The sequence below is a fragment of the Rhodanobacter sp. OR87 genome (genome assembly GCF_000473345.1).
GTDB classification, from domain to species: domain Bacteria; phylum Pseudomonadota; class Gammaproteobacteria; order Xanthomonadales; family Rhodanobacteraceae; genus Rhodanobacter; species Rhodanobacter denitrificans.
On sequence record NZ_AXBJ01000004.1, the window covers coordinates 108,088 to 164,745 of the forward strand.

The 56,658-nt window shown below is 68.9% G+C and carries 51 protein-coding genes and 1 tRNA gene (2 of these 52 cut by a window edge); 13 read left to right on the forward strand and 39 right to left on the reverse strand.

Features of this window, described 5'->3' with window-relative positions; genetic code table 11:
* A protein-coding gene (locus RHOOR87_RS0105120; protein ID WP_037115595.1) for a prephenate dehydrogenase/arogenate dehydrogenase family protein crosses the window boundary here: on the forward strand, positions 1-642 show its 3' portion. 165 nt of this gene lie to the left of the window's left edge; the window shows 642 of its 807 coding nt (coding positions 166-807); its start codon lies beyond the left edge, outside the window; it ends in the stop codon at positions 640-642.
* Between the two features lie 35 nt (positions 643-677).
* On the opposite strand, the gene RHOOR87_RS0105125 is transcribed toward RHOOR87_RS0105120, so the two are convergent.
* Both RHOOR87_RS0105125 and RHOOR87_RS0105130 read right to left on the reverse strand, forming a co-directional pair.
* Positions 678-983 carry a hypothetical protein gene (locus RHOOR87_RS0105125; RefSeq protein WP_007507567.1) on the reverse strand — a complete coding sequence of 102 codons (306 nt, stop codon included), beginning with the start codon at positions 981-983 and terminating at the stop codon, positions 678-680.
* A 14-nt stretch (positions 984-997) separates the two neighbouring features.
* Positions 998-1,492, reverse strand: coding sequence for a hypothetical protein (locus RHOOR87_RS0105130; RefSeq protein WP_027484429.1), 495 nt, complete (start codon positions 1,490-1,492; stop codon positions 998-1,000).
* A gap of 326 nt (positions 1,493-1,818) precedes the next feature.
* Between RHOOR87_RS0105130 and modA the strand changes: the two genes are divergently transcribed.
* The 5 genes from modA (at position 1,819) to RHOOR87_RS0105155 (ending at position 7,456) form a co-directional block, all read left to right on the forward strand.
* A complete protein-coding gene (gene modA, locus RHOOR87_RS0105135) occupies positions 1,819-2,595 on the forward strand; it encodes a molybdate ABC transporter substrate-binding protein (protein WP_231378400.1) in 777 nt (258 codons plus the stop codon).
* A 27-nt stretch (positions 2,596-2,622) separates the two neighbouring features.
* Positions 2,623-3,297: a molybdate ABC transporter permease subunit gene (gene modB / locus RHOOR87_RS0105140; RefSeq protein WP_007507564.1), complete on the forward strand. Its 675-nt coding sequence runs from the start codon at positions 2,623-2,625 to the stop codon at positions 3,295-3,297.
* Positions 3,290-4,363 carry a molybdenum ABC transporter ATP-binding protein gene (modC, locus tag RHOOR87_RS0105145; RefSeq protein WP_027484430.1) on the forward strand — a complete coding sequence of 358 codons (1,074 nt, stop codon included), beginning with the start codon at positions 3,290-3,292 and terminating at the stop codon, positions 4,361-4,363. Before modB ends, modC begins: the two co-directional genes overlap by 8 nt.
* 252 nt (positions 4,364-4,615) lie before the next feature.
* On the forward strand, positions 4,616-5,677 hold the full coding sequence (locus RHOOR87_RS0105150) for a tellurite resistance/C4-dicarboxylate transporter family protein (RefSeq protein ID WP_015448429.1): 1,062 nt from the start codon (positions 4,616-4,618) through the stop codon (positions 5,675-5,677).
* A 123-nt stretch (positions 5,678-5,800) separates the two neighbouring features.
* On the forward strand, positions 5,801-7,456 hold the full coding sequence (locus RHOOR87_RS0105155; RefSeq protein WP_027484432.1) for an MFS transporter: 1,656 nt from the start codon (positions 5,801-5,803) through the stop codon (positions 7,454-7,456).
* A 181-nt stretch (positions 7,457-7,637) separates the two neighbouring features.
* Here RHOOR87_RS0105155 and RHOOR87_RS0105160 read toward each other — a convergent pair whose 3' ends face one another.
* The 13 genes from RHOOR87_RS0105160 to moaA form a co-directional block, all read right to left on the reverse strand.
* On the reverse strand, positions 7,638-8,960 hold the full coding sequence (locus RHOOR87_RS0105160; RefSeq protein ID WP_015448431.1) for a nitrate/nitrite transporter: 1,323 nt from the start codon (positions 8,958-8,960) through the stop codon (positions 7,638-7,640).
* A gap of 87 nt (positions 8,961-9,047) precedes the next feature.
* On the reverse strand, positions 9,048-9,959 hold the full coding sequence (locus RHOOR87_RS0105165; RefSeq protein ID WP_007507559.1) for a peptidylprolyl isomerase: 912 nt from the start codon (positions 9,957-9,959) through the stop codon (positions 9,048-9,050).
* A gap of 2 nt (positions 9,960-9,961) precedes the next feature.
* Entirely contained in the window at positions 9,962-10,666 is a 705-nt protein-coding gene (gene narI / locus RHOOR87_RS0105170; protein ID WP_015448432.1) for a respiratory nitrate reductase subunit gamma, read from the reverse strand.
* Entirely contained in the window at positions 10,663-11,346 is a 684-nt protein-coding gene (gene narJ, locus RHOOR87_RS0105175; protein ID WP_015448433.1) for a nitrate reductase molybdenum cofactor assembly chaperone, read from the reverse strand. The genes narI and narJ overlap by 4 nt, the downstream gene beginning before the upstream one ends.
* On the reverse strand, positions 11,343-12,887 hold the full coding sequence (narH, locus tag RHOOR87_RS0105180) for a nitrate reductase subunit beta (protein WP_007507556.1): 1,545 nt from the start codon (positions 12,885-12,887) through the stop codon (positions 11,343-11,345). The genes narJ and narH overlap by 4 nt, the downstream gene beginning before the upstream one ends.
* Entirely contained in the window at positions 12,887-16,645 is a 3,759-nt protein-coding gene (locus RHOOR87_RS0105185) for a nitrate reductase subunit alpha (protein ID WP_027484433.1), read from the reverse strand. Before RHOOR87_RS0105185 ends, narH begins: the two co-directional genes overlap by 1 nt.
* A 293-nt stretch (positions 16,646-16,938) precedes the next feature.
* Entirely contained in the window at positions 16,939-17,292 is a 354-nt protein-coding gene (locus RHOOR87_RS0105190) for a hypothetical protein (protein ID WP_007507554.1), read from the reverse strand.
* Positions 17,289-17,873, reverse strand: a complete 585-nt coding sequence (locus tag RHOOR87_RS0105195) for a molybdenum cofactor guanylyltransferase (RefSeq protein ID WP_007507553.1) — start codon at positions 17,871-17,873, stop codon at positions 17,289-17,291. The genes RHOOR87_RS0105190 and RHOOR87_RS0105195 overlap by 4 nt, the downstream gene beginning before the upstream one ends.
* Positions 17,851-18,351, reverse strand: coding sequence for a molybdenum cofactor biosynthesis protein MoaE (locus RHOOR87_RS0105200; RefSeq protein WP_027484434.1), 501 nt, complete (start codon positions 18,349-18,351; stop codon positions 17,851-17,853). Before RHOOR87_RS0105200 ends, RHOOR87_RS0105195 begins: the two co-directional genes overlap by 23 nt.
* 1 nt (position 18,352) lies before the next feature.
* A complete protein-coding gene (locus tag RHOOR87_RS0105205) occupies positions 18,353-18,613 on the reverse strand; it encodes a MoaD/ThiS family protein (RefSeq protein WP_015448438.1) in 261 nt (86 codons plus the stop codon).
* A complete protein-coding gene (locus RHOOR87_RS0105210; protein ID WP_027484435.1) occupies positions 18,610-19,863 on the reverse strand; it encodes a molybdopterin molybdotransferase MoeA in 1,254 nt (417 codons plus the stop codon). Before RHOOR87_RS0105210 ends, RHOOR87_RS0105205 begins: the two co-directional genes overlap by 4 nt.
* The gene (moaCB, locus tag RHOOR87_RS0105215) at positions 19,860-20,867 is read right to left on the reverse strand and encodes a bifunctional molybdenum cofactor biosynthesis protein MoaC/MoaB (protein WP_015448440.1); all 1,008 of its coding nucleotides are present in this window, start codon (positions 20,865-20,867) and stop codon (positions 19,860-19,862) included. Before moaCB ends, RHOOR87_RS0105210 begins: the two co-directional genes overlap by 4 nt.
* Complete coding sequence (moaA, locus tag RHOOR87_RS0105220; RefSeq protein ID WP_027484436.1) at positions 20,864-21,844, reverse strand: GTP 3',8-cyclase MoaA; 981 nt, start codon at positions 21,842-21,844, stop codon at positions 20,864-20,866. The genes moaCB and moaA overlap by 4 nt, the downstream gene beginning before the upstream one ends.
* A gap of 251 nt (positions 21,845-22,095) precedes the next feature.
* Between moaA and RHOOR87_RS0105225 the strand changes: the two genes are divergently transcribed.
* Together RHOOR87_RS0105225 and moeB are read left to right on the forward strand one after the other, a co-directional pair.
* The gene (locus RHOOR87_RS0105225) at positions 22,096-22,500 is read left to right on the forward strand and encodes a hypothetical protein (protein WP_015448442.1); all 405 of its coding nucleotides are present in this window, start codon (positions 22,096-22,098) and stop codon (positions 22,498-22,500) included.
* 71 nt (positions 22,501-22,571) lie between these two features.
* Positions 22,572-23,750: a molybdopterin-synthase adenylyltransferase MoeB gene (gene moeB, locus RHOOR87_RS0105230; RefSeq protein WP_015448443.1), complete on the forward strand. Its 1,179-nt coding sequence runs from the start codon at positions 22,572-22,574 to the stop codon at positions 23,748-23,750.
* A gap of 24 nt (positions 23,751-23,774) precedes the next feature.
* On the opposite strand, the gene deoD is transcribed toward moeB, so the two are convergent.
* The 15 genes from deoD to RHOOR87_RS0105310 all read right to left on the reverse strand — a co-directional run bounded on the left by deoD (position 23,775) and on the right by RHOOR87_RS0105310 (position 39,023).
* Positions 23,775-24,488, reverse strand: coding sequence for a purine-nucleoside phosphorylase (gene deoD / locus RHOOR87_RS0105235; protein ID WP_015448444.1), 714 nt, complete (start codon positions 24,486-24,488; stop codon positions 23,775-23,777).
* Positions 24,489-24,498: 10 nt separating this feature from the next.
* A complete protein-coding gene (locus RHOOR87_RS0105240) occupies positions 24,499-25,707 on the reverse strand; it encodes a phosphopentomutase (protein WP_015448445.1) in 1,209 nt (402 codons plus the stop codon).
* A complete protein-coding gene (locus RHOOR87_RS0105245; protein WP_015448446.1) occupies positions 25,704-27,038 on the reverse strand; it encodes a thymidine phosphorylase in 1,335 nt (444 codons plus the stop codon). The genes RHOOR87_RS0105240 and RHOOR87_RS0105245 overlap by 4 nt, the downstream gene beginning before the upstream one ends.
* A complete protein-coding gene (gene deoC, locus RHOOR87_RS0105250; RefSeq protein WP_100224858.1) occupies positions 27,035-27,787 on the reverse strand; it encodes a deoxyribose-phosphate aldolase in 753 nt (250 codons plus the stop codon). The genes RHOOR87_RS0105245 and deoC overlap by 4 nt, the downstream gene beginning before the upstream one ends.
* 198 nt (positions 27,788-27,985) lie before the next feature.
* Positions 27,986-28,645: a hemolysin III family protein gene (locus tag RHOOR87_RS0105255; RefSeq protein ID WP_027484437.1), complete on the reverse strand. Its 660-nt coding sequence runs from the start codon at positions 28,643-28,645 to the stop codon at positions 27,986-27,988.
* Between the two features lie 23 nt (positions 28,646-28,668).
* Positions 28,669-29,877: a beta-ketoacyl-ACP synthase I gene (fabB, locus tag RHOOR87_RS0105260; protein WP_007507527.1), complete on the reverse strand. Its 1,209-nt coding sequence runs from the start codon at positions 29,875-29,877 to the stop codon at positions 28,669-28,671.
* Position 29,878: 1 nt separating this feature from the next.
* On the reverse strand, positions 29,879-30,394 hold the full coding sequence (gene fabA / locus RHOOR87_RS0105265; protein WP_007507524.1) for a 3-hydroxyacyl-[acyl-carrier-protein] dehydratase FabA: 516 nt from the start codon (positions 30,392-30,394) through the stop codon (positions 29,879-29,881).
* 103 nt (positions 30,395-30,497) lie between these two features.
* Entirely contained in the window at positions 30,498-31,946 is a 1,449-nt protein-coding gene (locus RHOOR87_RS0105270) for an FAD-binding protein (RefSeq protein WP_015448449.1), read from the reverse strand.
* A complete protein-coding gene (gene nadA, locus RHOOR87_RS0105275) occupies positions 31,943-32,968 on the reverse strand; it encodes a quinolinate synthase NadA (protein WP_015448450.1) in 1,026 nt (341 codons plus the stop codon). The genes RHOOR87_RS0105270 and nadA overlap by 4 nt, the downstream gene beginning before the upstream one ends.
* Before the next feature lie 201 nt (positions 32,969-33,169).
* The gene (locus tag RHOOR87_RS0105285; RefSeq protein WP_007507518.1) at positions 33,170-33,553 is read right to left on the reverse strand and encodes a putative zinc-binding protein; all 384 of its coding nucleotides are present in this window, start codon (positions 33,551-33,553) and stop codon (positions 33,170-33,172) included.
* Positions 33,550-34,803 (reverse strand): hypothetical protein, encoded by a 1,254-nt coding sequence (locus tag RHOOR87_RS0105290; protein ID WP_027484438.1) that lies wholly within the window; start codon positions 34,801-34,803, stop codon positions 33,550-33,552. Before RHOOR87_RS0105290 ends, RHOOR87_RS0105285 begins: the two co-directional genes overlap by 4 nt.
* Positions 34,784-35,065 (reverse strand): DUF2249 domain-containing protein, encoded by a 282-nt coding sequence (locus RHOOR87_RS0105295; RefSeq protein ID WP_027484439.1) that lies wholly within the window; start codon positions 35,063-35,065, stop codon positions 34,784-34,786. Before RHOOR87_RS0105295 ends, RHOOR87_RS0105290 begins: the two co-directional genes overlap by 20 nt.
* Positions 35,066-35,139: 74 nt before the next feature.
* Positions 35,140-36,399 (reverse strand): alginate export family protein, encoded by a 1,260-nt coding sequence (locus RHOOR87_RS0105300; protein WP_027484440.1) that lies wholly within the window; start codon positions 36,397-36,399, stop codon positions 35,140-35,142.
* Positions 36,400-36,617: 218 nt separating this feature from the next.
* Complete coding sequence (gene nirK, locus RHOOR87_RS0105305) at positions 36,618-38,135, reverse strand: copper-containing nitrite reductase (protein WP_007507508.1); 1,518 nt, start codon at positions 38,133-38,135, stop codon at positions 36,618-36,620.
* A 126-nt stretch (positions 38,136-38,261) separates the two neighbouring features.
* Positions 38,262-39,023 carry a helix-turn-helix domain-containing protein gene (locus RHOOR87_RS0105310; protein WP_007507504.1) on the reverse strand — a complete coding sequence of 254 codons (762 nt, stop codon included), beginning with the start codon at positions 39,021-39,023 and terminating at the stop codon, positions 38,262-38,264.
* A gap of 438 nt (positions 39,024-39,461) precedes the next feature.
* On the opposite strand from RHOOR87_RS0105310, the gene RHOOR87_RS0105315 reads away from it, so the two are divergent.
* Positions 39,462-41,075: a HAMP domain-containing methyl-accepting chemotaxis protein gene (locus RHOOR87_RS0105315; protein WP_015448454.1), complete on the forward strand. Its 1,614-nt coding sequence runs from the start codon at positions 39,462-39,464 to the stop codon at positions 41,073-41,075.
* A 16-nt stretch (positions 41,076-41,091) separates the two neighbouring features.
* Entirely contained in the window at positions 41,092-42,897 is a 1,806-nt protein-coding gene (locus tag RHOOR87_RS0105320; RefSeq protein WP_027484441.1) for a phosphodiesterase, read from the forward strand.
* Between the two features lie 123 nt (positions 42,898-43,020).
* Here the strand turns inward: RHOOR87_RS0105320 and RHOOR87_RS0105325 are convergent.
* The 7 genes from RHOOR87_RS0105325 to grxD all read right to left on the reverse strand — a co-directional run bounded on the left by RHOOR87_RS0105325 (position 43,021) and on the right by grxD (position 51,987).
* Positions 43,021-43,097: transfer RNA gene (locus RHOOR87_RS0105325), tRNA-Asn, on the reverse strand.
* 69 nt (positions 43,098-43,166) lie between these two features.
* Positions 43,167-44,567, reverse strand: coding sequence for a nucleotide 5'-monophosphate nucleosidase PpnN (gene ppnN, locus RHOOR87_RS0105330; protein ID WP_027484442.1), 1,401 nt, complete (start codon positions 44,565-44,567; stop codon positions 43,167-43,169).
* A gap of 151 nt (positions 44,568-44,718) precedes the next feature.
* Positions 44,719-48,057, reverse strand: coding sequence for a TonB-dependent receptor (locus RHOOR87_RS0105335; RefSeq protein WP_027484443.1), 3,339 nt, complete (start codon positions 48,055-48,057; stop codon positions 44,719-44,721).
* Positions 48,058-48,420: 363 nt separating this feature from the next.
* Positions 48,421-50,133 (reverse strand): lysophospholipid acyltransferase family protein, encoded by a 1,713-nt coding sequence (locus tag RHOOR87_RS0105340; RefSeq protein WP_007507493.1) that lies wholly within the window; start codon positions 50,131-50,133, stop codon positions 48,421-48,423.
* Positions 50,134-50,231: 98 nt separating this feature from the next.
* Entirely contained in the window at positions 50,232-50,831 is a 600-nt protein-coding gene (locus RHOOR87_RS0105345; protein WP_007507491.1) for a YhgN family NAAT transporter, read from the reverse strand.
* 65 nt (positions 50,832-50,896) lie between these two features.
* Positions 50,897-51,667 carry an SDR family NAD(P)-dependent oxidoreductase gene (locus RHOOR87_RS0105350; protein ID WP_015448458.1) on the reverse strand — a complete coding sequence of 257 codons (771 nt, stop codon included), beginning with the start codon at positions 51,665-51,667 and terminating at the stop codon, positions 50,897-50,899.
* On the reverse strand, positions 51,664-51,987 hold the full coding sequence (grxD, locus tag RHOOR87_RS0105355) for a Grx4 family monothiol glutaredoxin (protein ID WP_007507486.1): 324 nt from the start codon (positions 51,985-51,987) through the stop codon (positions 51,664-51,666). The genes RHOOR87_RS0105350 and grxD overlap by 4 nt, the downstream gene beginning before the upstream one ends.
* 113 nt (positions 51,988-52,100) lie before the next feature.
* On the opposite strand from grxD, the gene RHOOR87_RS0105360 reads away from it, so the two are divergent.
* Positions 52,101-52,694: a Fe-Mn family superoxide dismutase gene (locus tag RHOOR87_RS0105360; RefSeq protein WP_007507484.1), complete on the forward strand. Its 594-nt coding sequence runs from the start codon at positions 52,101-52,103 to the stop codon at positions 52,692-52,694.
* Positions 52,695-52,761: 67 nt separating this feature from the next.
* Here the strand turns inward: RHOOR87_RS0105360 and RHOOR87_RS0105365 are convergent, their stop codons facing one another.
* Together RHOOR87_RS0105365 and purE are read right to left on the reverse strand one after the other, a co-directional pair.
* Complete coding sequence (locus RHOOR87_RS0105365) at positions 52,762-53,916, reverse strand: 5-(carboxyamino)imidazole ribonucleotide synthase (protein WP_027484444.1); 1,155 nt, start codon at positions 53,914-53,916, stop codon at positions 52,762-52,764.
* Complete coding sequence (gene purE / locus RHOOR87_RS0105370) at positions 53,913-54,416, reverse strand: 5-(carboxyamino)imidazole ribonucleotide mutase (RefSeq protein ID WP_007507480.1); 504 nt, start codon at positions 54,414-54,416, stop codon at positions 53,913-53,915. Before purE ends, RHOOR87_RS0105365 begins: the two co-directional genes overlap by 4 nt.
* Before the next feature lie 58 nt (positions 54,417-54,474).
* On the opposite strand from purE, the gene RHOOR87_RS0105375 reads away from it, so the two are divergent.
* Both RHOOR87_RS0105375 and RHOOR87_RS0105380 read left to right on the forward strand, forming a co-directional pair.
* A complete protein-coding gene (locus RHOOR87_RS0105375; protein ID WP_007507478.1) occupies positions 54,475-54,744 on the forward strand; it encodes a Trm112 family protein in 270 nt (89 codons plus the stop codon).
* Between the two features lie 122 nt (positions 54,745-54,866).
* Positions 54,867-56,658 carry the 5' portion of a DUF1631 domain-containing protein gene (locus RHOOR87_RS0105380; protein WP_007507475.1) on the forward strand. Its footprint extends 458 nt past the window's final position, so 1,792 of the gene's 2,250 nt are visible here — the first part of the coding sequence; its start codon is at positions 54,867-54,869; the stop codon falls past the right edge of the window.

Genomic DNA, 56,658 nt, shown 5'->3' on the forward strand with positions numbered 1-56,658 from the left:
TCGATGCCGACGGCGATCGACGGCGCAGCATGGATCGTGCTGGCGATGCCGGTGCCGCAGCTACGAGAGTCGCTGATCGCGCTGCGCCCGCTGCTGCATGCCGGACAGACCGTGCTCGACGTGGGCAGCGTGAAGATGCACCCCTGCGCGACGATGGACGAGCTGCTCGGCGCGGCCATTCCGCACGTCGGCACGCACCCGCTGTTCGGCCCGCTCAGCCTGGCCCGCGACGAGCGTCCGCGGCGCACGGTGATCTGCCCAGCCGCGGATCACCCAGAGGCCGCCGAGCGGGCCCGCGAGCTGTTCGCCGGACTCGGCTGCGAAGTCATCGAGCAGAACCCGGAAGCGCACGACCGTGCCATGGCGATGACCCATGCGCTGGCGTTCTTCGTCGCCAAGGGCCTGCTCGACATCGGCGTGAACGACGGCCTGCCGCTGGCGCCGCCTTCGTTCCAGGGCATGCAACACATGCTGGCAGCGGTGCGCGGCGACGCCGGCCACCTGTTCGCCGCGATCCAGCGCGAGAACCCGTTCGCCGCCGAGGCGCGTGCGCGGCTGCTGGCCGAACTCGAACGGGTGCACCGGCAACTGCTGGCCGATGCGGACGGCGACGGCCTGGCCATCCCCGCGCCGCCCGCATGAGCTTGCACGACCTGCGCGGTTTCCGAACGCCGCCCTCACTCGTGCATGGACGCTTCCGGCAACGTCGCCAGCACCGCCAGCGCTTCGCGCAGCTCGGCCTGCAAGGCCAGCCACGAGCGTTCCCATTGGCCTTCATGCGGTGTGGCCAGAACAAAGCGCTGCAGCATTGCGCGGGCCCGCGCAAGCTGCGCGTGCAGCGCCGTGATTTCCGCCAGCGCGCGTTCGTGCGCCTCCTTGCCGACCATCAGGATCTTGTGGTCGCGGCACACGCCGATGCACGGCTGCGGCGCTTCGATCTTGCCGCAGCCGATGCATTGCCAGGCCTGGATCCAGTCAGTCATGCGCCGGCATCCGCTCAGGGCTCGTCGTGCATCTCGTGCATGGCCGGGGCCGGCTTGTCCCAGCCGGGGTCGTTGAAATACTGCGGATAGTGCGCGATCGCCGCGCGCATCTCGGCCACCGCCGACACCTTTTTCGGGTCGGCCTTCAGCGTCTGCGCCGCGCTCATCAGCGGCACCAGGATGCCGTGCAGCGCGGCATCGGGCTCGGGTGCCAGCTTGCAGTTGGCGAACATGTAGCTCACCGCCTGCTCGACCTCGGTGGCGCGGTCGACCGCCATCGGCGCGCTCATGTGGCCCATCTCGTAGTGGCGCAGTTCGTCCACCGCCGCATGGGCCCGGCGCATGCCCTCGCTGAGCGGCGCGTCCGGCGCCCAGCGCTGCGCCGGCGCGGCAGTCGTGGCGGCGGCGTGCGCGGGGTGGCTTTCATGGGCGTGCTGGGGGGATGCCTGGGCCGCCAGGCCCAGGCCAAGGCCACACGCCAGCGCAATCACAACATTGACCGATTTCATGCGGAAGACTCCGGCAAGCGGCACGGCGGCCGCGGATGGGAAAAGGCTAGCGCACCGCGACCTCGCCGCGACTGACCCACGTCAACCCGGCGCCAGCGCGGCATGCGCCTGCGGCAAACGGCCGCCCGGCGGCCTGGGCACGCCGCAAGAACGCCCTTCGCGCCCGGCCAGCGGCTGCGGCAAGTTGCCCGGGATCCACCTGCGCGGTCCGCCGTTGTGTATAAATCGAACCCACCCATGCTGGCGGCCACGTCCGCACCGGGAATCGGCGCGGCAGGCCGGAACAACCCACCGAGGGGCAAGCGTTGCAGCTGAAAATCGTCCACATGCTGGTTCGTCGCGCCGTGCCGGTGCTGCTGGCCATCGCCAGTCTGGCCGCCTGGCCAGCAGGCCGGGCCAGCGCGAGCACGCCACCGGTGGCGCGGGCGCGGGTCGCCGTGGCCGCCAATTTCAGCGAGGTGGCCCACCTGCTGGCGGCACAATACACACGCCGCAGCGGCAACCGCATCGACATCAGCGTGGCCTCGACCGGCAAGCTGTATGCGCAGATCCGCCATGGCGCGCCGTTCGACGTGCTGCTGGCGGCGGACGACAGCACGCCGCAGCGCCTGGTCGACGAAGGGCTGGCGGTGCGCTCGTCGCTGTACGACTACGCGCGCGGCCGGCTGGTGTTGTGGAGCCGCGATGCCGCGCTGGTCGCCGACGGCGAGCAGGTGCTGCGCCGGCACGACTTCCGCAAGTTCGCGATCGCCAACCCCGCGCTGGCACCCTACGGCGCCGCCGCACGCCAGGTGCTGCAGCACGTCGGCCGCTGGGACACGCTGCAGCCGCGGCTGGTGCTCGGCGAAAACGTGGGCCAGGCCACCCAGTTCGTGTTGAGCGGCAATGCCGAGGCCGGGCTGTTGCCGCGCTCGCTGGTGCTGGAGGCGCAGCGCCAGGTCGGCGGTTCGGCCTGGCTGGTTCCCGCCGACTGGCACCGGCCGATCGTCCAGAGTGCGGTGCTGCTCGACCACGGCCGCGACAACCCGGCGGCGATTGGCTTCCTGGAATATCTGCGCGACGATACCGCCCGACGCACCATCGCGGCCCACGGTTATGACTGAGCCGGCACCGGCATCGCAACGACGGCCATGACGACGCTGCAGGCCGCCATCCTGGTCACCCTCAAGCTCGCCGGGCTGACTACGCTGATCCTGCTGCTGCTGGGCATGCCGCTGGCCTGGTGGTTGGCGCGCAGCCGTTCGCGCTGGCGCATGCCGGTCGGGGCGCTGGTTGCCCTGCCGATGGTGCTGCCGCCCACCGTGCTGGGCTTCTACCTGTTGCTGGGGATGGGGCCGGACGGACCGCTTGGCCAGCTCACCACGGCACTGGGGCTGGGCACGCTGGCGTTCACTTTCCAGGGGCTGCTCCTTGCCTCGGTGCTGTATTCGCTGCCGTTCGTGGTGCATCCGCTGCAGTCCGGCTTCGCCGCGATCGAGGCGAGCGTGCTGGAGGCCGCCGCCACGCTGCGCGCGTCCCCATTCGACCGTTTCATCAGCGTGGTGCTGCCGCTGTCGAAACCGGCGCTGGTCACCGCCACGCTGTTCGGCTTCGCCCACACGGTGGGCGAGTTCGGCGTGGTGCTGATGGTGGGCGGCAACATCGACGGCCAGACGCGGGTGCTGTCGGTATTGCTGTACGACCAGGTCGAGGCCATGGCCTACGCCGACGCCCACCGGCTGGCGGCCGGGCTGCTGGCGTTCTCCTTCGGCATGCTGCTGGTGGTGCAGTGGCTGGGCCGGCGGACGGCGCTCGCGCATGACTGAGCCGGCCCCGGGCATCGAGCTGCGCCTGCAGCTGCGGCGCACGAATTTCGCGCTGGACGTGGCGCTGTCGCTGCCCGCGCAGGGCGTCGCCGTAGTGTTCGGCCCCTCCGGCAGCGGCAAGAGCACCCTGCTGCGCGCAATTGCCGGCCTCGAGCCGGCGGCTCGCGGCGTGCTGCGCATCGGCGGGGAGACCTGGCAGGACGCGCACGTCCGCCTGCCGCCGCACCGGCGCCGGGCGGGCGTAGTGTTCCAGCATGCGGCGCTGCTGCCGCACCTGTCGGTGCACGACAACCTGCGCTACGGCTGGCGGCGTGCCGGCGCGCCAACCAGCGCCATGCAGGAGTGGATCGACAAGCTGGCGCTGGGGTCGCTGCTGGCGCGGCCGCCGGCCACGCTGTCCGGCGGCGAGCGGCAGCGCGTGGCGCTCGGCCGCGCACTGGTGTGCCAGCCGCGCTGGCTGCTGCTGGACGAGCCGCTGAGCGCGCTCGACGCCGGGCGGCGCGCCGAGATCCTGCCGTACCTGGAAGCGATCCGGCGCGAGACGCGCATCCCCCTGCTGTACGTCACCCATGCGGTGGAAGAAGCCACGCGCCTGGCCGACCACCTGGTGCTGCTCGAAGCCGGCCGGGTGCGTATCGCCGGCCCGGCGCTGGAAGTGCTGAACCGCTCCGACCTGCCGTTGGCGCTGCGCGATGACGCTGCCAGCGTGATCGAGGCCAGCGTGCTCGGCCACGACGGGCACGGCCTGCTGCGGCTGGACACGCCCGCCGGTACGCTGCACGCCCACGGTCCCGCGCACCCCGCCGGCACCCGCGTGCGCCTGCGCGTGCAGGCGCGCGACGTCAGCGTCGCGCTGAGCGCGCACGCCGACACCAGCGTGCTGAACATCGTCCCGGCCGTGCTGCAATCGCTGTCGCCGCTGCCCAACGGGCAGCTCCAGTTGCAGCTGCTGGCCGGTGGCCTCCCCTTGCTGGCGCGCGTCTCGCACCAGTCGGCGCTGCGCCTGCAGTTGCGCGAGGGCCTGGCCGTGTGGGCGCAGATCAAGTCGGTAGCGCTGCTGGTCTGAAACGCGCCGCGGCATGGCCCGGCACCGGACCCGGCCCGGCCATGCCGGCAGCCTTCGCCGGGCGGGTTGACTGCAATCAACTTGCGCCCGTCCCGACCACCCTAATCTGTCCGCAGGCACGGACGCACACCTGCCGTCGAGGGAGCCGCCCCGTGCCGTGATTCGCGTCCATCCCGCCACCGACCACGGAGGCGGGACCGTGATTTCCCGCCGTCCATTCCGGCTACGCCGGCGACCATCGAGAAACGCCACATGCAGCAGGCATCGCGCTTCCCCCCTTCCGCCCTGGCAGGACTCTCGCCGGCCTACTTCGGCATGGTCATGGCCACCGGCATCGTCTCCATCGGCGCCTGGCGGCTGGGCCTGCCGCGGCTGGCCTGGGGCCTGTTCGCCATCAACGCCGGCGTCTATGCATTGCTCTGGCTGCTCTACGCCTTGCGCCTGGCGCGCTATCCGCAACGATTCCTCGGCGACCTGACCGACCACCTGAGCGGGCCGGGCTTCTTCACCATGGTGGCCGCCTCCAGCATCCTGGGCTGCCAGTTCCTGCTGCTGGCCGGCAGTGTCCGCGGCGGCCTGCTGCTGTGGGGCGTGGCGATCGTGCTGTGGCTGGCGCTGACCTACACGGTGTTCACCGCCTTCACCGTCAAGGAAGGCAAGCCCACGCTGGACCGCGGCATCAGCGGCGGCTGGCTGCTGGCAGTGGTGGCGACCCAGTCGATCGCGGTGCTGAGCGCCCTGCTCGCCGCGCACGCGGCGCAGCCGTACAAGCTGGAGCTGAACTTCTTCGCGCTGTCGATGTGGCTGTGGGGCGGCATGCTGTACATCTGGATGATGTCGCTGATCTTCTACCGCTACACGTTCTTCGAGTTCTCGCCGGCCGACCTGTCGCCGCCGTACTGGATCAACATGGGCGCGATGGCCATTTCCACCCTGGCCGGTTCGCTGCTCAGCATCAATGCGGTGGATGCGCCCTACCTGCTGTCGCTGCAACCCTTCATCAAGGGTTTCACGGTGTTCTACTGGGCCACCGGCACCTGGTGGATCCCGATGCTGCTGGTGCTCGGCGTGTGGCGCCATGTCTACAGGCGCTTTCCGCTGCACTACGACCCGCTGTACTGGGGCGCGGTGTTCCCGCTGGGCATGTACGCCACCAGCACGCTGGAAATGGCCAAGGCGATGGGCTTCGGTTTCCTCGGCTTCCTGCCGAAGCTGTTTTTCGCGATTGCACTGGTTGCATGGCTCGGCGCGTTCGCTGGCGTCGCGCACAACCTGTGGCGCCTCGCGCACGGTTCGCGCGCGCCGTCAACGTGACCGCTTCGTCCGGTTTGCCCGATGACGCACCACACCGACTCCACGATCCACGTCAGACACAGGCAGGAAGCCCCCACGCTCAGCCTCGCCGGCTGATTCCCACGAGACGACCCGAGGACCACCATGAACACGAAATCAGGCCCTGGCGCTGCGCCACCAACGCACTCAAGCGGCGCGGACATCGACGACTGGCGCCCGGAGGATCCCGCGTTCTGGGAGACGACCGGCAAGCGGATCGCCTACCGCAACCTGTGGATCTCGGTCCCCGCCCTGCTGTGCGGCTTCGCGATCTGGGGCATGTGGGGCATCATCACGGTGCAGATGCTCAATCTCGGCTTTCCGTTCACGCAAGCCGAGCTCTTCACCCTGACCGCGATCGCCGGCATTGCCGGCGCCACGATGCGCATCCCGGCATCGTTCCTGATCCGCCTCGCGGGCGGACGCAACACGATCTTCCTGACCACGGCGATGCTGCTGGCGCCGGCCATCGGCACCGGCATCGTGCTGCAGCACAAGGACTGGCCACTGTGGGCCTTCCAGCTGATGGCGTTGTGGTGCGGCGTCGGTGGCGGCAACTTCGCCTCATCGATGTCCAACATCAGCGGCTTTTTCCCCAAGCGGTTGCAGGGCACGGCGCTCGGCCTCAATGCGGGACTCGGCAACTTCGGCGTGACGACGATGCAGATCGTCATTCCACTCGTGATGACGGTGAGCATCTTCGGCGCCCTCGGCGGCAACCCCGAGACCCTGCTCAAGGAAAGCGGCTGGATCTTCGGCAAGATCCCGGCCGGCACGCCGACCTGGATACAGAACTCCGGCTTCGCCTGGGCGCTGTCGCTGGTGCCGCTGTCGATCCTGTGCTGGTTCGGCATGAACAACCTGAAGACGATCTCGCCCGCCACCGGCAACCCGCTGGTCGCGTTCTCGAAGATCACCTATCTGTACACGCTCGCGTTCGTGCCGTCGATTTTCATGCTCTGGCTGTACCTGCCGGCGCCGACCGGCCTGGGGGTGCTCAACGTCTGGGTCGCGATCCCGCTTGACATCATCCTGATGCTGACGGTGATGAAGCTCGCCGCCTTCGGCCCGATGAAGGAGGGCGTGACCAAGCAGTTCGAGATTTTCCGCAACAGGCACACCTGGGCGATGACGATCCTCTACATCGTCACCTTCGGCTCGTTCATCGGCTTCTCGATGGCGCTGCCGCTGTCGATGAAGGTGATCTTCGACGTCATCCACGTGCCCGACGCGAACGGCGTGATGACCCACACGCAACCGAATCCGAACGGGTTGCCGGTGCTTGCCTACGCATGGATCGGCCCCTTCGTCGGTGCGTTGACGCGCCCGATCGGTGGCTGGATCTCGGACAAGATCGGCGGCTCGATCGTCACCCAGTGGGTCTCCGTGGTGATGGTCGTCGTCTCGGTGGCGGCCGGCTACGTGATGATGAAGGCCTACCACTCGGCGACGCCCGAGGATTACTTCTTCACCTTCCTCGCGCTCTTCGTCCTGCTGTTCGCCGCCACCGGTGTCGGCAACGGCTCGACCTTCCGCACCATCGGCGCGATCTTCGACCGTCAGCAGGCCGGTCCGGTGCTGGGCTGGACCTCAGCCGTCGCCGCCTACGGCGCGTTTGCCGCGCCGGTCGTCATCGGGGAGCAGATCAAACTCGGGACACCCGAGATGGCGATGTACGGCTTCGCGGCGTTCTATGCCCTGTGCCTGTTGCTCAACTGGTGGTTCTACCTGCGCAAGAACGCATACGTGAAGAATCCTTGATCGCAAGCGGCGGGCCGGGCAGGCGCGGCCCGCCGTGCTTGCCGGCGTTGCGCACACCCTGCCGTGCGGCGCACTCCGTCCGCATGCACCTTCGACGTGACGGCGTGGTCGGGTATCCGCCCGCGCGGCATGGGCGCCACCCACGGTTCCGGCGCAAGCGCGCTCCGCAGCCATCAGTTGCTCATCGGTCCCGCGACAGAGCCACGGCATCCATGACCTCCGGCAGATCCGTCTCGCCGCCAATCTGCGGGAAGTGCCTGCGCTCCATGCGCCGAATCGCGAAGTGCATCCACGCCAGCGAAGCGGCCACCAGGACGAACAGCAGCATGAAACAGCTGGTCCACACGCCCACGACGTCGTTCAACACACCGAACGCGATCGGCAGGATGAAACCGCCCAGTCCGCCGATCATGCCGACCACACCGCCCACCGAGCCGACGTGCCGGGGGTAATAGACCGGGATGTGCTTGTATACCGCCGCCTTGCCCAATGACATGAAGAAACCCAGCACGAACACCAGCACCGTGAACGGCACCACGCCGATCGCCAGGTGCAGGCTGATGTCGCCCGTGATGCCCTTCACGACATAGTGGGTGTCCGGATAGGCGAGCAGGAAGGTGCAGATGGCGGAGACGCCGAAGGTCCAGTACATCACCTTGCGCGCACCGATGCGATCGGACAGCACCCCGCCAACGATGCGGAACAGGCTGGCCGGAATCGAATAGCAGGCACCAAGAATGCCGGCGGTCCTCACGTCCAGCTTGTAGACCCCGGTGAGGAAGTGCGGCAGCCATAAGGCCAGCGCCACGAAGCCGCCGAAGACGAAGAAATAGTAGAGCGAAAAACGCCACACCTGCAGGTTGCGAAGCGGCATCATCTGTTCGCGGAACGACATTGGCTTGGTGCCGGACTTGCGCCGCTGCGCCAGCGAAGGGTCCTCCTGACTGAACAGGTAGAACAGCGCGGCGGTCAGCGCCAGAGCGATCGCCCAGATCTTGCTGACCAGGATCCAGCCCGAGGCAACCATCACCATCGGTGCCAGCAGCTTGGTGACCGCGGCGCCGACGTTGCCCGCACCGAAGATACCCAGCGCCGTGCCCTGCCGGTTCGTCGGGAACCACTTCGACACGTAGGCCACCCCGACCGAGAACGCGCCGCCGGCAATGCCGACGAATAGCGCGGCGACCAGAAACTGTGGATAGGTGTGCGCGTAGCCCAGCATCCAGGTGGCCATGGCCGCGCACAGCATCACCGCGGCGAACACGCGGCGACCGCCGTACTGGTCGGCCCAGATGCCGAGCAGCAGGCGGATCAGCGATCCGGTGAGGATCGGCGTGGCGATCAGCAGGCCGAACTGGGTTTCATTGAGGCCGAGTTGCTGCTTGATCTGGATGCCGATGATGGAAAATATCGTCCACACCGCGAAACACACGGTGAAGGCGAAGGTGCTGAGCCACATGGCGCGCTGCTGCTCGCCACGGGACACGATGTTCGGCTCATGCATGCTGGTGCATCCGGTAGATGTGAGGCGTTGAGGGCCGGTCCACGGGAAGGCCGGCTGTCGTCGTCGCGGAAACGTGCGACCGGCGCATCAGGCGCTGGCCAGTGCCTCGATCGCATCCAGGCCGCGCACCGGGTAACGCTCCTGCAAGCCGAGCAGGTAGCGCTGCAGCTCGCGTTGACGCACCTGCAATTCCAGATAGTCGGAAATCCGCTCCCGGACCGCGTCGAACGCCTGCTCGGCGCCGGGCCGGATGCCATCGACGCTGACCACGTGGTAGCCCCAGCGCGACTCGACCGGGAACGCCGCCAGACCCTCGCGCAGGCGGAACACCTGGCGATCGAATTCGGGCGTGGCCTGGCCCCGCTGCAACCAGCCGAGTTCGCCGCCCTGCGTCTTCGACGGGCAGTCGGAATGGCGCATCGCGAAATCGGCAAACAGCACGGGGTTGATCTTCAGCTCGGCAATCAGGCGCTCGGCCTCGGTACGGGCACGAATGCGGCCAGTGACGTCGTCGGCCGCCGCACCCAGCAGGATGTGCCGCACGCGGATCAAATCGGGCGCGCGGAACAGCTGGCGGTTCTGCTCGTAGTAGCGCCGGCAATCCTCTTCCGCAGGCACGCGATCCTCGATTTCGCGTTCCAGCAGCACGCGGATGCCGGCCTCCTCCGCGGTTTCCTGGCTGCCGGCCGGCATCTGGTCGGCCAGGCCGAGCCGCTGCACTTCGCGGCGCAACAGCTCGCGCACCACCAGCGCGCGGGCTGCAGCGGCGCGGGAGTGCGCCGGGGTCGGTGCACGATGGTGCTGCATCTCCTGCGCGATCTCGGCTTCACTGATTGCCTGCTCGGCCACGAACAGGTAGCACGGCGCCGGCTGGCCCAGTGTGCGCGGGCCCTCGCCCTTGCTGTCGTGCCGATGCTCGTGCGCCTCCTGCGTCACCGGCTTGGCCGAATCGATGATGGTCAGCGGGATGCCTCGCGCACCGGCTTTGCCCAGCGTCATGCTCAGTCCCTCGCTCCGTAGCGCAACGTCGCCTGGCGCCGGCGCACCACCTGGTAGGGCCGCCACAGGTAGCTGACCGGGATGCTCCATACGTGCACCAGCCGCGTGAACGGCGCCACCAGGAACAGCGTCATGCCGAGGAAGATGTGCGCCTTGTAGACCCAGTCCACGCCGATCACGTAACTTGCCGCGCCCCAGCGGAAGGTGACGATGTGCTGCGCCCACTCGGCCAGCGCGATCATCACGCTGCCGTCCATGTGATGGCTGGAAAGCACGATGGTGTACAGGCCGAGCAGCAGCTGCAGCAGCAGCAGCACCAGGATCACGCTGTCGCCGACGGTGCCGGTGGCACGCACCCGCGGGTTGAACAGCCGGCGCGCCAAGAGGATCAGTAGACCCGCCAGGCAGATCACGCCGAACACGCCGCCGACCAGCATCGCCAGCAGCTGCTTCTGCGGTGCAGTGATGAAGATCGTGTACACCGAATGCGGCGTCAGCAGGCCGACCAGATGGCCGCCGAGCACGACCAGGATGCCGACGTGGAACAGGTTGCTGCCCAGCCGCATGCCGCGACTGGACAGCAACTGGCTGGAGCCGGTGCGCCAGGTGTACATGGCACGATCGAAGCGCGCCCAGCTGCCGATGAAGAACACCGCCATGGCGATGTACGGGTACAACTGGAAGGCGAATTGGTCGAGATAGTTCATGGCTGCACCTGCGGGGCGGCAGTGGATGGCGAGGGCCGGAGTGTGTTCGGCCGGCAGCTGTCGTCAGGCGCCTCGGCGCCGAAACGGACCGCTTCCTCCTCCCACAACCGATCCATCGCCTCGGCGGTGTCGTCGCGTGCCTCCTCGCTGGCGCGCTGGCGCAGCACGGCCAGGTCGACCTTGCCGTCGGCCAATTCCAGCAAAAGCTCGAACAGCACCTGGCTAGGGCTGCCGCGCTCGCCGGCACGCGCCGCGAGCATGCCGACGATGTGGCTGATGTGGCCGAGCCAGTCGCGCACCTCGGCCGGCGGGCGCTGCGCCAGGAATTCCAGCAGCAGCGGCAGGTAATCGGGCAGCTCCTTCGCGGCCAGTTCGAAGCCCTGCTTGCGGTAGGCTTCGATCAGGTCGACCATCGCCTGGCCGCGGTCGCGCGATTCGCCATGGATGTGCTCGAACAGCAGCAGGCTCATCGAGCGGCCGCGGTCGAAGGTCTGCAGCCAGGCGTCCTGCGCGGTCAACGGGTCGCTGTCGAGCAGGCCCTGCAGGAAGCCCGTCAGCGCCTTGCGCCGCGCCGCCGGCAACGCCGGGTCGGCGGCGGCGTCGAGCAGTTCGTCGCCATGCCGCCACAGCTCGTCGTCGGGGTAATCCAGCAGCACGCCGATCAGTTTCAGCAGGCTCATGGCGCGACCCCGTCTTTTTCCTTGCGCACCGGCTGCACCGCGAAGGTGGTGATCTTGCGCTCGCTGAACAGGTCGGCCGGGCTGTCGCCGCTGCAGCCGTTGCCGAAGCTGAAGCCGCAGCCGCCGCGCTCGCCGAAGGCGTCGTTGGCGTATTCGCGGTGCCCGGTGGGGATGACGAAGCGGTCCTCGTAGTTGGCGATGGCGAGGTAGCGGTACATGTCCTCGGCCTGTGCCACGCTCAGGCCGGCCTGCTTCAGCACGGCCAGGTCCTCGATGCCGTCGACATTGCGCGCGCGGCGCCACGCGCGCATCGCCATCATCCGCTCCAGCGCGCGCACCACCGGCGCCTCGTCGCCGGCCGACAGCAGGTTGGCGAGGTAGCGCAGCGGGATGCGCAGCGAGGCGACATCCGGCAGCTCGCCGTTCATGCCCACGCGGCCGCGTTCGGCGGCGGACTGGATCGGCGACAGCGGCGGCACGTACCACACCATCGGCAAGGTGCGGTATTCCGGGTGCAGCGGCAGCGCCAATTTCCACTCGATCGCCAGCTTGTAGACCGGCGAACCCTTGGCCGCCTCCAGCCAGCTGTCGGGGATGCCTTCCTTGCGTGCGGCTTCGATCACCGCCGGATCGAACGGGTCGAGGAAGATGTCCAGATGCGCCTGGTACAGGTCCTTCTCGGCCGGCACCGAGGCCGCCTGCTGGATGCGGTCGGCGTCGTACAGCATCACGCCGAGGTAGCGGATGCGCCCGACGCAGGTTTCCGAGCACACGGTCGGCTCGCCCATCTCGATGCGCGGGTAGCAGAAGGTGCACTTTTCCGACTTGCCGCTTTTCCAGTTGTAGTAGATCTTCTTGTACGGGCAGGCCGACACGCACATGCGCCAGCCGCGGCACTTGTCCTGGTCGATCAGCACGATGCCGTCTTCCTCGCGCTTGTAGATCGCGCCAGAGGGACACGCCGACACGCACGCCGGGTTGAGGCAGTGCTCGCACAGGCGCGGCAGGTACATCATGAAGGTCTTCTCGAACGCGCTGTAGATCTCTTTCTGCACGTTGTCGAAGTTGCGGTCCTTGGCGCGCTTGGCGAATTCGGTGCCGAGGATTTCCTCCCAGTTCGGCCCCCATTCGATTTTCTGCATGCGCTCGCCGCTGATCAGCGAACGCGGGCGCGCAGTGGGCTGGTGCTGGCCTTCCGGCGCCTGGTGCAGGTGCTGGTAGTCGAAGGTGAACGGCTCGTAGTAGTCGTCGATCTGCGGCAGGTCGGGGTTGGCGAAGATCTTCGACAGCATGCGCCAGCGTCCGCCAGCGCGCGGCACCAGCTTGCCCTTGCCTGTGCGCACCCAGCCGCCGTTCCACTTGTCCTGGTTTTCCCACTCCTTCGGGTAGCCGATGCCGGGCTTGGTTTCGACGTTGTTGAACCAGGCGTACTCGACGCCTTCGCGGCTGGTCCACACGTTCTTGCAGGTGATCGAGCAGGTGTGGCAGCCGATGCACTTGTCCAGGTTCAGCACCATCGCGATCTGGGCACGGACTTTCATCACACCACCTCCTTGGCATTCGCCAAGCTCGGGCTTGCAGAGCCCGACTCGCCGTCCAGCCAGTCGACCTTGTCCATCTTGCGCACGATCACGAACTCGTCGCGGTTGGTGCCGCAGGTGCCGTAATAGTTGAAGCCCCAGGCCAGCTGCGCATAGCCGCCGATCATGTGGGTCGGCTTGAGCACCACGCGGGTGACCGAGTTGTGGATGCCACCGCGGGTGCCGGTGATTTCCGAACCGGGCATGTTGATGATGCGTTCCTGCGCGTGGTACATCATCGCCATCCCCGGCATCACGCGCTGGCTGACCACCGCGCGCGCGGCGATCGCACCGTTGACGTTGAACAGCTCGATCCAGTCGTTGTCCTCGATGCCGGCCTCGCGCGCATCGTCCTCGCTGATCCACACGATCGGGCCGCCGCGCGACAGGGTCTGCATCAGCAGGTTGTCGCTGTAGGTGCTGTGGATGCCCCACTTCTGGTGCGGGGTGATCCAGTTCAGCACGATCTCGCGGTGGCCGTTGCCGCGCTTGTTGTGCAGCGGCTCGATGGTCTTGGTGTCGACCGGCGGGCGGTAGCTCATGAAGCCCTCGCCGAAGGCGACCATCCACTCGTGGTCCTGGTAGAACTGCTGGCGGCCGCTGACGGTGCGCCACGGGATCAGCTCGTGCACGTTGGTGTAGCAGGCGTTGTAGCTGACGTGCTCGTCCTCCAGGCCCGACCAGATCGGCGAGGAAATGATCTTGCGCGGCTGCGCCTGGATGTCACGGAAGCGGATCGCCTCGTGTTCCTTGCCGCGCGCCAGGTGGGTGTGCTCGCGCCCGGTGAACGTGCCCAGCGACTCCCATGCCTTGACCGCGACATGGCCGTTGGTCTCCGGTGCCAGGTGCAGCACCACCTCGCAAGCGTCGATCGCGGTTTCGATGCGCGGCCGTCCGTGGCTGACGCCCTGCTCGGTCACCGTGTGGTTGAGCTTGCCGAGGAAATCGACCTCGTCGCGCGTATCCCACTGCATGCCCTTGCCGCCGTTGCCGAGCTTGTCCAGCAGCGGCCCGAGCGAGGTGAACTTCTTGTACAGGTTGGGGTAGTCGCGTTCGACCACGGCGATCGACGGCATGGTCTTGCCGGGAATCGGCTCGCACTGGCCCTTCTTCCAGTCGGTGACGCCGAACGGCATGGCCAGCTCGCCGGGCGTGTCGTGCAGGGTCGGTACCAGCACCAGGTCCTTTTCCACCCCCAGCACGCCGGGCGCCATCTCGCTGACCGACCTGGCGATGCCCTTGAAGATGTCCCAGTCGCTGCGCGACTCCCACGCCGGATCGACCGCCTTGGACAGCGGGTGGATGAACGGGTGCATGTCGGAGGTGTTGAGGTCGTTCTTCTCGTACCAGGTCGCCGTCGGCAGCACGATGTCCGAGTACAGCGCCGTCGTGCACATGCGGAAGTCCAGCGTCACCAGCAGGTCGAGCTTGCCTTCCGGCGCCTCGTCGCGCCACTTCACTTCCTCGGGCTTGACCGCGCCGCGCTCGCCGAGATCCTTGCCCTGCAGGCCATGCCGCGTACCCAGCAGGTGCCGCAGCATGTACTCGTGACCCTTGCCGGAGGAACCGAGCAGGTTCGAGCGCCAGATGAACAGCACGCGCGGGAAGTTCTGCGGGGCATCGGGATCGGCGTAGGCGAAATCCAGCTTGCCCTGCTGCAACTGCTCGACCACGTACTCGGAGGGCGAACGGCCGGCCTGTTCGGCGGCCTTGACGATCTCCAGCGGATTGCGGTCCAGCTGTGGCGCACTGGGCAGCCAACCCATGCGGATCGCCTGCAGGTTGAGGTCGGCCTGGCTGCCGGTGAAGCGGGCCGGGTCGGCCAGCGGCGACAGGATCTCCTTCATCTCCAGCTTTTCGTAGCGCCACTGGTCGGACATGAAGTAGAAGAACGAGGTGCCGTTCATCTGCCGCGGCGGGCGGCTCCAGTCCAGACCGAACGCCAGCGGCTGCCAACCGGTCTGCGGGCGCAGTTTTTCCTGCCCCACGTAGTGCGCCCAACCACCGCCGGTCTGGCCGATGCAGCCGCACATCATCAGCATGTTGATCAGGCCGCGGTAGTTCATGTCGTTGTGGAACCAGTGGTTCATGCCGGCGCCGACGATGATCATGCTGCGGCCGCGGGTCTTGGCCGCGGTGCCGGCGAATTCGCGCGCGATTTCCACCACTTCGGCGCGCGACACGCCGGTGATCTTCTCCTGCCACGCCGGCGTGCCCGGCACGTTGTCGTCGTAGCTCGACGCCACGTTGGCGCCGCCGAAGCCGCGGTCGACGCCGTAGTGCGCCAGCAGCAGGTCGTAGACGGTGGCCACCTCCCACTGCTTGCCGTCGGCCAGCTGCAGGCGGCGCACCGGCACGTTGCGCTCGAGGATGTCCTCGAACTTGGAGGCGGTCCAGCGATCGTGCTCGATGCCGCCGAAGTAGGGGAAGCTGACCGCCTCGATGCCGTCGTTGGCGTCCTTGAGCGACAGCCGCAGGCGGGTCGCCCGGCCCTGGCTGTCCTTCTCCTCGACGTTCCACTTGCCCTGCTCGCCCCAGCGGAAGCCGACCGAGCCGTTGGGCACGGTGATTTCGCCGCTGTGCTCGTCCAGCGCCAGCGTCTTCCACTCGGGGTTGTTCGATTCGCCCAGGCCGCCGAGGTCGCTCGCGCGCAGGAAACGCCCCGCCACCAGGCGGCCGTCGGCACGCCGCTCCAGCCGCACCAGCAGCGGCATGTCGGTGTACTGGCGGCAGTAGTCGATGAAGTATTCCGCCGGGTTGTCGACGTGGAACTCCTTCAGGATCACGTGGCCGAAGGCGAACGCCAAGGCGGCGTCGGTGCCCTGCTTGGGGTGCAGCCAGTGGTCGGTGAGCTTGGCGACTTCGGCATAGTCGGGCGTGATCGCCACCGTCTTGGTGCCGTTGTAGCGGGCCTCGGTGAAGAAGTGCGCGTCGGGCGTGCGCGTCTGCGGCACGTTGGAACCCCACGCGATGATGTAGCGGCTGTTGTACCAGTCGGCCGATTCGGGCACGTCGGTCTGCTCGCCCCACACCTGCGGCGAGGACGGCGGCAGGTCGCAGTACCAGTCGTAGAACGACAGGCAGGCGCCGCCCAGCAGCGACAGGTAGCGTGCGCCCGACGCGTAGGAAATCATCGACATCGCCGGGATCGGCGAGAAGCCGATCACCCGGTCGGGGCCGTGCTTCTTCACCGTGTGCAGGTTGGACGCGGCGATGATCTCGTTGGCCTCGTCCCAGCGCACGCGCACGAAGCCGCCCATGCCGCGCTTGCTCTTGTACGACTTCGCGCTGGCCGGGTCGCCGACGATGCTGGCCCACGCCTCGACCGGCGCCATCGTCTTGCGCGCCTCGCGCCACAGGCGCAGCAGCGCGCCGCGCACCAGCGGGTACTTCAGCCGGTTGGCGCTGTACAGGTACCAGGAATAGCTGGCCCCGCGCGGGCAGCCGCGCGGCTCGTGGTTGGGCAGGTCCGGCCGCGTGCGCGGATAGTCGGTCTGCTGGGTTTCCCAGGTCACCAGGCCGTTCTTGACGTAGATCTTCCAGCTGCACGAGCCGGTGCAGTTCACGCCGTGGGTGGAGCGCACGATCTTGTCGTGCTGCCAGCGGGCGCGATAGCCATTTTCCCAGTCCCGGTTGTCCGTGCGGGTGATGCCGTGGCCCGCTGAAAACGTCTCTGAGCTGCGCTTGAAGAACTGCAGCCGGTCAAGGAAGTAACTCATGCAAAGCCCTCTTGGCAGTCTGTGGCGTCGTCGTGTCAGCAGCGCTTGCGCATCACTTCCAGCAACCCGATGACCGGAGCCTAGGCGAGTGATGCCGCCGTCAAATTGATGCCGATCAAGAGTGCGAAATCACGACCAGATTGGTACGGATTCGACTGGATCGGCGCGACCTGTCCGCAAGTTCCGCCGCAACTGTTACCACACCTGTGCTGGCATCGCGAGCACGGCATTCCCCCCGTCCGTCGCAGGCCGTCGGCGCGGCCACGCTGCGACGCCTTGCCGCAGCGGCTTCCTCAGCGCGGGCGCTGCGGCGCGCCGCGGCGACTCACGCTGTCGCGCACGTCCACCTCGAACAGCAGCCGCCACTCGGCCGCGGCGCCGGCCGGCAGCACGAATTCCAGCCCCTTTTTGCACGGCAATTGCTGCACGTACGCCTCCACGCGCTCGAGCGGTAGGCCGAACGACCAGCTGTCGCCGCGCCGCCGCAGCTCGGCCTGCGCCACGGGCAGCAGCGCCAGCGAAAAGCCGAATGCGGCGCCGTCGGGAAGGCAGCTCACGCTGTCCAGCGCCCGGCCGTCGCGCAGGCGCGCGAGCTCGTCCTCGTCGATCCGCAAGCGCCATTGCTGGCCATCGATCTGCAACTTCACGGCTGCACCTCCTTCCACTCTTCGGGTGTGTTGCAATTGGCCAGGCAGCGGCGCTCGTCGTCGGTCACGGCCAGTTCCACGCTGCGCAACCGGGCATGCAGGGCGTGCAGCGAACGCATGCGCGGCGCCCGATCGGCAACCTCGCCGATCGCCGCGCGCGTGGTTCCGTCCAGGCGCAGGCACAGCGGCAGCATGTGCCCGGCGAACATCGCGCAGGACACTTCTTCGGCATCCGTGAGTGCGCCGACCAGCCGCCGCAGCAGCCCGCTCGTCAGCCGCGGCATGTCCACCGGCAGTATCAGGTAGACGCCATCCGGCTGGGTCTGCGCCAGCGTGAGCAGGCCGCCGAGCGGCCCCAGGCCGGGCTGCCGGTCGGGCAGGCTCTGCGCATCGGGGCCGGGACCGCAAATCAGCACGCGTTGCGCGCCGGCCTGTTCCAGCAGCCCGCGCACGTGCTGCAGCAGCGGGCGGCCGCGCCACGGCAGGCCGGCCTTGTCGGTGCCCATGCGCGAGGATCGGCCGCCGGCAAGCACCACGCCGTCGAACGCGGCCACCGGCTCAGCCGTGCGCGTGGCCGTCATGTCGCGACTCCGCCCGGCTGTCCTGTTCGTGTGGCTCGCACAGCGAGCAGCCTTCGCTCCACTCGCTGCTGCCGTCCACGTAGTGCTCCTGCTTCCAGATCGGGCTGCCGTGCTTGACCGCCTCGATGACCTGGCGGCAGGCGCGGAACGCCTCGTCGCGGTGCGGCGTGCCCACCGCCACGACCACCGCGACGTCGCCGATGCCGAGCCGCCCGCGGGCATGGGCCAGATAGATCTTCAGGCGCGGCCCGAACTGCTCTTGCGCACGCCGCATGATGTCGTCGAAGCCCACCAGCGCCAGCTGCTCGAACACGTCGTAGCTGACGCCGGTGACCGCCCGTCCCTGGTTCTGCTCGCGCACCCGGCCGACGAACATGGCGAACCCGCCGAAGGCCGGATCGGCGACGAACTCCAGCGCGGCGGCCGGATCGATGCACTCGTGTTCGACGTCCACGATTCTGCGCAAGAAATTGCCCATCTCAACCTCCACCGACCGGCGGCAGCACCACGACCGGCCCGCTTTCGGGCAAGTGCTCCTGCTCGCCCAGCACGCAGGTCTGGCTGGCGAAGGCCGAGCGCATCAGCAAACCTTCCCTGAATCCCGGCCAATGCGCGCGGCCGTGCGCCGCCAGCGCGCTGCGCAGGTCGGCCACGCGCGCGCCCGCGGGCACCTCCAGCGTCACCGCCGCAGCCGGCTCGTAATCGCGGAACGCGCCGAACAGGCTGACTTCGACCTTCATGCCTCGCTCCCGATCGCCAGCGGCTGCAAGTGCCCCAGCGCGTAAACCTCGACCATGCTGCCCGGTTCGCGCACCTGCGCATCCTCGGCCAGCACCACCCAACCGCCGGTGTCGAGCAGCGGCCGGATCCGGAACGACTCCTGCCCGTCCAGCAGCACGGCCTGCAAGCGTCCGTCGGCCGCCAGCGCCAGCTTGCCCTTGAGGAAGCAGCGCAGCGGCGCGCGCTGCTCGAAGCGCTGCCGCAACGGCAACCGCAGCGGGCGCTCCGGCGGCAGGCCGAGCATGCCGCGCAGGGCCGGCTCGACGAAGAAGCGCAGGCCCACCGCGCTGGACACCGGGTTCCCGGGCAGCCCGAAGAACAACGCGCCATCCGGCAAACTGGCAAACAGCAAGGGCTTGCCCGGGCGAATCCGCAGCTTGTGGAAATGGATCCGCGCACCGAGCCCGCGCAGCGCCTCGGGCACGAAATCATGGCGCCCCATCGACACCGCGCCGGTACTGAGCACGACGGTGGCCCCGGCGTGCAGCGCCTCGCCCAGCGCGCGCACGAAGGCCGACAGATCGTCCCCCACCGTCTGCCGATACACCACCTGCGCGCCGGCGGCGACGAGGCGCACGGCCAGGAACGGGCCGTTGCTGTTGCGGATCTGCCCGCTCTGCAGCGGCTGACCGGGATCGTCCACCAGTTCCCGGCCGGTGCAGATGATGGCCACGCGCGGGCGCCGCACGACCGGCACCTCGGCGATGCCCAGCGCAGCCAGCAGCGCCAGGTGTTGCGCCTGCAGCAGCTCGCCCGCCGGTATCACCTCGGCATCGAGCGGCACGTCCTCGCCGCAGCGGCGCACATGCCGACCGGCCTCGACGTCGATGCTCAAGCGGATGCGCCGCGGCCGGCCGTCGCCCGCCTGCTCGACGATCTCGACCTGCTCCACCGGCACCACCGTGTCCATCCCGGCGGGCATGCGCGCGCCGGTCATGATCTCCCAGGCGCCGCCGTCGGCCTGCGCCAGGGCGTCGCCAGCCGCCTGCGCGCCCATCACGGCATGCTCGCTGCCGGCCGGCAGCCGGGCCTGGCCGGCATGCAGGGCGAAGCCGTCCATCGCGGCATTGTCGAACGGCGGCAACGCGGCGGGGCTGCTCACCGGCCGGGCCAGCACCCGACCCAGCGCCTGGTCGACGGGGCATGGACGCTCCGGCAACCGGCGCGTGCACTCGAGGATGAGCATCAGCGCATCGTGGTAGCCGATCACGGGTGGCCCTCGCCGTTCATCATGGCCAGCGCATGCGCCAGCAGCGGCCCCACGATCGCCAGGCCCTGGCCTGCCGCCCGCGGGCTGCCCGGCATCGCCAGCACCAGCATGCGTCCCACCTGCACCGCCTCGGCCCGACTCAGCCATGCCAGCGGCGTATGCCGCGCGCTCTCGCTGCGCAGCATCTCGGCCAGCCCGTCGACCCGGCGATCGGCCACCTGCGCCAGTGCCTCGGGCGTGAGGTCGCGCGGACCCAATCCGGTGCCGCCGGTGCACAGGCACAGGCGCACCTGCGCCTCGGCCAGCGCGCGCAGGTGCGCGGCCAGCGGCTGCACGCCATCGGGCAGCACCTCGACGTGGTCCACCTGCGCGCCCAGCTGGCGCAGGCCTTCCACCAGCAGCGGGCCGGAGCGATCCTCGTAGCTGCCCTCGTGCGCGCGGTCGCTGAGCGTGACCACGGCGCATGGCACGCCCTGCAGGCGCGCGATGTCGCGCGGGCGGTAGTGCGCCTGCTCCGCCTCGCTCATGCCTTCCGGGTGCCGCCACAGGCCGCTCTTGCCGCCCTCCTTGAACAGCAGCCGGATGCCGCCGATCGCCAGCGCCGGCTCGACCGGCTTGCTCAGGTCGTACAGCGTCAGCAGCGCGGCGTTGACGCCGGCCAGCGCCTCCATCTCCACCCCGGTGCGCGCCTCGGTCGCCACCTCGCAATAGACCCGGATCGCCAGTCGCTCGGCCACCGGCTCGCAGTGCACGCGCACCAGCTCCAGCGGCAGCGGGTGGCACAGCGGCATCAGTGCCGAAGCCTGCTTGGCGCCCTGCAGCCCGGCCACTTCCGCCATCACCAGCGCATCGCCCTTGGGCAGGCGGCGCTCGACGATCAGCGGCCAGGCCACCGGACCGGCCTGCAACTCGCCCACCGCCACGGCGCGGCGGCGGGTCGGGCGCTTGTCGCGGATGTCCGCCATGTGGAAGGCGGCGACGTGTTCGGTGGCGGGCAAGGTCATCCTCCGATCGAGGCCAGGTGCGGCGTGATGCCGGTCAGTCCCTGATGCAGGCCGTGGCCGGCGGCCTTCAGGCCGAGCTGGGTGGCGATGTGCGCCACCAGCGCGTCGTGGTCGTCGTCGGACTGCAACAGCGGCCGCAACGAAACGCCGAAATTGCCGAACAGGCACAGGCGCAGGTCGCCGCGCGCGGTGACCCGCAGGCGATTGCAGCCGGCGCAGAAATCGCGGGCATACGGCGCGATCACGCCAATGCGGCCGCGATAGTCCGGATGCGCATATTCGAGCGCCGGCCCGGCGTCCGCCGCGCGCGGTCGCAACACCCAGCCGTCGGCCAGCAACTGCCGCTGCAAGCCCTCGGCGCGCAGGTGGTGGCGCTCGAAGAACTCGCGGTTCTCGCCGGTTTGCATCAGCTCGATGAAGCGCAGCGCGACATCGCGCTCGCGCAGGTAGTCCAGCCAGGCGGGAAGCTCGTCGTCGTTGCGCCCGCGCAGCAGTACCGCGTTGATCTTCACCGCCTCGAAGCCCAGCGCAAGCGCCTGCTCGATGCCCTCGGTGACCTCGGCGAAACGGTCGTGTCCGGTGATGTCCAGGTAACGCGCGGCATCGAGGCTGTCGAGGCTGACATTGAGCGCGGTCAGCCCCGCCTCGCGCCAGCCGCGCACCAGCCGCGGCAGGCGGCAGCCGTTGGTGGTCAGCGCGATCCGGCGGATGCCGGGCACCGCGGCCACGGCGGCGATGATCGCCGGCAGGTCCTTGCGCAGGCTGGGCTCGCCGCCGGTCAGGCGGATCTTGCTCATGCCCAGCGCGGCAAACCCGCGCACCAGCCGCCGGATTTCCTCGAGGACGAGGAAGACGGGCCGGCCGTTCGCCTGGTAGCCGTCGGGCAGGCAATACGCGCAGCGATAATTGCACGCCTCGGTCAACGACAGGCGCAGGTAGGGAAATGAGCGTCCATGATGGTCAACCAGGGTCTGCACTGCCGCTCCATTTCGATTAGCGAACCTGCCGATCCGGCGGTCCTTCGGCCACGTCGCGGGCGGCCGACGTGGCCGCTGCCGCAAGCGGGTGCCGCATCGGCATCAGTTTACGCACAACTCACGTTAGCGTGTCGGCACGCAGGCACGATTGACCGGAGTCAAACCGGCGTGCGGCACGTTGTCACGACCGCGGCGCCGGCACGCGCAGCGCATGCTAATTTGCCCATCCACTCCGGGAGACCGTGACCACCATGGCGCTGACCAGCTTCCAGGATCTGCTCGACGCGAGCCGCCGACAGCCCGAGCCACAACGGCTGCTGTTCGTCTTCGCACGCGTCGAATTGCCGGAGGCGGCCACCGACGCGCAGCGCAAACGCGCGGCGCGGGGAGAAGGCGGCCACCTGTCGCCCAGCCTGTGCGTGGACAAGGCGCCGGAGGAAGTCGCCAGCTTCGCCGCGCTGGTGGAGGAGTCCGCAACCACCGGCCTGCCGTGGGACATCGTGTGCGTCGCCAGCCTGTCCGGTCGCGCCGGCGTGGCCCCGGGCACCGACGAAGCCGCGCAGCCGCTGCGCTTCATGGTCAACGCGATCAACAACGGCCGCGTGGCCGAATTCGCCGCCTTCGACCGCGAAGGCAACGTGCTGCAGTTCTGCTGAGCCGGGCCACGGCTCCGCCGCGCTCCGGGCGCCGGCTTGCATACCCTTCTCCCCGCGCACAGACTTCCGCCATGAGCGTCCCGACCAACCGCGACTCCTGGCTGGAACAGCTGCGCCGGCGCATACCGGAGGTTTCCCCGGCGCAGGCGCTGGCGCAACAGGCCCTGGGCGCGCTGCTGATCGACGTGCGCGAAGACGCCGAGCGCGCCGGCGGCCTGCCCGCCCATGCGCTGGGCCTGTCGCGCGGCCATCTCGAGCTGCGCATCGAAGACGTGCAGGGCGATCGCGAACGCCCCGTGCTGCTGCTGTGCGCCTCCGGGCAACGCTCGCTGCTCGCCGCCGAATCGCTGCAACGCCTCGGCTACCGTCAGGTGAGCTCGGTCGCCGGCGGGTTCGCGCGCTGGAAAGCCGAAGGCCTGCCCATCGCCGCCGGCACGCTCGACCCGGATGCCGCCGAGCGCTATGCACGTCAGCTGCAGCTGGCGCCGGTCGGCGAGCGCGGGCAGGCCCGCCTGGGCGCGGCCAGAGTGGCGATCGTGGGCGCCGGCGGGCTGGGCTCGCCGGCGGCGCTGTATCTCGCCGCCGCGGGCGTCGGCCAGCTCACCCTGATCGACAACGACACGGTGGAGCGCTCGAACCTGCACCGGCAAGTCGTCCACGCCGATGCGCGCGTGGGCATGGCCAAGACCGAGTCGGCGCGGATGACGCTGCAGGCGCTGAACCCGCGCATCCGCGTCGAGACGCGAACCGAACGGCTGGACGCCGGCAACGTGGAGCGGCTGCTGGCCGGCCACGACCTGATGCTCGACGGCACCGACAACTTTCCCACCCGCTACCTGCTGGCTTGTGCCTCGCTGCGCCTGAAGCTGCCGATGATCTACGGCGCGGTGGAGCGCTTCAGCGGGCAGCTCGGCGTGTTCGATCCGCGCCGCGACGATTCGCCGTGCTACCGCTGCCTGTTTCCGTTGCCGCCGTCCGCGGCCGACGCGCCCAATTGCAGCGAGGCGGGAGTGCTTGGCGTACTTCCCGGCATCGTCGGCCTGCTGCAGGCGACCGAGGCGCTGAAGCTGATCCTGGGCCTGGGCGATTCGCTGGTCGGCCAGTTGCTCAGCATCGATGCGCTGGGCATGCAGTTCCACAAGACGCGGCTGCCGCGCAATCCGGATTGCCCGGGCTGTTCGCCGCAGGCGTCATTCGCGGGCTACCCGCAGGTCGCGGCGCTGTGTTCGTCCGGCGATCGCCCGGACTGAGCGCGACGGCGCGCCGGCCGAAACTCAACTCCCTGCCGGCAGCAGGCTGTCCAGCACCAGCGCGGTCATCCGCGCCAGGCCCTGCTCGCGCTGCGTCGGCGGCATGTGCGCGTCGTGCTGCAGGTGGTCGCTGACGGTCAGCACGGACAGCGCCTGGAAACCTTCGCGCATGGCCACGCCGTAGAGCCCGGCCGATTCCATCTCGACTCCGCGGATGCGGTGCGCCAGCAGCCGCGCGAGCAGCTGCGGGTCGCCGCCGTGGAAGCAGTCGGTGCTGAACACGCCGGCCACGCGCAGCTCCACGCGCTGCGCGGCGGCGGTGTCGACGGCCGCACGCATCAGGCCGAAATCGGCGCACGCGGCCAGCTCGTGGCCACCGAACTGCAGTCGGTTGAAGTTCGAGTCGGTCGATGCCGCCTGCGCCAGCAGCAGGTCGCCGAGCGCGACGTCGCCGACGCCGCCGCAAGTGCCCACGCGCACGATCCGGCGCACGCCGAAGACCCGCGCCAGTTCGGTGGCGTAGATCGCGCAGGACGGAATGCCCATGCCGCTGCCGATCACCGACACCCGCATGCCGCGGTAACGGCCGCTGTAACCGAGCATGTTGCGGCGGGTGTTGACCTCGACCACGCCATCGAGGAACTCGCGCGCGATGTGCCTTGCGCGCAGCGGGTCGCCCGGCAGCAATACGGTGTCGGCGATGTCGCCGGGCCTGGCGTCGAGGTGGGGCGTGCTCATGCGGCGCTCGTCATGCGGGAGAAAGGAAGCTGCGGCCGGCCGCCAGCGGCGGCAGGCCGAGGTGGCTGGCCATGCTCTGGCCGATGTCGGCAAAGCTGTCGCGCCGGCCCAGCGCACGCGGCGCCAACCCCGGCGCGAACGCCAGCACCGGGATGCATTCGCGGGTGTGGTCGCTGCCCGGCCAGACCGGGTCGCAACCGTGGTCGGCGCTGACCACCAGCAAGTCGCCCGGCTGCAGCGCCTGCAGCAGCTCCGGCAGCCGCGCGTCCAGCGCTTCCAGTGCCGCGGCGTAGCCGAGCACGTCGCGCCGGTGGCCGTACAGCATGTCGAAATCGACGAAGTTGGTCGCGATCAGGCTGTGCGCGCCGGCCTGCGCCATCGCCGCCAGCGTGGCGTCGAACAGGGCGTCGTGGCCGTACGCGTGCACCACCCGCGACACGCCGCGGTGGGCAAAGATGTCGTCGATCTTGCCGATCGCAATCACCTCGCCGCCGGCCGCCTGCAGCGCGTCGAACAGGGTCGGCGCGGGCGGCGGCAGCGCATAGTCGCGCCGGTGCACGGTGCGGCTGAAGCCGGTTTCCGCGTCGCCGACGAACGGCCGCGCGATCACCCGGCCGATGTGGTAGTCGGCAAGCAACGCGCGTGCCAGCTCGCACAGGCGGTACAGGCGCTCCAGGCCGAACGCCTGCTCGTGGGCGGCGATCTGGAACACCGAATCGGCCGAGGTGTAGACGATCGGACAGCCGTTGCGTAGATGCTCCGCGCCGAGGCGCTGGATGATCTCGGTGCCGGAGGCATGGCAATTGCCGAGCACGCCGGGCACGTCGCCCTGCGTCACCAGGGCCTGCAGCAGGGCGGGCGGGAACGAATGCTCGGCCTGCCCGAAGACCCCGAACGGCTGCGTCAGCACCACGCCGGCGGTTTCCCAGTGCCCCGACGGCGTGTCCTTGCCGCGCGCGCGCTCCACCGCATGGCCCCACAGGCCCTCGGGCGCAGGCAGCCCGACGAAGCCCGGCGCCGCCTGCCCGTGGATCGCGGCATGCGCCTGCGGCAGGCCGAGCCGGCTGAACTGCGGCAGGCGCAGCGGGCCGCGGGCCGCGGCGACACACGCGGCGGCGATGTGGCCAAAGGTGTCGGCGCCCAGGTCGCCGTAGGCGGCGGCATCGGGCGCGGCGCCGAGCCCCAGCGAATCGCACACCAGCCAGATCGCGCGGGTCATGCAACACGCTCCGCCGGCACGTGCCATTGCCACAGCGGCCGGCTCGGCGGCATCTCGGAGGTGATCCGGAAGGCGCAGGCCACCCTGCGCTGCACCGCCTCGGCATCGTCGGCGCGGCGGGCGTGGATGATCGCCAGCGGCTGACCGGCCTCGACGGCGCTGCCGCAGCCGAGCACCTCGGCCAGGCCTACCGCGTGGTCCAGTGCCTGGCCCGGCCGGCTGCGGCCGCCGCCCAGCTCGACCACCGCCTGGCCCAGCGCGCGTACATCCACCGCCACCACGTAGCCGGAGCCGGGCGAACGAACCTCGCGTTGGATCGGTGCCCTGGCCAGATGGACGTCCGCTCGCTGCAGCAGATCCGCCGGCCCGCCCAGGGCGACCACCATGCGCGCGAAGCGCTCGGCCGCCTCGCCCGTGTCCAGCGCGCGGCGCAGGCGCCGTTCCGCATCGTTCCGATCGTCGGCCAGGCCGCCCGTGCAGAGCAACGCAGCGGCCAGCTCCAGGGTCAAGCTGAGCAGGCGCGGGTTGTCGCCGCGACTGCACAGCAGGTCGAGCACGGCGCGCAGTTCCAGCGCATTGCCCGCCTCGCGGCCCAGCAACTGGTCCATGTCGCTGTACACGACCCGCAGGTCGAGGCCGCTGCCTTCGGCAACCGCCAGCATGCGCCCGGCCAGCGCGCGGGCAGCCGCCATCCCCGGCAGCTGGGCGCCGTTGCCGGTCTTGATGTCCAGCACCAGCACGCGGGCGCCGCCGGCGAGTTTCTTGGAGAGGATCGAGGCCACCATCAGGTCGGCCACGTCCACCGTGGCGGTGACATCGCGCACTGCGTACAGCCGGCGATCGGCCGGCACCAGCTCGTCGCCCTGGCCGACGATGGCGCAGCCGACCTCCTCCACCACCTGGCGCAGACGCGCGGTGGAAGGATGCACGTCGTAGCCGGCCAGGCTTTCCAGCTTGTCGAGGGTGCCGCCGGTATGCCCCAGGCCGCGGCCGGAGATCATCGGCACGTAGCCGCCGCAGGCCGCCAGCAGCGGCGCCAGCAGCAGGCTCACGCCGTCGCCCACGCCGCCGGTGGAGTGCTTGTCCAGCGTCGGCCCGGGCAGGTGATCCCAGCGCAGGCATTGGCCGGAATCGCGCAGCGCCAAGGTGAACTGGCGGCACTCCGGCGTGCTCATGCCGCGCCACGCCACCGCCATCGCGAATGCCGCGATCTGGCCTTCGCTCCAGGCGCCGCTGCCGATTCCCTGCGCCACCGCACGCAGCTGGCTGGCATCGAGCTGGCCGCCATCGCGCTTGCAGCGGATCAGGCCGGTGGCACGCTGCGCGCTCACGACGCCGCCGAGGCTGCCGCGACCAGCGCGCCGAACAGCGCGCTGGCGCCGATCCGGAAATGGGCCGGGTCGCTCCAGCCCGGGCCGAGCCGGGCTTCGGCCAGGTCCAGGTAGGCGGCCGCATCGGCCAGCGTGCGGATGCCGCCGGCCGCCTTGAAGCCGCAGCGCCCGCCCGCCTCGGCGATCGCATCGAGCATCACCGCCGCGGCCGCCAGGCTCGCGTTGACCGGCACCTTGCCGGTGGAGGTCTTGAGGAAATCCACGCCGGCCTCGAGCCCGATCGCACACGCCTGACGGATGTGTTCGGGCGTACCCAGCTCGCCGCTCTCGACGATCAGCTTGAGCACGATGCCGTCGCCGCAGACGGCGCGGCAGGCGCGCACCACCGCGCCGGCGACGGCCGCGTCGCCGGCCAGCAGCGCGCGGTACGGCAGCACCAGGTCGATCTCGTCGGCGCCGGCCGCCAGCGCTCGCTGCGTTTCGCGCTCCACCCGGGCCGGGTCGCCGCCGCCATCGGGGAAATTCACCACCGTCGCCAGCTTGATCGTGCTGCCCTGCAAGTGGCGCCGCGCGCCGGCCACGTGCTCTGGATAGACGCACAACGCCGCCGGCAACACCGGCGCGGCCAGCGCGCTCGCGCACAACGCCTCGATCTGCGCCGGCGTGTCGCTCTCGCCCAGGCTGGTCAGGTCAAGCAGGGACAACAGACGCGCCGCCAGGGCGCGCGGGCTGTGGGGGTCGTCGGACACGGGCATGCTCCATGGATCTTCAGCGGCGTGTCGGAAAAGGATCGTCCTGCCCTTTTCCAGCGCGCCAACCCAGGCACTTGGCGTGCCTGATCCGCGACTGGCCTTCCATGGCTCGGCCTGGCAGACGGGTTTCCACACCCTGCCAGCCTGCAGCCTAGGCCGCGCTGACGGCGGCTTCCTTGATCTGCGACAAGTCGATCAGAACGCGTAGAACAGCACGGCGAAGAAGTGGCAGGTGGTGCCGGCCAGCACGAACAGGTGCCAGATGAAATGGCCGTAGCGCAGCCTTTCGTCCAGCACGAAGAACACCACGCCCAGGCTGTAGGCCAGCCCGCCGGCGGCCAGCCAGGCCAGCCCGCCCGCTTCCATGCGCACCCACAGCGGGTGGATCGCGATCAGGCCGACCCAGCCCATGGCCAGGTACAGCGCGGTGGACACGTGCGGGAAACGCATCCCGCCCAGCGCCTTGAACAGCATGCCGGCCAGGGCCAGGCCCCAGACCAGGCCGAACAACCCCCAGCCCCAGCCGCCGCGCAACACGCCCAGCGTGATCGGCGTGTAGGTTCCCGCGATCAGCAGGTAGATCGCCGCATGATCGAGCGCGCGCAGGACCGCCTTGGCCTTCGGATGCGCCATCGCGTGGTACAGCGTCGAGGCCAGGTACAGCAGCACCGCGCTGCCGCCGAAACTGAGCGCACCGGCCATCGCATAACCGCTGTCGAGGTGATCGGCCCGCACCACCAGCACCGGCAGGCCGGCGATGGCCAGCAGCAGGCCCAGCCCGTGGCTGAGGCTGTTGGCCAGTTCCTCGCGCCAGCTCTGCGTCCGGGCGATCGTGGCGGTGCGGGTCGGTGACATGCGGATGGCCGGGGCGCGCGCCGTCACACCTTGGCGAACACCAGGCTGGCGTTGGTGCCGCCGAAGCCGAAGCTGTTCGACATCACCGTGGCCAGTTGCGCCGGGCGGCTCTCGCGCAGGATCGGGAAGCCCTCGGCGCGCGGATCGAGTTCGTCGATGTGGGCCGAGCCGGCCATGAAGCCCTCGTTGAGCATCAGCAGGCTGTAGATCGCCTCGTGCACGCTGGCCGCGCCGAGCGAATGGCCGGTCAGCGCCTTGGTCGAGGACAGCGGCGGCACCGCCTCGCCGAATACTTCGCGCACCGCATTGAGTTCGACGATGTCGCCCAGCGGCGTGGCGGTGCCATGGGTGTTGAGGTAGTCGACCGGCGCGTCCACGCCGGCCAGCGCCATCCGCATGCAGCGCACCGCGCCTTCGCCCGACGGCGCCACCATCTCGGCACCGTCGGAGGTGACGCCGTAGCCGACCAGCTCGGCATGGATGTGCGCGCCGCGCGCCTTCGCGTGCTCGTACTCCTCCAGCACCAGCATGCCGCCGCCGCCGGCGATGACGAAGCCGTCGCGACCGGTGTCATAGGGACGCGAGGCGGTGGCCGGCGTGTCGTTGTGGTGGCTGGACAGCGCACCCATCGCATCGAACTGCGCGGTCATGCCCCAGTGTTCTTCCTCGCCGCCGCCGGCGAACATCACGTCCTGCGCGCCGTGGCGGATCAGGTCGGCGGCAGCGCCGATGCAGTGCGCCGAGGTAGCGCAGGCCGCGGAGATCGAATAGCTCAGCCCCAGGATGCCGAACGCGGTGGCCAGCGAGGCGGACACGGTCGAGCACATCGTGCGCGGCACCATGTACGGGCCGATCTTGCGCACGCCCTTCTCGCGCAGGATGTCGCCGGTCTCGATCTGCCACTGTGCCGAACCGCCGCCGGAACCGGCGATCACGCCGCTGCGCGGATGGCGGATGTGCTCGATGGCCAGCCCCGCGTCGGCGATCGCCGAACGCATCGCCACGTAGGCATAGGCCGCGGCGTCACCCATGAAGCGCTTCAGCTTGCGGTCGATCGCGGCATCAAGATCGATCTGCGGCACGCCCGCCACGTGGCTGCGCAGGCCGCGCTCGATGTACTCCGGGATCGCCTGGATGCCGCTGCGGCCGTCGCGCAGCGCGCGCGCCACCGTGGCCGGAAGATTGCCCAGGCACGACACGATGCCCATGCCCGTCACTACGACACGACGCATCTCAAAAACCCTCGGTGGTCTGGAACAGGCCCACGCGCATGTCGCTGGCCTCGTAGATCAGGCGATCGTCGACGAAGGTCTTGCCGTCGGCGATCACCAGCCGCAGCTTGCCGCGCATCACGCGGCGGATGTCGATCTCGTAGCGCACCAGCTTGGCCGTCGGCATCACCTGGCCAGAGAACTTCACGTTGCCCACACCGAGCGCGCGGCCACGACCGGGTTCGCCCAGCCAGGGCAGGAAGAAACCGCTGAGCTGCCACATCGCATCCAGGCCCAGGCAACCGGGCATCACCGGGTCGCCGATGAAGTGGCAGTCGAAAAACCACAGCTTCGGATGGACGTCCATTTCGGCATGGATCAAACCCTTGCCGTAGGCACCGCCTTCCTCGGAGATCTGCGTGATGCGATCGAACATCAGCATCGGCGGCGAAGGCAGACGGGCATTGTCGTCGCCGAACAGCTCGCCGCGACCGCAGGCACGCAGCTGTTCGTAGTCGAAGGAGGAAGGACGTGTCATGAAATACTCGCGGGGTGAGGAACGCCCAGTGTGCCAGCTGCGCGCCGTCCTGTCTTGACGCCGATCAACCGTGCCTGCCCGTACGCAAGCGCATTGAAATGGCTCAGCGCGGACAGCCGCGATCCTGCCGCCAATGCGCGCCCAGCGAACGCCGGCGCAGGCGCATCGCGCGCAGCAGCGCCTTGGCCAGCCGTGCCTGCCAGCCGAGTTCGGCCAGCGCCGCGCAGGCCCGCCATGCATCGCGCAGGGCACCGGCCTCGCGTACCGGGCCGGCCGAGCGCCACAGCAGCTCGCGCAGCGCCGCGAGCTGGTCGGACGGCAGACTTTCGCCGCGCTCGATCACGCGAAGCGGGCCGTTGCCGGACGCCGATACCGACGCGTCCGCCAGCAACCGGCCCAGCCGGCGGCCGCACAGCACGCCTTCCAGCAGCGAATTGCTGGCCAGGCGATTGGCGCCGTGCACGCCATTGCAGGCCACCTCGCCCACCGCGTACAGGCCCGGCACGCTGGTGCGCCCGTCCGCATCGGTGGCCAACCCGCCCATGTGGAAATGCGCCGCCGGCGTCACCGGCAGCGCCTGCCGGCGCGGATCGAAACCGTGCGCCAGGCACGCGGCCAGCACGGTAGGAAAGCGCTTTCCCCAATCGCCGTCCACTGCCGTCGCGTCGAGCCAGACCCGCCCACCCGCTGCCTGTTCTGCAGCCACGCGCCGCGACACTACGTCGCGTGGAGCCAGGTCGCCCAGCGGGTGCACCCCCGCCATCAGCGCGTTGCCGTCGGCATCGTGCAGGCGGGCACCGGCACCGCGCAACGCCTCGGTGATCAGCGGCAGGCAGTGGCCCGGCACGTCGAGCGCGGTGGGATGGAACTGCACGAACTCCAGGTCGCGCGGTGCGGCCCCCGCCGCCAGTCCCAGCGCGAGACCGGCGCCATCGGCGCCCGGCGGGTTGCTGGTGCGCGCGTACGAGGCGCCGATGCCGCCGGTGGCCAGCACCACGGCCGCCGCCTCGACTTGCTCATGACGGCCGCGCTCGTCGCGGGTGCGCACGCCCACCACGCGCCCTCCGCGCAGCAGCAGGCCATCGACATCGACACCACCGCGCCACTGCACGTGCATCGCCGCCTGCGCCATGGCGCGCAGTGCCTGCACCAGCACGGCCCCGCTGGCATCGCCGCCGGCGTGCACGATGCGCGCCGCGCCGTGGCCGCCTTCCCGGCCAAGCTGCAGACGACCCTGTGCATCGCTGTCGAAAACCACCCCCTGCGCCTGCAGCCACGCAATTGCCGCGGGCGCCTCGGCCGCCAGCCACTGCACCATCGCCGCGTCGTTGTGGTTCGCACCGGCGGCCAGCGTGTCGGCGGCATGCGCGGCGGCGCTGTCCTGCGGATCGAGTGCCGCGGCGATGCCGCCCTGGGCCAGCGCACTGGCGCTGCCGCAGCCATCGTGGGCGCGACACAACAGCCGCACCGGCGCCGGCGCCATGGCCAGCGCCGTCGCCAGCCCGGCCACGCCGCCGCCCACCACCACGACTGGCAGGTATGCGTGCCTCACACGCTTTCGCGCCGCCCGATGGCCAGCATGCGCTCCAGCGCCGCGCGCGCGCGCGCGCTGACGTCGTCGGGAATCTCGATCGCGTGGCGCAGGTCGCGCAGGCTGGCGTAGATGTTCTGCAAGGTGATCCGCTGCATGTGCGGACACAGGTTGCACGGCTTGATGAACTCGGTCTGCGGGAACTGCGACTTGAGGTTGTCGGCCATCGAGCACTCGGTGACCATCGCCACCCGGGCCGGCTTCTCGCGCGCCAGCCACTTGCCCATGGCGGTGGTGGAGCCGACGAAGTCGGCCTCGGCCAGCACCTCGGGCGAACATTCCGGATGCGCCACCACCTTGGTGCCGAACTGCTCGCGCACGTGCCGCACTTCCTGCGCGGTGAAGCGCTCATGCACTTCGCAGCGGCCGTGCCACAGGACGATTTCCACCTGCGTCTGCTTGGCGATGTGGCGGCCGAGGAACTCGTCGGGCAGGAAGATCACCTTCGGCGCGCCCATCGCCTCCACCACCTGCACCGCGTTCGCCGAGGTGCAGATCGCGTCGGATTCCGCCTTCACCGCAGCCGAGGTGTTGGCGTAACTCACCACCGGCGCGCCGGGATGCTGCGCGCGCAGCGCACGCACGTCGGCGGCGGTGATCGAGGAGGCCAGCGAGCAGCCGGCCTCCCGGTCGGGGATCAGCACAGTCTTGTGCGGCGCCAGGATCTTCGCGGTCTCGGCCATGAAGTGCACGCCGCACAGCACGATCAGGTCGGCATCGCAGCTGGCCGCGGCCTGGGCCAGGCCGAGCGAGTCGCCGGTGATGTCGGCCACGCCGTGGAAGATCTCCGGCGACTGGTAGCTGTGCGCCATGATCACCGCGCCGCGCTGCTTCTTCAGCTTGTTGATCGCGTCGATCCACGGCAGGTGCAGCGGAATCTCCAGGCACGGCACCAGCGGTTCGAGGCGCTCGGCCAGTGCGGCGTATTCGTGTTCCAGTTCGTCGCGCCAGACCGGCACGGGCAGGTTTGCAGGGGCGGTCATGCTGATCGCTTTTCGATGGAGGGAAACGGATGGGCTCAGGCGGTGGCGGCGCGGCAGACGGGCGCGGCGTGCCGGCCCGGAGGCTCCGCCGCCCGCGGCAAACGGCGCGGCAACGGCCGTGAAGGGATCGCGCTGAAAATCGGGCCGGGCATGGTGGGCGGCATCATGGCCGGCCCGACCGCCCGCGCGCCTTGACCCACGTCAACCATCCTGCCCGGTGGCGGCGAGCGCCTGCGCCGCCGGCAGCACGTCGGCGGCGTACAGCCGCTGCGCCTCGACCGGATCGAAATCCGCGTGCTGGCGTTTCTTCACGCCATGCTCGGAGAGCACCACGTGGGTATCGGCCAGCACGCCCGCGTTGGCGAGGCAGGCCGCGACACACTTCAGCACGCAGCCGTCCAGCGCCAGGATGCGCCGCCCGCTCCGCGCCGTGCGCACCAGCCCGGTGACGCCGCCGCCGACGCCGGCGATGCAGGACATCTCGGCGACGCCGGCGCGGTCGAGTTGCAGCGCCAGGTGATTGGCCATCTGCGCCGCACTGGAACAGCCGGAGCAGGAATAGACGAGCGGCAACTTGGCACTCACGGGCGAGCCTCCACGGTCGACAGGAAAAGATGCGCGCGCCGGCGCACGCCGCGCAGCGTCCACCACGCGCTGCCCCACGCCAGCACCAGCGCCAGCCCGGCGACACGCGCCAGCCACGCCGACGGCCACAGCACGGCAGCCGGCAACAGCAGCAGCGGCAGTTGCGCCAGCAGCGCGCGGGTCTTCTCGGGCACCGGCAGCAGCCGCTGCACGCCGGGCAGCTGCACGCCGCGGCCGATGCGCCGGTGCAGCTCGATCCAGCCGATGAAGGGCACGATCTCCAGCATCATGCCGGTGACCAGCAGCGGCAGCGCGACGCCCAGCCCCAGCGCACCGGCCAGCATGCCGCCGCGCACGTCCGCGAGCAGCGCCAGTGCAGCCAGCGCCAGCACCATCAGTCCGGCGCGCCAGCTCCACAGCAGCGGCCCGCGGCGCAGCCGCGGCGCACGCCATTGCAGCCACAGTCCGGCGACGGCGAACGCCAGCGTGAGCACAGCCACCGTGCCGACCAGCCAGGCGCCACCGCCATCGACCAGACGCCAGATAGCCGCGCCGAGCAGCATCAGCACCGCGCTGCCCAGCCACGCCGCCTGCATCGGCTCGCGCACTGTGCCGGTACCCTGGAACATCGGCATCACCACCCGCGCCACGCTGGCCATCAGCACCACCACCCAGCCCAGCACGCCCCAGCCTGCATGCACGTCGGCGATGGCGGCCAGCGGCAAGGCCAGGCGCCCGGCAAGGCCCAGCGCCAGCAGGCCGCCGAGCAGCGCGGTGAGCACGGCGAAGCCGATCGCCACGCCGAAGCCCGCGCGCAGCAGGCGCTGCCCGGCCGTGGCCAGCAGGCCGGGCACGGTCATCGCCGCCAGCAGCACGAAGGCCAGCGGCAGCAGCAGCGCCGCAGCGATCAGGGCCAGGCGCCAGCGCTGGTGCAAACCGGCCACCAGCAGCAGCACACCGAGGTTGAACAGGCCATGCAGCCACGGCCCCAGCACCGCGCTGCCGCGCACCCGCACGCCGGCCGCGGCCGGCAGGAACTGCAGCACGCTGCCGAGCATCGCGTTGCCCAGCACGCCGAGCGTGAACACGTGCACCAGCGCCAGCGTGGCCGGGTTCCAGCGCATGCGCAGCGCCGCCTCGCCATCGACGATCAGCAGCGCGCCGGCCAGCATGCCCCAGCATGGCGCGCCGAGCAGGAAGCGCCGCGGCAGCGACGGCGTCGGCGCCTGCTCAAGCCGAAGCTGCGTCATCGCCGTCCGGGCAGCGGATCAGCACGCGCGCGCCGCCGGTCGGCAGGGCGAACGCCGTCGTCCGCATGCCGCGCGATGCCAGTGCGTCGAGCAGCGGCAGCGGCATCAGCGGCGTGAGCACCTGCACCGTCTGCCCCGGCAGCAGCGCCTCGGCTGCCGCCAGCGCGCGCAGCATCGGCTCGGGCGACGGCAGCCAGCGCAGGTCGAGTTCGGGAAGTACCGCGTCGTCGACGCGGTGTTGCAGGGAGGGTTTCGCGTGCATGGCGCCATCTCAACGCAGCGGCGGCGCCGGCGCGCTGACCTGGGTCAACGCGCCGGTGCGCATGGCGGTTTCGTTCAAGGTGCACCGGCCACGGCCTGCCGGCCGTGCCATTCCAGTTGCAGCCACAGTTTCGCGCTGTCGCGGCCGAAATCGTCGGCGCGATAGTCCGCCACCTTCAGCAGGCCGCTGAGGCCCGGCGCCAGCGGAAACGTCAGCGCGGCATCCCACTCGCTGCCGTAGCGAGCGCCGCGGTCGGCGCGGTAGTCGTGATATGCCACGCTCCAGCCCGGCTTGCCGGCAGCGCCGCCGCGACCGAAGCTGCCGTTGACGCCGACGTAGCGATCCTTCAGCCCGCCGGGCGGGGTCACGCCGAACTGGTCGTCCCAGCCATTGAACGCGTGCAGCGTGGCCAGCGGCGTCTGCAGCGCGTGCCGGCCGTCGCCGCCCAGGTGCTCCCAGCCCAGCTTCGCGGTGATCCCGGACTGCGTCCAGCTCGGCTCCAGCAGCCAGTAGCCGTGTGCGAAATGCTGCGGGTTGTTGGCGTAGTCGTACTGCCGCGCCGCTTCCAGCGTCCAGCCGAGACCGTTGCCTTCGCGCAGCGCCTTGCCGCTCCAGCGCAGGCCGTAGGTGGCACTGGAAGCGCTGGCCACGTCGCGGTCCTCGTGCAGGTAGGCATAGCCGACCCATTGCTGGGCATCCCGGCTCCAGGCCAGGTTGAACAGATGGGTGTTCAACTTGCGCTCGCGCGCGAGCGGATTCAGCGCATCGCGGCCGGCCACCCGGTGCACGCGGTCGAGCCAGTCGTAGCGCAGCGTCAGCGCCGCCGACGGCCGCCAGCGCAATTCGAGCGCGTCGAAGGTCTGCTCGTGCTGGCGCCAGCCGACGTTGCCGACCCAGCGCTGGTTGTCCAGCAGCAGCCGCTGGCGGCCCGCACTGGCGCCGAGCTTCTCGCCCTGCCAGCGCAGCCAGTACTGGTTGAACTCGCCGCCGCGCGGATCGGTCACCGCCGGATACGCGGTGCGGCCATTGGCGCCGCTGTTGTAGCGGCTGCCGGCGCTGGCCACGCCGGCGCCTTCGACCAGGCCGCTCCAGCCGTGCCCGAACTCGCCATGCAGGCCGAGGCGCAGGCGCACGGTGTCGGCCTCGGCGCTGCGCGCGAACGCATCGTCATCGACCCGCTCGTGACGCAGGCGGGCATCCCACTCCAGTTGCCAGGACGGTCCGGCCGATGCTGCCGGCTCGCCGGTACTGACGGTTCCGCCGGTCGCCCAGGCCGGTGCGGCCAGGATGGCGAGCAGGCAGGCGGCCGAAAGACGGTTGCGTGCATGATTCATGGTGTTGCTCCCTTGAGGTCGGCGCAGTCTCGAAGCCGGCGCGCGCGCCCGGGCTGATCCCGGTCAAGTACCGCTCATGCAAGGTGCGGCTGTGACAACGCACCGCGGCCACGCTGGCCGTCGAAACGACAACGCCGGCCACGGGGGTCGGCGTTGTTTCACGCAGTGCTTCGTCTGGACGTCTTTACTTCCAGACAGTTTTTCAAGAACGGCCCGGATCAGTGCTCCGGTGCCGCCGCGGCGGGTGCCTCGGCGCGCGCCTTGGTCACCTCTTCCTTGCTGAACTGCCCGCCCGGGTTGCCCCAGCTGTTCAGCACGTAGGTGAGGATGTTCGCCACTTCGTCGTCGTTGAGCTGGCTCATCGGCGGCATCACCGAGTCGTACTCGTGGCCGTTCACCGTGACCTTGCCGGACAGGCCGTGCGTCACGATGGTCATCGCCCGCTTCGGGTCGGCCGCCAGGAAGTCCGACTTGGCCAGCGGCGGGAACACGTTCGGCAGGCCCTCGCCGTTCGCCTGATGGCACACCGAGCAGGTCCCGGTGAACAGCTGCTTGCCCGCCGCGACCTGCTCGGCCTTGGTCAGCGTGCCGGCCGCATGCGCCGTCGCCGCCGTGGTCACCGCCTTCAGGTTCGGCTCCGAGCGGTCGCCCAGGTAGACCGAGTCCACTTCCTTGCCCGAGTAGATCGTCTTGTCTTCCGGGCCGTCCACCTTGAGGATGCCCAGCGCGCCCTTGTTGAACGCGCGGAAGATCGAGTGGTCGACCAGCACGTAGCTGCCCGGCACGTCGGTGTGGAACTCCACCATCGCCGCGCCGCCGGACGGGATCAGCGTGGTCTGCACGTTGTGCTGCGCCACCGTGCCGCCTTCGGGCTGCACCTTGTCGAAGATCTCGCCGATCACGTGGAAGCTCGACACCAGGTTCGGCCCGCCGTTGCCCACGAACAGCCGCACCGTCTGGTTGGTCTTGGCGGTCAGTGCGTTGTCGCCGGTGAGCGCGCCTTCCCTGCCGTTGAACAGCACGTAGGTCGGGTGCTCGTCGATCGCCTTCTCCATGTCGAACGGCTGGTGGCCCTTCTGCCGGTACTTGCCGGTGGTGTAGAAGTCGCCCTGCATCACGTAGTACTCGTGGTCGACCTTCGGCAAGCCTTCCGGCGGCTCGACCAGGATCAGCCCGTACATGCCGTTGGCGATGTGCATGCCCACCGGCGCGGTGGCGCAGTGGTAGACGTAGATGCCCTGGTTCAGCGCCTTGAAGGTGAAGCGCGATTCATGCCCCGGCGCGGTGAAACTCGACGCCGCGCCGCCGCCCGGCCCGGTCACCCCGTGCAGGTCGATGTTGTGCGGCATCTTGCTGTCCGGCGCGTTCTTCAGGTGGAACTCCACCGTGTCGCCCTGGCGCACCCGGATGAAGCTGCCCGGCACGGTGCCACCGAAGGTCCAGAACGTGTAGCTCACGCCTTCGGAGATCGGCATCTCCTTCTCCACCACCTCCAGCTCCACGATCACCTTCGCCGGGTAGTTGCGGTTCACCGGCGGCGGCACATGCGGCGGGCTGGTCAGCACCGCGTGGATCGGCTCACCCTGCGGCGGACCGAAGTCGCCGTGGGTGGCGGCGATCGCGGCGGGGCTGGCGTCAGCCTCCCCTACCGGCGATACCGCGGACGGCTTGCCGGAGCAGCCGGCAAGCGCCAGCGCGCCTGCCGCGGCAAGAATGAGGAACAACGAACGTGACATGGGTATCTCCCTGTGGTTTCTGCGTGCAGAGCCTAGGGAGACGTCGCGAAACGCGCTTGATGTATGTCATCTCTGTCGATGGAAAACGGCTGCTGCGTCAAGCCGCCACAGCTGCCGCGAAGCCACTCACTGCGGCAGCAGATTCTTGCCGATCTCGCGCAGTCTCTCGGGGTCGCGCAACACCATTTCGCGCCCCTCCAGTTCGATCAATCCCTGCTGGCGGAAACGGCTGAGCACGCGGCTCACCGTCTCGGCCGCCAGGCGCAGGTAGTTGGCGATGTCGCCGCGCGACATGCTGAGATGGAAGCGCGTGCCGGAGAAGCCGCGCTCCTCGTAACGCGCAGCCAGGTCGGTGAGGAAGGCGGCCATGCGCACGTCGGCGTTGTGGTCGCCGGCCAGCAAGGTGGCCATGCCGAGCTCCTTGCTGATCAGCCGGAACAACCGCTGCTGCACCGCCGGCATGCGCGTGGCCAGCGCGCTCATCGCGGGGAACGAGAAGCGGCAGAAGTAGGCCGTGTCCAGCGCCACCGCATCGCACGGAAACTGATCCGGGTAGATCGCGTTGAGGCCGATCACCTCGCCGGGCAGGTAGAAGCCGAGTACCTGTTCGCGTCCGGCAGGGTCGACCATGCTGGTCTTCACCGTGCCGGCGCGCACCGCGAAGATCGAGCGGAACGGATCGCCGGTGCGGAAGATGTGCTCGCCGGCGTGGAACGGCCCCACGTGCTCGACCAGGCAGTGCAGCGCAACCAGCTCCGGCTTGCCGTAACCTTCGGCGATGCATGCGCCGGAGAATGCGCAGGTGCGGCAGAAGTGCGTCTCGTCGCCATCGTCGGCGATCGGGCTGGGCGGTTCGGGCAGGCGGCCTGCCGAGTGGTTGTGGCGCATGGGGAACCTGTGGGGATCGCGCGTGGGGTTCGGGCGTGATGGCGCCAGGTCGCAGCCATCACGTCAACATGGGGCGGAACATATCGCGATGATACGCAACGGCGACGGTTGCGGTGGGCAATGCCGCGGGGCATGACGTCGCAGCAACGACTGCGCCCGGTTTTTGCCGGCCCGGAAAGAACAAGGGCCGGCATCGGGCGCCCGAAGTTGGACTCGAACCGGCGCCCCCTGATCAACAGCCCACCAGATTCTCCCGAAGCAACCATCGGCCCCCGCGACCCTGATCCTTCATGTACGCGGACTATGCTGGGCGGGCACATCGGGCGGAGCGTCATGATCGCTTCAAGACACTGAAATAAAACAGAAATATTTTAAACAGCGCTCAAGCTCCCTACCCGATCTGCCGCTAAACAAGCTCCTCCGACAGCCGGTATCCCCATGCTTCCGCGATTGTCTCTCCCCTCGCCGTCCTCGTTTGGTGCACGCCTGATCGCCCGTCTCGCGGGTACGGTGGCGCTGTTGTTGCTGGTGCTGCTGGTGTCGGCCGGATTGCTCAACCGCTCCGACATGCGGCTGCAGAGCATGGTGTCCGAAACGCTCGCACCCGCCTCGGCGGTGGGACATATCCAGAACGACTACGCCACGGTGCTGCAGACACTCACCCACGCCGCGCTCACCGAGCTGCCCTCGTCGGTCGACGATGCGCAGACGTTGATCGAGGCGCGCCGCGTGAGCATCGCCAGGTACCGGCAACGCCTGCTCGAGAGCGGCCTGGGAGCGCAGCAGAAGCAGCTGATCGGCCTGATCGACGTGCATCGCGCCGCAGCCGACCAGGCGGTGGACGAGGCCATGCAGCTGCTCAAGGCGGAACAGTTCGACCTGGCGCGGCTGAAAATATCCGGCGACGTCTACGACACCTTCGGCCCGCTGCAGAGCGACTTCTCCAACCTGTTCGGTTCGGCGCTGGACGACGGCCAGGCCACAGCCGCCGCCCAGCACCGGGTCAACAAGGTCGGTCTCTATACCCTGGTCGCGCTGGTGCTGGCGGCGATGGGCCTCACGCTGTGGATGGACCTGCGCATCCTGCGCCAGCTCACCAGGCGGCTGATAGCCGCCACGCGCGTGGCGTCGCGGATCAGCGAGGGTGCGCTGGGCACGCCGGTCGACCCCGGTCGCAACGACGAGATCGGTCGCCTGCTGGTCGGTCTCGGCGGCATGGACAGACAACTCGTGCAGGTGGTGCGACGCGTGCGCCAGCGTGCCGACACCCTCAGCCACGGCGCATCGGGCATGGCCGACGGCAACGATGCGCTGAGCCGGCGCACCGAGCTGCAGGCGATGCGGCTGGAGCAGACCTCCGGCGCCATGTCCCGCATCACCGCCACTCTGACCGGGCATCGGCAGCTCGGCACGCAGGTCGATCGCGCGGTGGACGAGGCACGCTGCCAGGCCGGGCTGGGCCGCACCGCGGTCGGCGAGGCGATCGATGCCATGGGCGCGATCGAGCGCAGCAGCCGCCGCATGGGCGACATGCTCGACCTGATCGACCGGGTTGCCTTCCAGACCCGGCTGCTGGCACTCAACGCCGCAGTCGAGGCCGCGCGTGCCGGTCAGCATGGCAAGGGTTTCGCCGTGGTCGCCATGGAGGTCCGCGAACTGGCGCAGCGCAGCTCGGAGGCCGCGCGCGACATTCGCCGCCTGATCACCGGCAGCGAACAAGCCGTGCGCACTGGCCTGGAGCGGGTGAGCCGCACCGGCGAGGTGATCGAGAGCATCGGCAGCAGCGTTGACCGCCTGGCCGAGACGGTGACCGCCATCCTCGCGGCAGGCCGCGCCCAGGCGGACGAGATCGCGGCGGCCAGCCAGGCGGTGATCGCCATGGACGCGATGACCCAGGAGAACGCCGCACTCGGCGAACAGGCTGCAGCCGCCAGCCGCGCCATGCTGGAGAGCGTCACCGCGCTGGTGCGCGACGTGGGCTTCTTCACCCTCCCGGACGAGGCAGCCGTCGCGGAACCGGCTGCCCTGCGGCCGGCCGAGGCACTCGCATGAGCACGGAACTCCCGCCATGACCCCAGCCTACGGCCCGGATCCCCGCCACGCGTCGCTGCTTGACCAGATCACCGGCGGCGCCGGCCTGCGCGCGGTGTTCCAGCCGATCGTGCGGCTGGACACCCTGACGGTGGTGGCGCACGAGGGCCTCAGCCGCCCGGCCGAGGCCGCCGCCGGCCTCAGCGTGCTGGACATGCTGGACCTGGCGCGTGCCAAGGGGCGGCTGGGCGAGTTTGAGCTGCTGGCAGCACGTACCGTGTGCGGCGCGTTCGCGGCCCAGGACGGCCATGGTCGGCTTCTGGTCAACCTCAGCGCACAGGCCGTGCTGCACGGTGGCCTACGACCGGACGAGGTGATCGATGCGCTGTCCGGCGCAGGCATCGGAATGGAGCGCGTCACGGTGGAGATCACCGAACGTGACGTCGTCAAGGACCCTGCCGAACTGGCCCATGCGCTGGGCTACCTGCGCGCCCGCGGCACGCGCATTGCGTTGGACGACTTCGGCAACGGCCATTCCAACTTCGAGATGTGGAACGAGCTGCATCCGGACGTGGTGAAGATCGATCGCTACCTGGTCAACGGGCTGGCGCGCAGTGCGGGAAAGCTCGCCATCGTGCGCGCGCTGTGCCGCGTGGCCGAGACGCTGGGCGCGGACCTGGTCGGCGAAGGCGTGGAAGAGGCGGAAGACCTGCGCATGCTGCGCGAACTGGGCATCTCCTACGCCCAGGGCTATCTGCTCGGCGTGCCCCTGCCGTCCCTCGTGGCCGATGTACGGGACGAGGCACGCGACGCCTTCCGCATCCACGCCGTCCCGGTGCCGCCGCACCCCCGCGGGCCGGTCACGCAACGGCCGCTGCAGGTCGGGCACCTGGCGATCGCCGCGCCGAGCCTCGCCGTGCAGCAGCTCAACGACGACGTGGCTGCGCTGTTTGGCCGCAACGAGTCGCTGCACGCGGTGGCGGTGACCGACCACGACCGTCCGGTCGGCCTGATCAATCGCCGCATATTCGCCGAACGCATGGCGCAGCCGTTCGCACGCGAGCTGTTCGGGCGCAAGTCCTGCATCAGCTTCATGCACGCCGAGCCGCTGCTGTGCGACGAGCAGCAATCGCTGGACAGCCTCACCGACGTGCTGCGCGGCGAGGACCAGCGCTACCTCACCGACGGCTTCATCATCACCCGCGAGGGGCGCTACCTCGGCCTTGGCACCGGCGAGTCGCTGGTGCGCCGGGTCACCGAGCAGCGCATCGAGGCGGCGCGCCACGCCAATCCGTTGACGTTCCTGCCCGGCAACATTCCGGTCACCGCCCACATCGAACGGCTGATGCGCGAGCTGCGGCCGTTCGTCGCCGCCTACATCGACCTCAACGACTTCAAGCCCTTCAACGACCAGTACGGATACTTCCGCGGCGACGAGATGATCCGCCTGCTGGCCGCCATCGTCACCACCAGCATCGATGCGCGGCACGACTTCGTCGGCCACATCGGCGGCGACGATTTCATGATCCTGTTCCAGAGCGGGGACTGGGAAACGCGCTGCCGCAGCATCATTGCCGCGTTCAACGAGCGGTCCCGCGCGCTGTTCGACGAACAGGACCTCGCGCAGGGCGGCATCGAGGGCGAAGACCGCCGCGGCGCACGGCAGCTGTTCGCGCTGACCACGGTGTCGATCGGCGCGGTGCAGGTGCCGGCGCAGGCGCCACGCCGCCCCGAGCTGATCGCTACGCTGGCCGCGCGCGCCAAGCGCCACGCCAAGCGCGGACGGCTGGGCTTCCATGTGCTCGCCGCCATGGGAGGCGAATGGCCGGAGCCGGCCGCCTGAACCGGACACGGTCCGCTTTGGCGCAATCGGCGCTCGCTGCCACATTGACGGCGCTGGGTGACACAACGATTTACACGCCGGCCAAGAAAAAGGGCCTGCATCGCTGCAAGCCCTTGATACATCTGGCGCCCGAAGTTGGACTCGAACCAACGACCCCCTGATTAACAGTCAAGTGCTCTAACCGGCTGAGCTATTCGGGCGGGAGCTGCGTAGTTTGCTGAGCACCCGACAAACTGTCAAGCCGCGCCGGGGGCTGCCGCCGCACTTCGTCAGGCGCTCAGCACCCGGTAGCACGGCACGTACGCGGTGCCGCCGGGAAGCTTCATGCGGTGCTGGTCGACGAAGGCCTGCAGCAGCTTGTCCAGTGCCCGCATGATGTCCGCGTCGCCGTCGATGGCGAACGGGCCGTGCTGTTCGATCGCCTGCACGCCTTCTTCCTTCACGTTGCCGGCGACGATGCCGGAAAACGCCCGACGCAGGTCGGCCGCCAGCGCGTGCCGCGGACGCTCGCGGTGGATCTGCAGCGCGCGCATCGCCTCGTGGGTGGGGCGGAACGGCTGCTGGAACTCCAGTGGAATCTGCAGCGCCCAGTTGAAGAAGAACGCATCCTTGGTGTCGAGCCGATTGTGGCGCACTTTTTCCAGGCCCTTGATCATCATCCTCGCGACCGTTTCCGGATCGTCGACCACGATCTGGTAGTGCCGGGCCACCTCGTCGCCCAGGCTGAGCCGCAGGAAGCGGTCGATCTGCTCGAAATAGGCGGCCGACTGGCGCGGCCCGGTGAAGATCAGCGGGAACGGCGTGCTGGCGTTGTCCGGGTGCAGCAGGATGCCGAGCAGATAGAGGATTTCCTCGGCGGTGCCGACGCCGCCGGGGAACACGATGATGCCGTGGCCCAGGCGCACGAACGCCTCCAGCCGCTTCTCGATGTCCGGCATAATCACCAGGTGGTTGACAATCGGGTTCGGCGACTCGGCCGCGATGATGCCCGGCTCGGTGATGCCGATGTAGCGGTTGTGCCGGCGCCGCTGCTTGGCGTGCGAGATGGTGGCGCCCTTCATCGGCCCCTTCATCGCGCCGGGGCCGCAGCCGGTGCAGATGTCCAGCCCGCGCAGGCCAAGCTGGTAGCCGACCAGCTTGGTGTAGTCGTACTCCTCGCGCGAGATCGAGTGGCCGCCCCAGCAAACCACCAGGTTCGGATCGACCTGCGGCTTCAGGATGCGCGCGTTGCGCAGGATCTCGAACACGCTCTGGGTCAGCGCGGCGGAGGCGTCCAGGTCGAAGCCGATCTGTTCCAGTTGGGTCGACACGTAGACGATGTCGCGCACCACCGCGACCAGCAGCTCGTTGATGCCGCGGATGATCTGGCCGTCCACGAACGCCTGTGCCGGTGCGTTCGACAGCTCGATCTTCATGCCGCGGTCCTGCTGCAGCACCTGGATGTCGAAATCCGGATACTGCTCCAGGATCGCGCGCGGATCATCGCTGATGTTGCCCGATGTCAGCACCGCCAGTGCGCAACGGCGCAGCAGCGCATGCAGGCCCGAGCCGCTGGCGCCGCGCAGGCGCGCCACTTCATGGCGCGAAAGTACGTCCAGGCCGCCGATGGGTGAGATCCGTGCGCTGACCGTGCTGGGCTTGCCGGCACGGCCGGCCTGAAAATCGTTCATCCGCTAATTCTCCTGCCGCTGACGGCGTGGCTGCCTCATGCAGCGCCGTGGCGGACCGCCTAGCATCCCTTGCTCGGCAGGCATGGGTCAAGACAAGAAAAAACCGGCGCCCTCGCGGGCGCCGGTCCTGGGCCAAGCCGGTGACGGGCGATCAGAACGTGTACTTGACCGTCAGCAACACCGACCAGCGCTGGGCGAGATCGTCGCCGAAGTTCACGTAGGTCGGGATGGCGCGCGGCGCGTAGTTGCCGTTCGCATTGGTGTAGTTGCCGCCACTGATGTCGTAGATGTACTTGCCGGTGGCAGGATCCACGCCGTAGTAGTCGGCGAGGGCGCGGCCACCCGGGAAGGCCACCCGCTTCTCGATGCCCCACTTCTTGTTCAGCAGGTTCGTGAAGTTGTAGACGTCGAGCTTGATGATGCCCTTGTTGCCCTTGAAGATGCCCGGAATCTCCTGGCTGAAGCTCAGGTCGATCTGGTTGATCCAGCCCGCGCGATCACCGTTGCGACCGGCGATGCCGCCCTGGTGATCCTTCAGGTAGTCGTTCTTCTGGATGTAGGCGTAGAACTGATCGATCCTCTGCTGGCTGACATTGGAGCGGAACTCCACCTCGCCCGGCTTCGGAATGTAGACCAGGTCGTTGGTGACGCCGTCGCCGTTGGCGTCGTTGCCGAAGGCCCAGCTGTACGGAGCGGCGTTGTGGCCGTCGTAGAAGATGCTGGCGCTGGTGGCGTAGTCGCCGAAGAAGCGATGCTGCCAGTTCAGGCTCGCCAGCACGCGGCGCGGAATCGAGTAGTTCGACGGGCTCGCCTTGTTCTCGCCCGGGTTGGTGATGTAGCTGTTGACATAGTTCGAACGGGCGACGCTCGACGTACCCGGGTTCACTTCGGTGGCGCGGCTCCAAGTGAAGCCGACCATGCCCGACCAGTCCTCCGAGAACGGCTTCTTCAACGACAGCGCCAAGCTGTCCGCCTTGCCGCGGCTGGTGTTAGCCAGGTTGATGGTGCCGTCGGTGAACGCCTTGTTGGCCAGGTAGCGGTTCGACTGTGCCTTGTTGCGCGGATCCAGCGAGATGTCCTTGTAATAGCTGAAGCGGCCGTCCGGCAGCACGGCGGTGGGCGCGCCAGTGTTGTAGTTCTGGTACCAGATCGCGTCACGCACCTTGATGTGCTCGTAGTCGGCGGTGGCGATCAGGCCCCACCACGGCAGCTCCTTGTCGAAGCCCAGGCTGAGCTTCCACACGCTCGGCAGGCGGAAGCCCGGCTCGATCGTGTTGACGGTCTGGGCGCCGGTGCCCGGCGTGCCGTCGTTCTGGTGGTGCGGGTCGGCGCTGAACGCCGGCAGGTTGGTCTTGCAGCCTGACTGCGTGGGACCGCAGTTGAACTGGGTCTGGGTGACGCCCGAGTTGGAGTAGATGTTGCCAAGCCACACGGTCGGCGGGTTGGAGATGAACAGGCCCGCACCGCCGCGCAGCTGGGTCATGCGCTCGGTGTCGAACGCATAGTTGAACGACAGGCGCGGCTGCACCACGCGGTTGCCGTTGATGGTGGTCTGGTTGGTGCGGCCGAAGCCGTCCGTGGCCGGGGTGCCAGTGTGGGTGGCCGGGTTGTACGTGCCCGCTACCGGGGCAGCGGCGAACTTGGCGTTGTACAGCGGCTGGTCGCTGACCAGCGGAATGTCTACGCGCACGCCATACTGCACCGACAGGTTCGGGTTGACCTGCCAGGTATCCTGCAGGAACACGCCCCACTGCTTCATGCGGAAGGCGGCGGCGACGTCGGCCGTGCTCAGGCCGTCCGCCGGGCGGTTGTAGCGGTACTGGTAGTAGCTGCCGCGCTTGAAGTTCTCCAGGCCGGTGTACGGCTTGCCGGTGGCCGGATTGATGTCGGCACTGTCCTCGAACGTGTAGCTGCCGTAGGCATTCTGCATGAACAGGTTGTAGATGTCGTTGTGCTCGTAGTCGAAGCCGCCCTTGATCGTGTGGTCACCGGCGTAATAGGTGCCGGCCCAGGCGAAGTTCAGCGTCTTGGTCTTGAGCACGTTGGCCTGGCTGGAGTACTCGGTGCCGAACTCCACCGAAGTGCCGTCGCTGAAGGTGGTCGGGTACACCCTCACGTCCGGGCTGGCGACACCGTTGTAGGGGCCGCGCAGCTGGTCGAACTTCGCGTACGACAGCGTGGTGTCGGTGGAGAAGTTCGACGACCAGTCGTCGTAGAAGTGCAGCGCGTAGCTCTTGTTGTCGACGTTGGTGGTGTACCAGCCGCTGGACAGGACCAGGTTGGTGTTGGTACCGGTGATGACCGGCTTGGTTTCCTTAGTGCGGCTGTAGGTGAAGCTGGCGCGGTGGTTGTCGCTGATGTTCCAGTCGATCTTGCCGAGGTAGCGCTTGTCCTGCAGGTTGGTGTTGCCGCCGCCGTAGCTGCCCGGGTCGGCCAGGCCCAGCGCCTTGGCGGCGTCGATCACCTTTTGCACCTGGGTCGAGGTCAGCCCGGCGATCGGCGTGGAAGCACCGGAATCCGCCGGACCATACGGGCTGCCCGCGCCTACCTTCACGCTCTTTTCCGCGGAAAGGAAGAAGAACAGCTTGTCCTTGACGATCGGGCCGCCCACGGTCGCGCCGCCCGTCCACTGGCGATCGAACGCGGTGTACTTCGCGTCGTTCTCGTTCTTGCCGATCATGTTCTGGTTCTGGAACACGTAGTAGACCGAACCATGGAAATCGTTGGTGCCGCTCTTGGTGACGGCATTCACGTTGGCGCCCACGCCCCGACGGATGGAGGTGTCGTAGTTCGCCGTGGAGATGTTGTACTCCTCGATCGTGTCCTGCGAGATCGGCGTGGCCAGCGTCGGCAGGCCGTTCGCGTTCAGGCCGAACGGATCGTTCGCGCTGACCGAGTCCACCGTGATGTTGTTGTAGCGGCTGTTCTGGCCGATGGCCGAGAACTCGCCGCGCTCGCGGTCGGTGATCACGATGCGCGGGTCGAGGCGGACGATGTTCTGGATCGAACGGTCCGGCGCCGGCATGGCCTCGATCTCGCGCCGGGAGACGTTGGTCGAGATGCCCTTGTTGTCGGGGCTGAAGGTCTGCGCCAGGGTGCTGGCCGAGACCGTCACGCCGCCCAGTTCGGTGGCCTGCTGCGCACTGGCACCGGCCAGCGTGATGTTGATGGCCGATTCCTGGGCCAGCTGCAGGTAGACGTTGTCGTGGTCGGCCTGCACACCGTCCTTGCTGGCCTTCACGTCGAACGGACCACCGACGCGCAGGCCCTGTGCCGCATAGCGGCCGTTGCTGTCGGTGGTGACCACCTTGGTGGTGCCCGACGGCTCATGCACGATCTGCACGGTGGCGCCGGCCACCGGCTGGCCCTTCGCGTCGAGCACGCGGCCGCTGATCGAGGAGGAGGTGTCCTGCGCGATGGCGGGCACCGACGCCGCCAGCAGCGAGGCAATGGCAAACGGCAGGAGTTTGGCGCGAATTCGGCTGTTCATTCTTGGGTCGTCCCTCAGGCTCGCAACGAAAAAAACGCTTGTTTGGGGCCAAAACCGCCGCCTGCCCATCAGCTGCCAGGCGTGACCGGACGCAATGCGTGACCCCGGTTGTGGTATCGCCGCCACTCCACGGAGCATGGAGCCGCAAATAAGCTTCGCTCGCCGAACTTTTCCGCCTACGGCGATTGTTAAGCAACTTTAACGATATTGTATGACATTTTTGTAACAACTACACGTCGACGGCCATCATCGAATTTCCCCCAAGCCGCGTAGCGAACCGTTACGGATCAATGGGATAGATTCGACCCGTCATCTCCATCGCGTCCCTGCCGCGCCACACCGGCCTGCCCTGCCTATACCGGATCACTCCCGCTTGCTGAGATATCGCGCACGTTTCGCCGGCTTCAGGTTGACCAGGTCGAGCATCACCAGGCCATCCACGCAGCCGGAAAAACCCGGATCCTCGCCGAAGTCGAGGAATTGCACGCCGGCGGGCTCGACCAGATCCACATACTGGCGATACAGCACCGGCATGCTGACGCCCAGCGCGTCCAGATGGTGTTTCAGCTTGCCCAGCCCGGCAATGGCGTCCAGCCCATCCAGCGCCTCACGCACGCCCTGCACCACCTCGGGCGAGACCACGAAGGGCTGGCGCGCGGCGGCCAGTCCCGGCACACCGAAATAATGCTGGTGCGCCGCGGCGATCCATTCGCGCGCCTCGCGCGGCAGGCTCATCGACATGCTCACCGGACCGAACAGGTAGCGCAGTTCCGGGTGCCGCTGCAGGTACAGGCCGATGCCCTGCCACAACTGGTCCAGTGCGCGCGAACGCCAGTAGGCCGGCGCAATGAAGCTGCGCCCCAGCTCCAGTCCCTGCGCCAGCCGCGACTCCAGCGCCGGCGAATAGTCGAACAGGCTGGAGGTGTACAGGCCGGCCATGCCGCGTTCGGCGATCAGCCGGCCGCCGTGGCCGAAGCGATAGGCGCCGACGATACGCAGCGCCTGCGGATCCCACAGCACCAGGTGTTCGTAATGCGGGTCGTAGGCGTCCAGGTCGCGCCGGGCGCCGGTGCCCTCGCCGACCTTGCGGAACGTCAGTTCGCGCAGGCGGCCGATCTCGCGCATCACCGCGCTGTCGGGCGTGCCCATGAACAGCCAGGCCTGCTTGCCGTCGCCCAGGTCGGCCAGTTTTTCGCAGCGCGCCAGCCCCGCCGCGACCTCCGCGGCCGGCTCGGGCAAGGCCAGCGGCGCCTGGCCGCCGAACACCAGGCCGCGATGCTGGCCGACCCGGTAGACATGCCGGCGCATCAGCTTGGCGGCCTGCTTCGGCGAGCTGCCGCTGCGTTGCGCCAGCTCCTCGGCACCGACCAGGGCGCCGATGCTGAAACCGATCCGCCGCTTGCCGGGCGCCACTGCCTCGCGCGGCAGCATCGCCGTGCTCAGCGGCTTGGCCAGCATCGACAGGCCGTAGAACATGGCCGAGTTGCGAGCCGAGACGTGCACCGGCAGTACCGGCGTCTTGCTGCGCAAGGACAGCCGCGCGAAGCCGTCCGACCAGCGGCCGTCGCGCACGCCACCGGGGCGCACGCGCGACACTTCGCCAGCGGGAAACACGATCAGCGCCTCGCCATTCTCCAGCGCCCGATAGATGCCGCGCAGGCGCGAGGCGGCGCCCTTGCCGAACACGTCCACCGGCAGCAGCAACTGGCCCAGCTGCGGCACCGTCGCCAGCCAGTCGTTGCCGAGGATGCGCGCGTCGCGGCGGACCGAGCCGATCAGCTGCAGCAGCGCCAGTGCGTCCTGCATGCCCAGCGGATGGTTGGCCACCACCAGCAGCGGGCCGTCGACGGGAATGTTCTCCAGATCGCCGGGGTTGACGTGATGGCTGGTACCGAGCACGTCCAGCACGCGATCGACGAAGTCGAAGCCTTCGGCGGCGCCGACCCGGTCCAGCACGCGGTTGAAGCCGTCTTCGTCGGCCAGGCGCCCGAGCATGCCGGCCATCGGGCGCCGCAGGCGGGGGTACTGCGCCAACCACGGCAGTCGATCGACAAGGGACTGTTCGATGCTCAGCATGTCTGCCTCCTCGGATTCCCCCCATCCTGGCGGCCGATTATGACAGCCGCACGAACATGCGAACCGGGTCCTGCGACAACAGGGGCAAGATCACCGTTTCAAACGTTCATGTGCAGGAACGACGCCACGCCGGCCATGAACATCTGCACCGACAAGGCGATCAGCAGCATGCCCATCACGCGTTCCAGCGCGGTCAGCACGCTCTCGCCCAGCCAGCGGAACAGATAGGTGGCGCTGAGCAGGATCAGCGAACTGGCCAGCCACGCCAGCAGCAGCGCGATGGTCCAGTCGGCGGTACGACCGGGCTGGGTATTGGTCAGCAGCAGCAACGCCGCCATCGCCGAGGGGCCGGCCACGCCGGGGATCGCCATCGGCACGATGAACGGCTCGCCGCCGCCGGCCTTGCCGAAGATGCCGCTGCCGTCGGCCGGCGGAAACACCATGCGGATGCCGATCAGGAACAGCACGATGCCGCCGGCGATGCTGATCGACTCCTGCTTCAGCTGCAGCAGCCGCAAGAAATACTGGCCGCCGAACAGGAACGCCAGCAGCACACCCAGCGCGATCAGCAGCTCGCGCACCATGACGCGACGCCGCCGCTTCGGCGGCACGTCCTTCAGCAGGCTCAGGAACAGCGGGATGTTGCCCAGCGGATCCATGATCAGGAACAGCAGGATGCCCGCCGACAGTGTGGTCATCTGCGATTCCATCTCGACTCCATTTTCGTTGGGCGGACGCCACGCCGGCGCCGCCGGGCAACCGTTCAGTCGACCCGCAAATCCAGTATGGCCCCACGCGCCGCCGCGCCCTGCGCGCTGAGCAGATAGACCGCGGCGGCAGCAGCCGCATCCGGCAGCGGTCGCTGCAGGATATCTTCGCCGAAATAAGCCAGCTGCCGCAGCGCCGTGCGCATCGGCGCGGGCAGCAGTGCATGGGTGCGCAGCGGGCCGTTATCGGTCTCCTCGTGCAGGATCGCCACGAACCGTTCCAGCGCCGCCTTCGATACGCCGTAGCCGCCCCAGTGCGCGCGCTGCAGCAGCGCGGGATCATCCAGCACAAACACCACCGCGCTGTCGGCGGCCTGGGTCAGCAGCGGCAGGCAGGCCTGGGTCAGCGCGAACGGCGCGTTGACGTTGACGTGCATCGCGCGCAGCCAGGCATCCGGCTTGTGCATGCTGATCGGGGTCAACCCGCCGAAACTGACCGCCGCGTGCACGATGCCGTCGAGCCGGCCGAAGTCGCGCTCCAGCCCCTCGGCCAGCGCAGCGTATTCGCGCGGCGTGGCCACTTCCATGTCCAGCGGATGGATCACCGGCTCGGCCAGGCCTTCGGCCAGCATCGCGTCGTACAGCTGTTCCAGCTGACGTTTGCGCTTGCCGGTGATCACCACCGTGGCGCCCGCTCGCGACACAGCTCGCGCCACCGCGCCGCCGAGCCCGCCGTAGGCGCCAGTGACCAGCACCACGCGACCGGCCAGGGTCTCGGGGGGCGGCTGCCAGCCGACCGGCAATCGGGAAACCGGCAGCGTCGTCAAGGCGCCACCCCGGCCACGTCGCTGGCCATGCGCGACAATTCGCCGGAGGACTTCAGATCCTCGACGATGTCGCAGCCGCCGATCAGTTCGCCCTGGATGAACAGCTGTGGAAAGGTCGGCCAGTTGGAGAAGTGCGGCAGCGCCGCGCGGATCTGCGGATCGGCCAGCACGTTGACCGCATGGAACACGGCGCCGGCCTCGGTCAACGCCCTGGCCGCGCGACTGGAAAAGCCGCACATCGGAAATTCGGGCGTGCCCTTCATGAAAAGCACGATGGGATGCGCGGCCAGCATCGCCTTGATTTGCTCGTTGATGTCCATAGCTCGGTGATTCATCTTTACAATGCAGGCAGACCGGTATTGTATCAGTCACCCGTCGGCTGCCGTCCGCTGCGCCGGCCTTTTCTCCCCCGCCACCGTCAAGGAGCCTCATCATGGCGATCGAACTTCCTCCGCTGCCGTACGAAAAGAACGCACTGGAACCGCACATTTCCGCCGAAACGCTGGAGTACCACTACGGCAAGCACCACCAGGCCTACGTGACCAACCTCAACAAGCTGATCGAGGGCACCGAGTTCGCCAACGCGCCGCTCGAGGAAATCATCCGGAAGTCGTCCGGCGGCGTGTTCAACAACGCCGCGCAGATCTGGAACCACACGTTCTACTGGAACTCGATGAGCCCCAGCGCTCCCCAAGGCCGGGGCGGCGGCGCACCGAGCGGCAAGCTGGCCGACGCGATCACCAAGGCGTTCGGCTCGTTCGACAAGTTCAAGGAGGAGTTCAGCAAATCCGCCGCCGGCAACTTCGGCTCGGGCTGGACCTGGCTGGTGCAGCGCCCGGACGGCTCGCTCGGCATCGTCAACACCTCGAACGCGGCCACCCCGATCACCGGCAGCGACAAGCCGCTGTTCACCACTGACGTGTGGGAACACGCCTACTACATCGACTACCGCAACGCCCGCCCGAAGTACGTCGAGGCGTTCTGGAACCTGGTGAACTGGGAATTCGCAGCCGGCAACCTGGCCTGACTCCCCCATCGCAAACAAAAAAACGGAGCCCTGGCGGCTCCGTTTTTTTGTGCCCATGCCCGGCGGTTCAAGCGAGCACGGACAACACCGGCGCCACCTGCGCCTCGCGCCCGAGTGCCACGGCCATACCACCCAGCCGTGTGGCCAACAGTCCGGCATCGGGTGCGCACACCGTGGCATGGCCCACCTTGCGGCCTGGCCGGGCCTGCTTGCCATAGTCGTGCCAGTGCGCATCGACGCCCTGCAATACCGCCGTGGCGTCAGGCAGCTCGCCGATCCAGTTGAACATCGCCGACGGGCTGCGTGCGCCGGTGTCGCCCAGCGGCAAGCCGAGCACCGCGCGCACGTGATTCTCGAACTGGCTGGTGTGGGCGCCCTCGATGGTCCAGTGGCCGGAATTGTGCACCCGCGGCGCCATCTCGTTGCCCAGCAGTTCGCCGTTCCTGACGAACAGCTCCAGCGCGAACACGCCGACGTAGTCCAGCCGCTCGGCCAGCGTGCGGGCCAGCTCGGTGGCGCGCGGCTGCAGCAGCTCGATATCCGGCGCCGGTGCCAGGCTCATCGACAGCACGCCGTCGACATGCCAGTTGCGGGTCAGCGGCCAGGTGCGGAAATCGCCATCGCGCCCGCGCACGGCGAGCACCGACAGTTCGCGTTCGAACGGCACGAACGCCTCCAGGATCAGGCCATGCTTCGCCGCCTGCGCGCCGAGCGCGGCCCACGCCGGGTCCGCATCCGCCAGGTCATGCAGACGGAACTGGCCCTTGCCGTCGTAACCGAGCCGGCGCGTCTTCAGGATCGCCGGTGCGCCGACCGTCGCCAGCGCCTGGTCCAGTTGCGCGCGCGTGTCCACCGTCATGAAATCCGGAGTGGGCAGCCCACACTCGCGGAACAGGGTCTTCTCGGCCAGCCGGTCCTGCGCCACCGCCAGCGCGCGCGGGTTCGGAAACACCGCCACCCGTTCGGCCAGCCGCTGCGCCGTCTCGGCCGGCACGTTCTCGAAATCGAAGGTGACCACGTCGACCCGGGCGGCGAACGCCTCCAGCGCGGCATAGTCGGTCCAGTCGGCTACCAGCAGCGGCGCGACCTGTCCCGCACAGGCGTCGGCCACGCTGTCCACCGCCAGTGTCTTCACGCCCAGCGGCGCTGCCGCCAGCGCCAGCATGCGCGCCAGCTGGCCGCCGCCGAGTACGCCCAGCACGGGTTGACGTCGCCCGCTCATTGACGCGGATCCGGCTGTTCCAGCACGGCCCGGGTCTGGCGTGTGCGCCAGTGGTCCAGCGCCGTGGCCAGCGCCGGGTCATGCAGCGCCAGCACCGCGGCGGCCAGCAGGCCGGCGTTCACGGCGCCGGCGCGGCCGATCGCCAGGGTGCCGACCGGGATGCCGGCCGGCATCTGCACGATCGACAGCAGCGAATCCATCCCGTTCAGCGCCTTCGACTGCACCGGCACGCCGAACACCGGTAGGCGCGTCTTGGCCGCCAGCATGCCGGGCAGATGGGCGGCACCGCCGGCGCCGGCGATGATCACCTGGATCCCGCGCGCCGGCGCCTGTTCGGCGTAGCTGAACAGCAGGTCCGGCGTGCGGTGGGCGGAAACCACCTGCACCTCGTGCGGCACGCCCAGCTCGGTCAGCACGTTGGCCGCGTGCTGCATGGTTTCCCAGTCCGAACGCGAGCCCATCACCACGCCGATGCGCGGCGCTCTGCTTGTTCCTGTCATGGCCGGGCCGTCCAAAAGCGGCTATTGTACGGGCTTTCCCCACCCCGCACACCCAAGCATGGACAAGCGTCTGCTCGACATCCTGTGCTGCCCGGTCAGCAAAATGCCACTGCGTCCGCTGGGCAAGCGCGAACTCGACGCGCTGAACGACGCCATCGGCGCCGGCAAGGTCGACACCGTGGCCGGCGCCGCCGTGCACGAGCGGGTCGGCGAAGGCCTGATCACCACCGACCACAAGGTGATCTACCGGGTCGAGGACGGCATTCCGGTGATGCTGCCCGAGGAAGGCATCGGTACCACCCAGCTGACCGGCTTCCCCGCCGGCTGAAAGCGCCTGGCGGCTGAAAGCGCCCGGCGCATGACACGGGTACCTGCTTTGCCTTATCGTCGACACTTGCGCGGCTCCCTCCCGGGTTGGATCGCGCACTGCAATGTTCCAGGGGGTTGGCGATGAACGAAGCCAGTGATCCGTCCCGCGTCATCCATCTGAATCAGCGCCTGGATCCGGCCAGCGAGCGCGTCGGCGAGTTGCTCGGCTCCGTGCGCAGCATCGCCGGCAAGCGGTTGCAGCAATGGGTCGGCAATGCCTTCGAGCACGTCGACGACGCCCTGTTCGACCTGGCCGAGAAAGCCGAGAACAATGCCGCCCAGATGCATTACTTCGACGGCATGCGCGAAGTGCGCAAGCGCCGTCCGGCGGTGGAGCGCAGCTTCCTGGGCGCAATCAGCCGCCACATCGGCGAACTGCCCCACCCGCAGCTGTCGGGCAACCCGGCCTCGCCGTTCGGCACGCCCGAGCTGACGCTGGTGGCGGACAACGAGCTGGAAGAATCGCTGGCCATCACCAGCATGATCAGCAAGAACGACGCGCGCCTCGCGCGCGACCTGTTCACGGTCAACCAGCGTTTGTCAGTGATCTGCGGCGGCCGCAAGATCGAGGATTCCAGCAACCCGGTGGCGCCGGCGATCCTGGCCCAGGCATTCCGTCAGGCGCTGCACGAGCTCAGCGCCGACATGCGGGTCAAGCTGATCATCTACAAGCTGTTCGACCGCTACGTGCTGTCGTCGCTGGAAGAGCTCTACCAGGAAATCAACACCGAACTGGTGCGGGCCGGCGTGCTGCCACAGCTGCGCCACGAGGTGCTGCGCGGCGACGCGAAAGGAGCCGGCCCGGCGGCGGCCGACGCGACCGACGAGGCGACCGGCGAGATCCCCAGCGACCTGCTGCAGACCCTGCATGCGCTGTTCAGCGCGCGCCGCGGTCCTGCCGCCGGCGGCATGCACGCGATACCGAGCGGCCCGCTGCCGTCGGCGAACGAATTGCTGGGCGCGCTGAGCGTGCTGCAAAGCCAGATCGCCAGCGCCGGACCGCTGCCGTACGCGCAACCGGACGACGCCGCCGCACTGAGTCGCGAAGTGCTCCAGCTGAAAGGCCAGCTGCTGACCCAGCTTGGCGCGCTGCGCGGCGAGAAGCCCAGCAACGTCGCCACCATCGATGAAGACACCATCGACCTGGTCGGCATGCTGTTCGAATTCATCCTGGAGGACCGCAACCTGCCGGCCACGATGCAGGTGATGCTGGCGCGGCTGCAGATTCCGTACCTCAAGGCGGCGATCCTCGACCGCAAGCTGTTCGCGCATCGCCAGCACCCGGCACGCCGGCTGCTGGATTGCCTGGCCGAGCAGGCCAAAAGCTGGTCGGAGGAGTCCGACCGCGACCGCCGCCTGCACGACAAGGTGAAGTCGACCGTCGATCAGCTGCTGCACGACTTCGACGACGACATGGGCATCTTCGAGCGCCTGCTGGTCGACCTTCAGCAGTTCCAGGACCTCAACAAGCGCCGCTCCGAGCTGGCCGAGCAGCGCGTGGCCGAGTCCACCCGCGGCCGCGAGAAACTCGAGCAGGCGCGCCGCCGCGCCGCCCGCGAGATCCTCGACCGCATCGGCGAGCACAAGCTGCCGCCACTGGTGCACGGCGTGCTGGCCCGCGCATGGGCCAACCACCTGGTGCTGACCTTGCTGCGCCAGGGCGAGGGTTCGCCCGAGTTCAAGAGCGCGCTGCGCTTCGTCGACGACTTCATCGCCAGCACCAAGCCGGCAACCACCCTGGAAAGCCGGCAGGCGTTGCGGCAGATGTTGCCCGGGATCGAGCGCGCGCTGCGCCAGGGCCTGGCCAACGTGGCGTTCCAGGAACAGGATATCGAGCGTCTGCTCGGCCAGTTGCACACCTATTACCGCCAGC

Bases quoted from the DNA above. Each gene is read 5' to 3' on its own strand.
- RHOOR87_RS0105160 (WP_015448431.1), bottom strand. From the start codon at position 8,960: ATGCATGAGCCGAACATCGTGTCCCGTGGCGAGCAGCAGCGCGCCATG.
- RHOOR87_RS0105200 (WP_027484434.1), bottom strand. From the start codon at position 18,351: ATGGGCAATTTCTTGCGCAGAATCGTGGACGTCGAACACGAGTGCATC.
- deoD (WP_015448444.1), bottom strand. From the start codon at position 24,488: ATGAGCACGCCCCACCTCGACGCCAGGCCCGGCGACATCGCCGACACC.
- modB (WP_007507564.1), top strand. From the start codon at position 2,623: ATGACGACGCTGCAGGCCGCCATCCTGGTCACCCTCAAGCTCGCCGGG.
- fabA (WP_007507524.1), bottom strand. From the start codon at position 30,394: ATGACACGTCCTTCCTCCTTCGACTACGAACAGCTGCGTGCCTGCGGT.
- RHOOR87_RS0105320 (WP_027484441.1), top strand. From the start codon at position 41,092: ATGACCCCAGCCTACGGCCCGGATCCCCGCCACGCGTCGCTGCTTGAC.
- RHOOR87_RS0105310 (WP_007507504.1), bottom strand. From the start codon at position 39,023: ATGCGCCACAACCACTCGGCAGGCCGCCTGCCCGAACCGCCCAGCCCG.
- RHOOR87_RS0105345 (WP_007507491.1), bottom strand. From the start codon at position 50,831: ATGACCACACTGTCGGCGGGCATCCTGCTGTTCCTGATCATGGATCCG.
- RHOOR87_RS0105130 (WP_027484429.1), bottom strand. From the start codon at position 1,492: ATGAAATCGGTCAATGTTGTGATTGCGCTGGCGTGTGGCCTTGGCCTG.
- grxD (WP_007507486.1), bottom strand. From the start codon at position 51,987: ATGGACATCAACGAGCAAATCAAGGCGATGCTGGCCGCGCATCCCATC.
- RHOOR87_RS0105185 (WP_027484433.1), bottom strand. From the start codon at position 16,645: ATGAGTTACTTCCTTGACCGGCTGCAGTTCTTCAAGCGCAGCTCAGAG.
- RHOOR87_RS0105155 (WP_027484432.1), top strand. From the start codon at position 5,801: ATGAACACGAAATCAGGCCCTGGCGCTGCGCCACCAACGCACTCAAGC.
- RHOOR87_RS0105375 (WP_007507478.1), top strand. From the start codon at position 54,475: ATGGACAAGCGTCTGCTCGACATCCTGTGCTGCCCGGTCAGCAAAATG.
- ppnN (WP_027484442.1), bottom strand. From the start codon at position 44,567: ATGAACGATTTTCAGGCCGGCCGTGCCGGCAAGCCCAGCACGGTCAGC.
- RHOOR87_RS0105295 (WP_027484439.1), bottom strand. From the start codon at position 35,065: ATGCACGCGAAACCCTCCCTGCAACACCGCGTCGACGACGCGGTACTT.
- RHOOR87_RS0105195 (WP_007507553.1), bottom strand. From the start codon at position 17,873: ATGACGGCCACGCGCACGGCTGAGCCGGTGGCCGCGTTCGACGGCGTG.
- modC (WP_027484430.1), top strand. From the start codon at position 3,290: ATGACTGAGCCGGCCCCGGGCATCGAGCTGCGCCTGCAGCTGCGGCGC.
- RHOOR87_RS0105225 (WP_015448442.1), top strand. From the start codon at position 22,096: ATGGCGCTGACCAGCTTCCAGGATCTGCTCGACGCGAGCCGCCGACAG.
- RHOOR87_RS0105360 (WP_007507484.1), top strand. From the start codon at position 52,101: ATGGCGATCGAACTTCCTCCGCTGCCGTACGAAAAGAACGCACTGGAA.
- RHOOR87_RS0105125 (WP_007507567.1), bottom strand. From the start codon at position 983: ATGACTGACTGGATCCAGGCCTGGCAATGCATCGGCTGCGGCAAGATC.
- RHOOR87_RS0105315 (WP_015448454.1), top strand. From the start codon at position 39,462: ATGCTTCCGCGATTGTCTCTCCCCTCGCCGTCCTCGTTTGGTGCACGC.
- fabB (WP_007507527.1), bottom strand. From the start codon at position 29,877: ATGCGTCGTGTCGTAGTGACGGGCATGGGCATCGTGTCGTGCCTGGGC.
- narJ (WP_015448433.1), bottom strand. From the start codon at position 11,346: ATGAGCCTGCTGAAACTGATCGGCGTGCTGCTGGATTACCCCGACGAC.
- RHOOR87_RS0105365 (WP_027484444.1), bottom strand. From the start codon at position 53,916: ATGAGCGGGCGACGTCAACCCGTGCTGGGCGTACTCGGCGGCGGCCAG.
- RHOOR87_RS0105300 (WP_027484440.1), bottom strand. From the start codon at position 36,399: ATGAATCATGCACGCAACCGTCTTTCGGCCGCCTGCCTGCTCGCCATC.
- nadA (WP_015448450.1), bottom strand. From the start codon at position 32,968: ATGACCGCCCCTGCAAACCTGCCCGTGCCGGTCTGGCGCGACGAACTG.
- purE (WP_007507480.1), bottom strand. From the start codon at position 54,416: ATGACAGGAACAAGCAGAGCGCCGCGCATCGGCGTGGTGATGGGCTCG.
- RHOOR87_RS0105205 (WP_015448438.1), bottom strand. From the start codon at position 18,613: ATGAAGGTCGAAGTCAGCCTGTTCGGCGCGTTCCGCGATTACGAGCCG.
- RHOOR87_RS0105165 (WP_007507559.1), bottom strand. From the start codon at position 9,959: ATGACGCTGGGCAAAGCCGGTGCGCGAGGCATCCCGCTGACCATCATC.
- moeB (WP_015448443.1), top strand. From the start codon at position 22,572: ATGAGCGTCCCGACCAACCGCGACTCCTGGCTGGAACAGCTGCGCCGG.
- RHOOR87_RS0105150 (WP_015448429.1), top strand. From the start codon at position 4,616: ATGCAGCAGGCATCGCGCTTCCCCCCTTCCGCCCTGGCAGGACTCTCG.
- modA (WP_231378400.1), top strand. From the start codon at position 1,819: ATGCTGGTTCGTCGCGCCGTGCCGGTGCTGCTGGCCATCGCCAGTCTG.
- RHOOR87_RS0105290 (WP_027484438.1), bottom strand. From the start codon at position 34,803: ATGACGCAGCTTCGGCTTGAGCAGGCGCCGACGCCGTCGCTGCCGCGG.
- moaCB (WP_015448440.1), bottom strand. From the start codon at position 20,867: ATGACCTTGCCCGCCACCGAACACGTCGCCGCCTTCCACATGGCGGAC.
- narH (WP_007507556.1), bottom strand. From the start codon at position 12,887: ATGAAAGTCCGTGCCCAGATCGCGATGGTGCTGAACCTGGACAAGTGC.
- narI (WP_015448432.1), bottom strand. From the start codon at position 10,666: ATGAACTATCTCGACCAATTCGCCTTCCAGTTGTACCCGTACATCGCC.
- RHOOR87_RS0105340 (WP_007507493.1), bottom strand. From the start codon at position 50,133: ATGCTGAGCATCGAACAGTCCCTTGTCGATCGACTGCCGTGGTTGGCG.
- RHOOR87_RS0105335 (WP_027484443.1), bottom strand. From the start codon at position 48,057: ATGAACAGCCGAATTCGCGCCAAACTCCTGCCGTTTGCCATTGCCTCG.
- RHOOR87_RS0105240 (WP_015448445.1), bottom strand. From the start codon at position 25,707: ATGACCCGCGCGATCTGGCTGGTGTGCGATTCGCTGGGGCTCGGCGCC.
- nirK (WP_007507508.1), bottom strand. From the start codon at position 38,135: ATGTCACGTTCGTTGTTCCTCATTCTTGCCGCGGCAGGCGCGCTGGCG.
- RHOOR87_RS0105255 (WP_027484437.1), bottom strand. From the start codon at position 28,645: ATGTCACCGACCCGCACCGCCACGATCGCCCGGACGCAGAGCTGGCGC.